This is a genomic window from Alienimonas chondri (assembly GCF_013036045.1).
Classification (GTDB): Bacteria; Planctomycetota; Planctomycetia; order Planctomycetales; family Planctomycetaceae; genus Alienimonas; species Alienimonas chondri.
Map to the genome: position 1 here is coordinate 1 of NZ_WTPX01000020.1, position 48,883 is coordinate 48,883.

Genomic DNA, 48,883 nt, shown 5'->3' on the forward strand with positions numbered 1-48,883 from the left:
TGCCTAGAGTGGTCGTCAGACCTCCTCGCAGACCCCCGCCGCCCCCGGTCGTAACGGACCGGGGGCGGCGGGGGTCTGCGAGGAGGTCTGACGACCACTCTAGGCAATCGCGGTCGGCTTGTCCGGGGGAACCCTGATTCCGTCCAAGGGGAACGACTGCTGGTCACGTCGCGATCAGCCGCCGGCCCGCTTCACGCCCCCGTCTTTCTGGCGCTCGTAGCCCTGCCGGGTGGCGTACGGCGGGTTGTCGAAGGTGTCGCCTTCACCGGTCACCCGCGGGTCGCCGGTTTCTTCGAGGTGCCGCATCAGCCGAGCGGACAGTCGCTCTTTCGCCTCCGCGTGCGCCGGGTCGTCGGCGAGGTTCGTCATCTGATGCGGGTCGGCCTTCACGTCGTAAAGCTCTTCGCCGGGACGCTTGAGGAAGCCGAGGTCGAACGCCCGTTTCGTGACTTCGTCGTCGTCTCGGTGTTCGATCATCCAGCGCTTCGTCGGACTGGCGTCGACGTCCGCGAAGGCGGCGCGGGTGTTGCCGCCGAGGGCGTTCGCGTTCGGCATCTCGCCCGGTTCGCCGTACCCGGGGGCGGTGCCCTGCGGCCAGCGCTCCGGGTCGAAGTTGCGGATGTAGAGATAGTCGTCGGTGCGGATCGCCCGCTGGGGGTAGGGCAGATAGTCGGTGCGGGCCGCGGCGACGTGCCGTTCCCGCCCGAAGTACGCGGCGTCCCGCTCCTCATCCACGCGACCGGCTTCGTCCGTAACGAGCACGGAGGCCAGGCTGCGGGCGGACATCCCGTCCGGCGGCTCGACCCCGGCGATCTCCAAGAAGGTCGGGGCGAGGTCCGGCAGGATGACGAAGTCCGTGACGACGCGGCCGTTCCCGTCGGCGCCCGCGGAGACGCCCGGCCCGGCGATGGCCAGCGGGACGGCGACGCCGAAGTCGTACAGGTTCGTTTTGCCTCGCGGAAAGCCGGGGGCGCCGTGGTCCCCGCTGACGGCGATGATCGTGCTGCTCAGTTCGCCGCGGTCGTCCAATTCCTGCAGCAGCACGCCGAGAGCGGCGTCGAAGGCCATCACCTCGCCGAGGTAATCCGCGAAGTCCTCCCGGATCTCCGGCACGTCCGGCAGGAAGGGCGGCAGCTTGCCTTTGAGGCTGTCCGGGTCGATGTCCCAGATTTTCTTGCCGCTGCCCTGAACCCAGGTGCGGTGCACGTTGGTCGGTCCGAACCAGTAATGCCAGGGCTTGCCGGACTCGTCGGCGTCCTTCAGGAACATGGTGAAGTTGTCACGGACTTCCTTGAGGAGCTTGCCGCCGGCGTCGGCGGGATCGTCCGCCTTGGAGACGACGCGGGAGAACCCGTTGAACTTCCCGCCGGCCTTTTCGTAGCCGGTGCGTTTCCCGCCGAAGGGGGCGTCGTTGGGCGTGCCGGGACTCCACACTTTGTACGTCTGACCGAGGTGATAGCCGTCCGCCTCAAGGGCTTCGGGGTAACTCGTGATCGAGCCGTCCCAGATCGCTCCGTTCAGAATCGCGCCCATCCCGGTCGTGTAGAACGGCCGGCCGGTCAGCAGGGAGCTGCGGCACGGCGTGCAACTGGGGGCGTTGACGTAGGCGTGCGTGAACAGCACGCCGGCCTTCGCGATGCGATCGAAGTTCGGCGTTTCAAACCCCGCGGCCTTGCACAGATCGTTGCGGGCGTCGCCGTCGAGGGCGGCATAGGCGCTGGCGTACCGGCCCCAGTCGTCCGCGAAGGCGAACAGGATGTTGGGCCGCTCCGCGGACTCAGCGGCGGTCGTTGCAGCGGCGACTTTCTCGGCCCCGTCCGGCTGTGCAAACAGCGAACCGGGGGCGAGCAGCAGAACAGCGAAGGCGACGGTACGCACGGCGAATCTCTCCGGGGACGAGGCGATCTGATTGTGCTGCCCCGCCCGCGACGCCGCTACCGAGCGTCGTTCAGGTCACTCCGCCGCCGCTTGTTTCCCCGCCGTCGGTCTTCCGCGAGCAGTGCTTGATATGCCGCCCGACGTTCTGCCTCCGTACGATCCGGGTCGAGGTGCGGGGGCGGGGGCAGGACCCACGCCGGTCGCGGGCGTCGCTTCAAAGTTGGGTGAGGACGGCCGGACTCCGGCGGGCTGGGGAGCCGCTGCGAGAGTTCCGGACGGAGTCGCCGAAACAACTCCATCAGCCGAGCCGTTGACCGAATCGGGTCCGCCACTGGCGGAAGTGCGGTCGCCTCGGCGTCGGAGCGAGGGCGCCGTAGCGGCTGGGAAGGGCGTTCGGTCATGCATCCGTCCCGTCGCGTGACGAGGATGAATAAGGCTCCGCGTCCGCCGTCGCTTCCAGCGCGGCGATGTCGGCGAGATCCTGAGGCCGACCGGCCGCTCGCTTCATGGCGATCAGGTCGTCGCGGGCGATCAGGCGGACGACGCCCGCTTCCTCCTGCCGTCGCCCGGCGTTCGAGACGATGGCCCGGTAGTCGTCGGAGTCTCTGAACATGAGATCAATGATGAGATAATCACGCCCCAACGTTTTCATGAACCGGCGGAGCGTCACGCCGCTTTGCGAGAACGTCCAGGGCTGGGCGCTCTCGAAGTATCCGACGGACTCGATCACTTCGGCGGCGGCCTCGACGGATTCCGGCAAGGTCAGCAAGTCGATGTCTTCGGTCGCCCGGGGTCGGGCCAGCAACGACACCGCCAGTCCGCCGACGACGCAGTAAGGTACGCTCGCCGCCTCCAGCGCGTGAACGACCGCGAAGAACTCGTTGTAGATGTCGAGGGGAGGGGAATCTCCGTTCGGTAATGTCACGGGGAATGCTCCGGGAGGGGGCCGGCACGGATCAGTCGACGGCCAGCCTATCTTGACCGCGGGAAGCCGCGTCGACTCGGCGGACTGCAACTGCGGGGCGGCGATCGTATGATCTCGAGTCGATCCGAGTATCCTTCCTTCCTCTTGCGAGACCGGCCCCCCGTGCGCGTCGGCCTGTTCATTCCCTGCTATGTCGATCAATTCTACCCCCGCGTGGGCGCCGCGGCGGTGCGCGTGCTGCGGCGCTTCGGCGGGCCGGACCTGACCTTGGAGTACCCTGAGGGTCAGGTCTGCTGCGGTCAGCCGATGGCCAACGCCGGTCTGCCCCACGAATCGAAACCGCTCGCGGAGACCAATCTGCGAACCTTCGCGGAGTTCGACGCCGTGGTCTGTCCCAGCGGCTCGTGCACCTCGATGGTGCGGAATCACTACGGGCCGTTCCTCGAAGGTCAGCCCGGGTTCGAGGAACTCAAGGCGAAGACGTATGAGTTCTGCGAGTTCCTCACGGACGTGCTGAAGGTCGGCAGCCCGAGCGGCCGGTTTCCCCACAAAGTCGGCCTGCACCCCGGCTGTCACGGTTTGCGGGAACTGCGGCTGGGCAGCGGCAGCGAACGAAACGTCGAACCCTTCGACAAGGTGAAGTCCCTGCTGACTGGATTGGAGGGCCTCACGTTCAGCGAACCGGCTCGCCCCGACGAGTGCTGCGGGTTCGGCGGCACCTTCGCGGTCAACGAAGAGGCGGTCAGCGTGATGATGGGGCAGGACAAGATCGCCGACCACAAACAGGCCGGCACGGAAGCGCTGGTCAGCCCGGACATGAGTTGCCTGATGCACCTGGAGGGGGTCCTCCGCCGCGGCGGCGACAAACAGACCCGCGTGCTGCACGTCGCCGAAGTGCTGGAGGAAGCGACGCGGGAGACGTGACGATCTCCTGTTTCGCACGGTTCTAGAGTTCACTGATTCGCCTTCGCCGCCCGCCCTGATGAAAACCGCCGAGCACCCCGATCGCGCCCGCGCCTTCGTCGCCGACGACGCCCGCGCCCACTGGCACGACGAATCCCTGTGGTTCGTCCGCACCAAGCGCGACAAACAGGCGCACTCCGTCCCCGAGTGGGAACGCCTGCGGGAGCTGGGTAGTCAGATCAAACGGCACGCGATCTCCCGCTGGCCGGACTATCTGGAGGAGTTCGAGAAGAACGCGACCGCTCTCGGGGCGAAGGTCCATTGGGCCGCGAATGCGGAGGAGCACAACCGCATCGTCCTCGGCATTCTTCAGGAGGCCGGCGTCGAAAAGGTGACGAAATCGAAATCGATGCTGACGGAGGAGGTGCACCTCAACCCGCATCTGATTCGGAACGGCATCGAAGTCACCGATACCGACCTCGGCGAGCGAATCGTCCAGCTGCGGGAGGAAACGCCCAGTCACATCGTGCTGCCGGCGATTCACCTGAAGCGGGAAGACGTCTCGGAGACGTTCAATCAACACCTCGGCACCGAGGCCGGCAACGCCGATCCGGCGTACCTCACGGAAGCCGCCCGCCAGCACCTGCGGGAAAAATTTTTAGGGGCCGAGGCGAGCATCACCGGGGTGAACTTTCTCGTCGCGGAGACCGGCGGCTTCGTCGTCTGCACGAACGAGGGCAACGCGGACCTCGGCACGAGCCTGCCCCGCTTGCACATCGCCTGCACGGGAATCGAGAAGCTGGTCCCCCGGGCGGCGGATCTCGCGGTGTATCTGCGTCTGCTGGGACGCAGCGCCACCGGTCAACCGATTACCACCTATACGAGTCACTTTCACGGCCCGCGGCCGGGCGGGGAACTGCATATCGTGCTGGTCGACAACGGCCGCAGCGATCTCGCGGACGACCCGCAGTTCCGGGACATTCTCAACTGCATCCGCTGCGGGGCGTGTATTAATACGTGTCCCGTCTACCGGCGCAGCGGCGGGCACAGTTACGCCGCCACCGTGCCCGGCCCGGTCGGCAGCGTGTTGAACCCGTTGCACGCCCTGACCCCGATGATCGCGGGAGAGGACGCCCGCGAGGGCGAACGCGGCGACGCCCACGGCTCGCTGCCCTTCGCGTGCAGCCTGTGCGGCAGCTGCACGGACGTCTGCCCGGTCAAGATTCCGTTGCACCATCAACTGCTGGCGTTGCGGAAGACGGTCGGCGACCGCGGATTGCTGCCGTGGGGAAAACGAATTCAGATGAAGGCCGCCAGCACGCTGCTCAATTCGCCCAAGCTGTTCGGCGCCGTGGGCAAAATCGCCCGCAAAGCTCTCCCCGTGCTGCCGAAGATGGCGGTTTATAATCGCCTCAACGCTTGGGGCAACGGCCGCGATCTTCCCCCGGCGCCGCCCAAAAGCTTTAAGCAGATGTGGCGTGACGAATTGAAGGCGGAATCGGCGCAGCCTTCGTCAAACGGGGCGGGCGACGCTCCACGCTGACGGCGCTTCGCGGGCCCGTCGCTTCGTTTTCCTCGCAAACGTTTTACGCTCCATGAACTCCCCCGCCGCTGAGCCGTCCGTGTCCGCCACGCGAACCGCCCTCTTTAAAAAGCTCCGCGGGCGACTGCTCGAAGCGGTCGAACTGCCGGACCTCAACGCCGAGCAATGGATTCGCTATGACGACCCGCTGGCCCAGTTCGAAGAGGTTTTGGGGGCCGTCGGCGGAACGCCGGTGCGGGTCGCGGATCTCGCCGCGGCGAATGCTCATCTGAAGCAGTTGCCGGTGTGGGCCGAGGCAAAGCAAACCGTGTCGCTGGTCGACGGCTTGGGCGAGACGACCGAGGGGCTGAGCGCCGTGCCGGACGTCCACGAACTGGCCGGCGTGGACGTGGCGGTGTTTGACGGGCTGTTCGGCGTCGCGGAGAACGGGGCGGTCTGGCTCGACTTCTCCCACTCCGATCACCGCGGCCTGTGCGTGATCGCCCAGCATCTCGTGCTGGCCGTTCCGGCAAGCGAGATCGAGCATACGATGCACGAAGCCTACGCCCGCCTCGCGGACGCCGACGGTTCTCATCGCCAGAAGTTCGGTCGCGGCGGCTTCGGAATGTTCGTCTCCGGTCCCAGTAAAACGGCGGATATCGAACAGTCCCTCGTGATCGGCGCTCACGGAGCTCGGTCGCTGACCTGCTACCTGTTGGACGGGTGAACGCGCTCGCCAATTCCTGCGAGCCAGATGATCAGCGGTCCTCGCCGTCCGGTTGGTCGATCAAGCCGTCGCCGAGGCTGCTGTCGGATTCGTCGACCGTGGTCTTCGCCCACTTCTGCACGAAGTCGGCCACCGTGGACGCCAGGATGCCCAGCACGAGATAGCCGACGAACGTTTCCAGGCAGGCCATAAACCGCATCACCCCCCGCGGCTGTAAGTCTCCGTAGCCCAACGTGGTAAACGTCACGACGGAGTAATACAGCGCTCCCCCGAACGTCGTGACCTTCCCCTCCGGCGAGACGGTCGTGTCCGCGATGAAGCTGCTGATGTCCGTCGCCTCGCTCGTTCCATAGGTCTTATAGATCACCGCGAACGCGCAGAGCAGCAGGGCGAGGTTCGCCGCCGCCATCGCCGCCTCCGCCCAGAAGCGTCCCAGGCCGGCGTAGAGGTTTCGCAGTCGGGAGAGCAGCAGGTAGAGAAACGTCCCGCTGAACAGCACGCCGAGGCCGCAGGTGACGACATCTCGCGGCATCCCCGCGGGGATCACGGAGATCAGCCCCATCCAGACGCCTCCGAACAGCAGGAAACTGGCGAACAGGCCGAACGCGGAGGCGAACTTATACATGACTGCGAAGCGGGAGGGAGATCGTCGAATGCGGGACGCGGGAGCGCACCACGTTGATCGTCGGTGCGGCTGAACGACACCGGGACGGCCCCCGGAGCGCTCGGGGGAGAACGCCCGGCGCCGCACTTGGAAAGATCAAGGAATTACGATGTCGGCGGTCGTCGGAATGAGCGGGCGATTCGCTGACAAGCCGTGCCGTTTGGGCTAGGATTGAGGGTTCCTCGCGGTCCGCCTCCGTCGGGGAGCGCCGCCCCCTTTGCCCCGAAGCCCCGTCCGATGCGCCTCCTCCTGATCAGTAGCGAGGCCGTTCCGTACAGCAAGACCGGCGGGCTGGCGGACGTCTCGACGGCGCTGGCCAAAGCGCTGGCCTCCGCGGGGCACGACGTCTCCCTGATCCTGCCGCATCACGTCGAGGTGCAGGAGAAGAACAAACGCCCGCCGCTCAGCTTGGACGGCCCTGCGTTTCCCGTCCGCATGGGCGATCGCACGGTGCAGGCCCGCAGCGGATGGGACGTGCTGAAAGCGCCCGGTCCCGCGGGCGAACCCCGTGAGGTGCGGGTCTTGTTCGTCGATCAGGCCGATTACTTCGACCGGCCCGGCCTCTACGGCGACCCCGTCGGCGACTACGAGGACAACGCGGAACGATTTATCTTCTTCAGCCGGGCGGCTCTCGAACTGGCCCGCCTGCTCGCGTTGCGGCCGCACTGCATCCACGCCAACGATTGGCAGACGGGCCTCGTCCCGGCGATGTTGGAGGACGACTACCGCGGCACGCCCGGCTTTGAATCGACCGGCAGCGTCTTCACCATTCATAACCTCGCCTTTCAGGGCAGCTTCCCGCATTGGGATATGCGTCGGACGGGGTTGGATTGGGACCGGTTCCACTACACGCAGTTGGAACATCACGGCCGGCTCAATTTATTGAAGGCGGGCATCGCGGCGGCGGATAAGGTCACCACTGTCTCGCCGACGTACGCGAACGAGATCCGCACCGAAGCGCTGGGTTACGGACTCGAAGGCGCCCTCATCGCCCGCGGCAGCGACCTCTCCGGCGTGCTGAACGGCGTGGACCCCGCCGAGTGGAGTCCTGAAAACGACCCCTATCTCGCCGCGAACTACACCGCGGAGAACGTCGCGGAAGGGAAGGCCGCCTGCAAAGCGGCGCTGCGTCAGGAATTAAAACTGAAGACGCCCGCCGCCGGCGAGCCGGACCCGCCGCTGTTCGGGATGATCTCCCGGATGACCGATCAAAAAGGCTTCGATCTGATCGCCGGCTGCGCCGAGGAGCTGATCGCGACCGGCGCCCAGTTCGCGTTCCTCGGCACCGGCGACCCGCGCTACGAAGGGTTCGTCCGGCACCTGTCGAACGAGTACAGCGGACAGGTGGCCGGCGTGGTCGGGTTCGACAACGGCCTGGCGCATCGGATCGAAGCGGGCTGCGACGCCTATCTGATGCCCAGCCTGTACGAACCTTGCGGGCTGAACCAGATGTATTCGCTCGCCTACGGCACGGTCCCGGTCGTTCATGCGGTCGGCGGCCTGGCCGACACCGTCGTCGATGCGACGCCCGACAACCTCGCGAACGGTTCGGCGAACGGCTTCGTCTTCACGCAACCGACGCCGCCCGACCTGTGGGAAGCGGTCAGCCGGGCGGCGGAGTGTTATCGCGACGCCCCCGCCGACTGGGCGAAACTCGTTCAGAACGGCATGGCGGCCGACCATAGCTGGGACGCCTCCGCCGCCGAATACCTTCAGCTTTATCAGGCCGCAGCCGCCCGCCACGACGGCGCCTGATCGATTTCATGCCGCGAACGCCCCGCGGGGCGTTCGCCGTTCCCATCTCCCATCGCTCTTCGACCCTCGCTCACGATGACGGCTCCCGCGCACCTGGCGTTCGTCTGGCACCAGCACCAACCCTATTACCCGGACGACGTCGCCCGCGAGAACCTCATGCCCTGGGTGCGGTTGCACAGCACCAAGGATTATCTGGGGATGGCTCTGCACATTAAAGAAGTGCCGGAGTTCCGCTGCGCGATCAACCTCGTGCCGAGTCTGCTGGTGCAGATCAACCAGTACGTCGAGGGGCGCAGCGACCGCCATCTGGACGTCTCGAAGCTGCCCGCCGACGGGTTGGCGGCGAATGACGCGGCCTATCTGATGGATAACTTCTTCATGGCGAACGCGGAGACGATGGTTCGTCCCCACGCCCGCTATCGGGAGCTGCATGAACTGCGCGGGTTCGGCTCCAGCAGCGCCGAGGAAGCCGCCCGCCGGTTCACCGAACGCGACGTGCGGGATCTCCAGATCTGGAGCAACCTCACCTGGGTGCACGAACTCGTCTTTGAGCGGGACGACGACCTGCGGGAGTTCCGGGAGAAGGGCCGCCACTGGACCGAGTCCGAAAAGGAGTGGTTCTTCGAGCGTCAACGGGAACTCGTCGCGGAAGTGATTCCGCTGCATAAAGAGTTGTCCGACGGCGGACAGGTGGACCTCACCACCACGCCGATGTACCACCCGATCCTGCCGTTGCTATGGAATAAAGAGAGCGCCCACGAGGCGATGCCCGGCTGCCCGCTGCCGCAATATACGGAGCGGTATGAAGAAGACGCCCGGGAGCAGATCCTCCGCGGCGTCGCCTATCACAAGGAGCAATTCGGCAGCGCTCCCGCCGGCATGTGGCCCAGCGAGGGCAGCGTCTCGCAGGCGATCCTCGCGGAGATCGCCGCCACCGGCGTGCCCTGGATCGCCACGGACGAGGAGATCCTCGCCCACAGCACCGGCGGACTCGTCAGCCGGGACGGCCGCGGACATCTCAAGAACCCGGACAAGTTGTTCCGCCCCTGGGACTTGAATGCGACGCTTCCCAACGGCGACCCGCTGCGGGGCGTCTTCCGGGATCACGCGATGAGCGACGGCGTCGGCTTCAACTATCAACGGATGGATCCGCACGCCGCCGCCCACGATCTGCTGGGCAAGGTGGACGGCATCCGCCAGGCGGTCGAAGCCGCCAACGGCGGCCGGCCGGCGTTGGTGCCGGTGGTGCTCGACGGAGAGAACTGCTGGGAGTACTACCCGGACGGCGGCGTCGGCTTCCTGCGGACGTTGTATCGGGAGTGCGTCAACCACCCGAACATCCAGCCGGTGCGGATCTCCGACCACATCAAAGAGCACCCGCCGACCGACCGGGTCGATCGCCTGTTCGCCGGATCGTGGATCAACCACGATTTCTATATTTGGATCGGTCACAAGGAGGACCGCGACGGCTGGGACCGCCTGCACGAAACCCGCGAGTATCTCAAGACGGAGGAGGCGAACGGCGCCGACCCCGACAAGGTCGAGCAGGCGTGGGAAGAGCTCTATATCGCGGAAGGATCCGACTGGTTCTGGTGGTACGGCGACGACCGCAGCAGCGGACAGGACGACCTGTTCGACGACCTGTTCCGCCGTCACCTGCGGAACGTTTATAAGCTGCTGGGCGGCGAGGCGCCCCCGAACCTCGACGTGCCCATCACGAACGCGGAGCCGAAGCAGACGCATACGCTGCCCACCGGCTTCGTGTGCGCCCATCCGAACGGGCGTCGGACCTATTTTGAATGGGTCAGTGCCGGCCGGTACGCCCCCGGCAACGATCGCGGCACGATGGCGATCGTCACCGAGGGACTGCTGAAAGAGGTGATGTTCGGTTTCGACCTCACCCCCGGCGCCTTGGAGCAGGGGGACGGCAACTTCTGTCTGCGAGTCGATACGAACGACCGAGCCGCCGACGCCCTCGCGGGACTCGATGAGCTTCGCATTCGCTTCCAGCAGCCGGACGAGACGGAGATCCGCGTCACGGGCCTCGCCGACGGCGAACCGATCACCGAAGTGATTCGCGACGGCAAGACGTTGAAGTCCGCGGAGCCGCAAGCGGGGCTGGGCGAGATCTTCGAACTGGTCGTGCCGCTGTCGGACCTCGGCGTGGAGCCCGGCGAGCCGGTGCACTTCGCCGTCGAAGCCGTCCGCGGAGACGCCAGCGAGGACCGCGCCCCCCGCGAGGGCAGCATCCGCCTCGATTGTCCCACCGCCGACTTTGAACGCGAACGCTGGCAGGCGTGACGTAGGGTCCGCTGTGCGGACCGTGTGCGCCGGCCTGTATGGCCGGCTTCGCCCCAACCCGACATCAACATCGACGGTCCACATAGCGGACCCTACAAACAGCATGAGCGATCTCCGTAAAGACCCCGTTACCGGCCGCTGGGTCATTATCGCCCCGGACCGGGCCAAGCGGCCGGTGCACCACGAGCCGGTGTTCCGCGTCGCCACGGACCGCTTGGACCCGTTCGCCGAGGGGAACGAAGGCCTGACGCCGCCGGAGATCCTCGCCGTCCGCCCGCCCGGCAGCACGCCGAACGGGCCGGGTTGGAAGGTGCGCGTGGTGCCCAATAAGTTCCCCGCGCTGCGGACCGACGAGGAACTCAAGAAGCGGGGCGTCGGCCTGTACGACACCATGACCGGCGTCGGCGCCCATGAAGTCGTCATCGAGTGCCCGCACTACGAGGAAAGTCTCGCCCGGCTCCCCGAGGACAACGTACGCGCCGTGCTGGGCGCGTATAAAGATCGTCTGCTCGACCTGAAACGCGACGTGCGACTGGTGCACGCGTTGATCTTTAAGAACAAAGGCGCGCTCGCCGGCGCGAGCCTGGAACACGCCCATAGCCAACTGATCGTCACCAGCGTGGTGCCGATCAGCGTTTGGGAGGAGATGACCGGGGCGTTGGAGTTCTACAACTACCGCGGCCGGTGCGTGTATCAGGATTTGCTCGATCAGGAGCTGGAATCACGTGAGCGGGTCGTGTTGGAGACCGCGGACTACGCGGCGGTCTGCCCGTTCGCGTCGCGGTTTCCGTTTGAGACCTGGATCATCCCCAAGCACCAATCCAGCCACTACGAGACGAGTTCGAACGAACAGATCGCCGCGCTGGCCAAGGTGTTGAAGACGACGCTGGCGAAGCTCGAACTGGCGCTGGACGATCCGCCGTATAACTACGTGCTGCATACCGCTCCGTTCGATACCCCCGAACTGCCGCATTATCGCTGGCATTTGGAAGTGTTCCCCCGATTGACGCGGGTCGCGGGCTTTGAATGGGGCAGCGGGTTCTATATCAACCCGGTTCCCCCGGAAGAGGCCGCGGAGTTCCTGCGCAGCGTGGACGTGCCGATCAACTACGGACAGGACGCCGACGACGGCGAGTCCGTGCAGGTGCGGAAGGCGGGGTGACGGGCGGTCCCGCCGGCGTTCGCCGCGCTTGGCCCCCGCACGCCAGAAGCCGCGACGTCCCGGGGACGCCGCGGCTTCTCTGTCGCTCGAACGAACGTCGTTCAGTGGTAGTCGTTCAATGGTAAGCGACTCTCGTTTAGTGGTGGTCGTGGTGGCCGCCCAAGCCGCCGTGACCGCCGAAGTGTCCCGGGCCGTAGTAATCAAAATGACCCGACCGGTGGAGCACCGGACGCCCGTTGATGACGTCGATGTGGGAGGTGTCGTGGTACACGCTGGTCCCGCCGAATCCGCCGTAGTAGCCGCGATTCAACCCGCCGCTGTAGTAGCCGCGGTTGAATCCGCTGCCGTAGTAGCCGCGGTTGAAGCTGTTGCCGTAGTAGCCGCGGTTGAAGTTGCTGCCGTAGTAGCTGCCGCCGTACGCCGGGCGACCGATCTGCAGGCTGAACCCGCCGGCTTCGGCGGTGTTGGTGGAGCCGAAGGCGAAGCAGCCGGCCAGCATGGCCGCGGCGGCGGAGGTTTTGATGATGCTCATCGGAGGGATCCTGTGGGAGGGTCTGGAGAGGTGCGGGAGGGCCGTGAGAGCGACCGGCGACTCGACCCTCGGTCGTCGTCGGCGATTGTCAGAAATGCATCTGCCGTGCCGCAGCCGTCAAAATCCTTCGCGCGGCTAGGAAATAGGCCTACAGCCTATCTTTCCCGAAAATCGAATCGGCAGCGGGCGTCTCTTCTTCGCACCAAGTGTCGTCAATGTGGGTGCGCTTTTGCCGGGTGCGTGCCATGGAGAGCGACGCGGCCCGTCGGAGATAAGGGGAAGGAACGATCTCCCCACCCTCCCGGTGAAACGGCGCCCGTGTCGCTCCGGCACGCGAACGCCGGCTGAGGTCGGTCGCGGGGGGCGGGGCCTCCGGTTAGCGTTTTCTCGTCCCCATTCCCGCTCGATTCCCAACCGAGACCGGACCGTGAACGCCGCCGCTCTTCTCATCCCGCTGCTCGTCGGCACGCCGCAGGAGGCGGACGATCCACTCGCGAAGGTGACGGCAACGCTGGAGCAGGCCCGAGACGCCTACGCGGAGGCCGTCGACGCGGCCCGCGACGACGTGATCGAGGATCTGAAACGGGCGTTGGACGATGCGAAGCGGAAAGGGGCGCTCGGATCCGTCGAGGATCTCCTGGATCAGCGCCGCGCGTTTCTCAACGAGGGGACGCTGCCGAAGTCGGTGAACACGCGAGCCTACGAGCGCGTTCTCAGTATCGAGCTGGTCAAACTGGAGCGGGCCTACGAAGCGGCCGTGCGAGACGCCGTGCGGCTCGACCGGATCGGGGATGCGAAGCGGTTGAGGGATGAACGGGACGCCGTGCGGGCGAAGCCGTCGATCGCGGGGCGGGCGATGGCGGCGGATTACGTCGTCACACAGGGGGCGAAGGCGTCGCTTCCTCTGGAATGCGGGACGAAGTTTCTCTGGGACCGGCACTACGTGCTATACGACGTCCCGGACACCCTCCCGGTCCGGCGATTCGCCCCGATGTCCGAGGGGAATCGGGGTTCGGTCGTCATCCAGGTCCGGCGGCCGGGTCGAGTCTACGTCGCCATGGCGGAGTTCAATCCGATGAACAAATTTCCGCAGTCGACGAAGGAGTTCGAGGCCGAGGGCTGGACGAAGACGAAGGTGTCCTTCATGCATTCCGCTCCGTCAGAGAAAGCGAAGCTCGCGGTCTTTTACAAGACGTTCCCCGCCGGCAAGCACGAGATCAAACGCGTGAACTACACCGGCCCCACCGTGCTGCTGCCGTGACTTGGAGCGGGTTCGGTCATCGGACTTCGCCGCGGTTCGGCGAATCGGACGGTCACGTCGTCACCAATCGAAATCAAGAACCTGTCGGCACTGCTCCGTCACGGCCCCGGACATCCACATTTCGTCGCCGAATCGTTCCGTACCGAGATTCGCTATCAGTCCTCCGCAGGAACTGATCTCCACATGGACGGCGCCGGACTCGGCGCGAACGTTGAAGGTGTATTTCGGAGGGCAGGGCATCACCAAACAATCGCAAACCAAACTCGGACAAGGCTCCGCGAGCAGGCCGGCGAGGACTTGTCGTGAGACATCGGGGGCAAGGGGGCGTTCGTCCCAGTCCGGTCCCCAGCACACCGTTCCGCTGACTGAGATGTCGTCATCGCCGCCGATCTCCTCGATCAAGTCGCGGAACGTCGGGCGGTCCGGGGCGATTCTGCTGCGACAGTTGTTCCCCTCAAACGATTCCGGGGCGATCACCGACTGCCGGGCGGAAGACGCAGGGAGCGTCGTCGGATCGGCTGTCACGAGCGCGAAGGCGACGAGGCTCGCGAGCACAGTTGAGAGAATCCACTTCATTGAACGCTCGGGATCGACTTCGGTCGTCGGGGATCGTCCTACTGATCGATGAGAACGGTCAAGACGGGATTTCCTCCCGGCGTTTTATGAGACCTCCGTCACGCCCTCGTCGCCAGCCGGACCGCGGCGCCGAGCAGCACCTTCGTACCGATCGCCAGGCAGCGTTCGTCGATGGAGAATTTCGGGTTGTGCAGCGGGTAGTCCGGGCCGTCGATCGGGGCGCAACCGAGGCGGAACATCGCCCCGGGGGCGTAGTCCAGATAGCCGCTGAAGTCCTCCCCTCCCAAGCTCGGCCGATCGAGGCGGGTGATCGCCTCCTCGCCCAGGAGGTCCGCCGCGGCGGCGGCGAGGGCCGCGGTGCAGCCGGGATCGTTCGTCACGCCGGCCAACGCCGCGACGAATTTCGGTTCGATACTCACCGCCCGGGCGGCGCCCACGCCGGCGCAGGCCTCCGTGACGGTGCGGAGGATCGTATCCCGCACCGCGGGGTCGAAGGTGCGGAGGGTGCCGCGGAGTTCGGCGCTGTCCGGGATGACGTTCGGCGCGGCTCCCGTGTTCAGCATCCCGAACGTCAGCACGGCCGCTTGCTGCGCGTCGTATCGACGGGGAACGAGGCTGTAGAGCGTGTTCACCAGCGAGCACGCCGCCGCGAGCGGGTCGCGGCTTTCGTGCGGTCGGGCGGCGTGGCCGCCGCGCCCCTTGACGTTGACGTGCAGTTCGTCGCAGAACGCCGTCAACGGGCCGTCCTTCACCCCCACCTCGCCGGCGGGGAAGTGCGGATCGACGTGCGCGGCGAGCACATGCGACACCCCCTTCATCGCCCCGCGTTTGCAGAGCCAGTGCGCCCCCTTGCCGTTCTCCTCGGCGGGTTGGAACAGGAACCGGAGCCCGATCGGCGGGCCGTCCCAGTCGGCGGCGACTTCGCCCGCGGCGAGGGCGGCGAAGAGCGCGAGGCTGGTGTGGGCGTCGTGCCCGCAGGCGTGCATCAACCCGGGGCGATCGCTGGCGTAGGGCACGTCGGCTTCTTCGCAGACCCGCAGGGCGTCCATATCCCCGCGGATCGCCACCCGCAGGGCATCGGGCGGAAGTTCGCCGAGGTCGACGTCGCAGATCGCCCCCGGCACGTCGCCGAAGGTGCGGGGGGAGTGGCCGGCTTCGGTCAGCGTGTCCGCGACGAACGCCGTCGTGCCCCATTCCTCGCCGCTGGGTTCGGGCGATTGGTGCAGATGTCGACGCGCTTCGATCTGCCGTTCGGCGAGAGCCTCCACCCGCGACCAGAGTACCGCGGCGAGGTGGGGGACATTGTGGGCGAGGTCGGGGTATTGCATCGCTGGAGTCTACAGGCGTCGAACGGTCCGTCGGGACCGGGAGTCCCCCAGCCCCGGTCTCCGGTGCTCGCTTCTTGGGCTCTCACCCGCCGGACCGGGCCCGGGCGCGGTCGGCGGCGACGGCGGCGACGATGATCGCTCCCAGCGCGATCTGTTGGACCGGGTTGCTCCAGCCGAGTTGAAAGCCGCCGCTTTCGATCGCCGCGACGATCGCCACGCCGGTGAGGGTGCCGAAGACTCCGCCGCGGCCGCCGCTCAGCGAACCGCCGCCGATCACGACCGCGGCGATCACCTGCAGTTCCATCCCCAGCCCGCTGGTGGGGCTACCGGCGTTCAATTGGGAGAACTGCATGACGCCCGCGGCCCCCGTCAGCAGACCGCCGAGGGCGTAGACGAGCACCTTCGTTCGCCCGACCGAGACGCCGCACAGCCGAGCGGTTTTCTCGTTCGACCCGATCGCGAACAGGTGCCGGCCGAAGACCGTCAGCCGCAGGACGACCGCCACCGCGATCGCCAGCCCCAGCAAGACCCACGCCCCGCCGGGCAGGCCGAGGACCAGCGAGTCGTTCTGAATGGAGGTCAGCCGGCCGAGCCAACTGGGGATGGCATCGCGACCCGGGCGGACGGTGGTTTCCTCTGCGACGATCTTCGCCGCCCCCTCGAACGCTCCCAAGGTGCCCAGCGTGACGACGAACGGCACCACGCCCAGCGACGCGATCAGCACGCCGTTCAACGCCCCGCAAGCCGCACCGCAGGCGACCGCCAGCAACATGGCCGTCCCCGCGGAGCATCCCGCTTTCAGCGAGGCGGCGAGCACCACCGCGCACAACGCCAGCATCGTGCCGGCGGACAGGTCGATCCCGCCGGCGGCGATGATTACGGTCATGCCCAAGGCCGCCACCGCGACCGGCAGGACGTCCTGCACCATGACACGGAGATTGCGGACGGTGAGGAAGGTCGATTCGCCGTCCTGCTGCCAGTCGAAGAACGCGAACCCCGCGATGATCCCGATGAGGGCCAGCGCCGGCCCGGCGGTCGTGAGGGCGGAACGAAACGAAGCCCACTTCATGAGGTCTCTCCCGCAGTCTTCTGAGCGGTTTGCTCGGGTGAAACGTCGCCGGCCCCGATCGCCGTCGCCATCGCGGTCTCCGCGGTCCATTGATCGGCGTCGCGGACCGCGACGAGTTCGCCGCGGCTCATCACCGCGACGCGGTCGCACACGGCCAGCAGTTCCGGCAGATAGCTGCTGACGAACAGGACGGCTTTGCCCTCCGCGGCGGCTTCCCCCATCAATCGGTACAGGTCGCTTTTGGCGCCGACGTCGATGCCGCGGGTCGGTTCATCGAGCAGCCAGACATCGTTTTGCTGATGCAGCACACGCGAAACGGCGACCTTTTGCTGGTTGCCGCCGCTCAGTTCGCCGACCGTCTGCCGCGGGCCGCGGGCCTTCACGCCCAGCCGTCGGATCAGCCCCTCGGCGGCGGCGTTCGGGGCGGCCGGATTGAGGAAGCCGCCCCGCGACAGCGGGGAGAGCCGGCCGAGCGTCGCGTTCTCCGCGATCGTGCGGTTCAGCATCAATCCCTCGCCGGCCCGGTCCTCCGAGACGAAGCCGATCCCGCTCCGCACCCGTCCCCGCGGCCCGGCTCCGGGGGGGGAGGCGTTTACCCGCACCGTTCCGGAGCGAACCGCGTCCAAGCCGTAAATCGCCCGCACCAGTTCCGTGCGACCCGCTCCGATCAAGCCGCTGACGCCGAGGATCTCACCTCGTCGCACCTCCAGCGAGGCGCCGCGCGGCGTGCCGTCGGCGCCGGTGAGGGCGTCGATCGTCAGCAGCGGTTCGCCGGGCGTGTGCGGCACCTGGGGGAACAATTCGTCCACCTCGCGGCCGACCATCAGCGAAACCAACTGCGGTTCCGTCACGTCTTTCAATTCGCCCGAACCGACCGCCCGGCCGTCGCGGAGCACGGCGTAGTCGTCGCAGATCGCTCGGACTTCTTCCAGAAAATGGCTGATATAAATGACGGCGGCGCCCTCCGCGGTCAGCGTGCGAATGACGGCAAACAGCGCCTCCGCTTCCTTGCGGGGCAGGGAGGAAGTGGGTTCGTCGAACACCACGACCCGGGCCTCGTCCAGCACGGCCCGAGCGATCTCGACCACCTGCCGCGTGCCGACCGGCAGTCGGCCGACCGGCGTCCGCACGTCGAGCGATCCGTGCCCCAGCTTCTCCAGCGCCGCCCGACAACGGCGGCGTTGTTCGGTCCGACTGAGCAGCCCGAAGGTCGACCGCTCGCGGCCGAGCATCAGGTTGTCCTCGACGGAGAGGTCCGGGGCGAGATTCAATTCCTGATAGATCATCGCCACCCCCGCCGCCCGCGCGGCGGTCGGCCCGTTCGGAGCGTAGGGCGAATCGGCGAAGGTCATTGTCCCCGCATCCGGCCGTACGGCGCCGGCGAGAACCTTCATCAGCGTGCTTTTCCCAGCGCCGTTCTCCCCGATCAGCGCCAGCACGCGCCCCGGCTTCGCCGCCACGTCCACGCCGTCCAACGCCACGGTGGGGCCGTAGCGTTTGGAGACGCCGTGCATGGTCAGTAGCGGGGCCGGCATCGCGCTCACTCCGCGACCGGCGGGTCCAGCAGCGCGGCGATCGCCGGATCGTCGAGATTTTCCGGGGTCGCGACGGAGACGCCGGTGTCGATGCGGGCGTCCACCTCCTCGCCGTCGATGTGGGCGACGAGCGTGCGGACGGCCCGGTCGCCCATCCCGACCGGGTCCTGCACGACGATGCCGTCCACACTGCCGTCCCGCAGGCCGGCGACCAACGTTTCGTTCGGATCAAAGCCGACGAACGACACCGTGTCCGTCAGCGACAGTTCCTTGAGCGCCCGATGCACGCCGTCGGCGTTCGGCTCGCAGACCGCAAAGATTCCGGCGGGGCGACCTTTAAACTCGCCCTCGAAGCGTTGCAGAACCTGCGTCGCGGCGCCGAGGGACGACTCCGGCGTCGTGCCGGCGTACTGATCGGCGGAGAGGATCTCGACGTCCGGGTGATTCTCGTTCAGTTCGGCGAGGAAACCTTCTTCGCGTTGCTCCGTCGATTCGCTGCCGGCTTTATATCGCAGCAGGATGACGGCCGACTTGCCCTCGCCGGAGGAGGCCTCCATGGCCTCGACGAGCCGCGTTGCCGCCTGGCGACCGCCGACGAAGTTGTCGGTGGCGACGAAGGAGACCGTCTCCGCTCCCTGATCCGCGGCGTCGGTGGCGAGGGCGGAGTCGAAGATCACGACCGGCACGCCCTCGCCCGCGGCGCCGGCGACAGCGTCCACCAGCCCGCCGCTGTCGTTCGGCGCCAGCACGATGCCGTCCACGCCGCGGGTGAGGAAGTTCTGCACCACCCGAATCTGCCCGGCGGTGTCGCTCTCCTCCTGCGAGCCCTTCCATTCGATCTCGATCTTGCGTTCCGGCGTGGAGAGATCCTCCGCCGCTCGCTGGGCGCCGGCGTGAACGCTCTTCCAGAACTCATGCGTCGTGCCCTTGGGAATGACGGCGATCTTGAGGGTCTCAGCGGCCGCCGGACCGTCGGAGGTGTCGGCGTCGTTCGAGGAGCAGCCCACGGCGAGACCGAGCAGCAGCGCGGCGATCGGCAGGACGGCGAGGCGGGGGAGGCGAGTCATGAGCAGAGATTCGTGGCGAGTGCGACGGGGCCAGTCTCCGAAGCGGACGGCGGCCTCGGCAAGCGAGTCCGCGGCGGTTCGCTCCGCAAGCGGTTCGTCCGCGAACCGGCGGCCTCTTTCGGGTACCGTCCGCCGCGCCGACCTGCCGAACGCCCCGCATGAACTCATCCGAATCGCCCGCCGCTTCGCTCACGCGGGATCGTTCATTCTGGGGGATGCTGGTCACCCAGTTTCTGGGCGCCTTCAACGACAATCTGTTCAAGCAACTCGTGCTGCTGGTCTGTTTGGACTACGCGCTGCGGACGGGCGACGACCGTCAGTTCATGGCCCAGGCGATGTTCGCGGTGCCGTTCATGTTGCTGTCCGGTTTCGCCGGGTGGCTGTCCGATCGACTGTCCAAACGATGGCTGATCGTCCTCTGTAAAGTCGCTGAGATCGTCGTGATGCTGTTGGGCGCCGCGGCGTTCTGGATCGGCGGCGATGACCTATCGGCCCTGCTGTTACTGCTGTTCGGAGTCCTGGCGCTGATGAGCGCCCAGAGCGCGTTTTTCGGTCCGCCGAAGTACGGCATCCTGCCGGAGTTGTTCGCCGATCGTGACCTGCCCAAGGCGAACGGGCTGATCCAGATGACCACCTTCCTGGCGATCATTTTCGGGACGGCCTCGGCGGGGTTTTTGAAGGATCAGTTGGCCGGTCGGCTCTGGATCATCAGCGCCGGCTGCGTCGTGATTGCGGTGATCGGAACGACGACCTCGTTGTTAATTCGTCGGACGCCCGTTGCGGAGCCGGACGCTCGATTCACCCCGTCCGCCCTCTTCGTGCATCACAGCCTGTGGGAGACGCTGCGGCGGGATCGCCTGCTGTTGCAGGTGCTGATGGTGAGTTCGCTGTTCTGGCTGGTCGGCGGATTGGTGCCGTTGGCTGTCAATGCCTTCGGGAAAGTGCAACTGGGATTCAGCGATACGGGCACCAGCGTGCTGCTCTCCTGCACCGGGTTCGGCATCGCCGCCGGTTGCGTCCTGGCCGGCAAGCTCTCGGGGGAGCGGGTGCGTTACGGGCTGGTGTCCATCGGGACGTGGGGCATCGTCGCCAGCTTCGCCGTGTTGGTGGCGGTCGGATGGTTCCACCCGCCAGTGGAGGCAATGGGGGCGGCGGACGGCGCGGACGGGGCCGCCGCGGGGGCCGGCTTCGGCGAGGCGCCGGTTGAGATCGACTTCTATCGAACGGCCGTCTGGTGGCTCGCGGCGGCCCCGATGACCACGCTGGGCGTGTTCAGCGGGCTGTTTGCGGTCCCGTTGCAGGTGGCCCTGCAGACCCGTCCGCCGCGCGATCTCAAAGGGCGCATGATCGGGGCGATGAACCTTTTCAACTGGATCGGGATCGTCTTGTCGTCGGTCGTATACTTCGGACTGACGGCGACCGTGGCCGCCGGCGGTCATTATCACTGGGCGTTCGCCGTCGCCGGGGCGCTGCTGATCCCCGTCGGATTGTTCTTTCGCCCGTCGCCCGAAACGCAACGGCCGGCGTCCGTGAATCCGTAAGCACGACCCGTCAACGCGAGGCGTCCGCCGTTCAAATCTCCTCCAGCCACGCCGACGCTTCCGCGTCGCTGGGCATCCGCCAGTCGCCGCGGGGGGAGAGGCTGACCGTGCCGACCTTCGGGCCGTCGGGCACGCAGCTGCGTTTGAATTGGTTCTGGAAGAAGCGCTTGTAGAAGGTCCGCAACGTCTCCCGAATGACGGCCGGTTCGTAGCTGCCGCGGAACTCCGCCCGGGAGGCCATGTCGAGGATCTTCGCCGGGCCGAAGCCGTTGCGGACGACGTGATAGAGGAAGAAATCGTGCAGTTCGTAGGGACCGAGCGCGTCCTCGGTGCTTTGTGCGATCGCGTCGCCGGTCTCCGCGTCGGAGCGGGCAGGCAGCAGTTCCGGGCTGATGACGGTGTCCGCGATGCTGTGCAGCGTCTCGCGGGCCGGGCCGTCGAATTCTGTATCGGCGGCGTGCCGCACGAGGAACGCCACCAGCGTTTTCGGAATCGAGCAATTCACGTTGTACATGCTCATGTGGTCGGCGTTATAGGTGCACCAGCCGAGGGCGAGTTCGCTCATGTCGCCGGTGCCCAGCACGAACCCGCGGCTCATCAAGAGAAAGGTGCGGATGCGGGCCTGCACGTTTTCAAACGTGAGGTCGCCGGCACCGGGGTCGATCTCCGTCAGCTTCGCTTCGAACTCCTCCATGTCGAGGGTCGCCGGGTCGATGCCGAACGGTTTATGCCCGATGCCGCGGAAGGCGTCGAGACATAATTGTCGAATATCGATCGTGTCCGCGGTCACGCCGAGTTGTTCCATCAAGGCGTCGGCATTGGTGCGGGTGCGGTCGGTCGTGCCGAACCCGGGCATCGTCAAGCCGTGAATGCGCTCGCGGCTTTGGCCCAAGCCATCCAGCGTTTTGCAGGCGACCAGCAGGGACAACGTGCTGTCGAGGCCGCCGGAGACGCCGATTTGCAGCGGCGTCGTTTCGCCCAGTCGAGACAGGCGCTTCGCCAGACCGCAGCATTGAATACTGAAGATCTCGCGGCAGCGTGCGGCCAGTTCCGGGCCGCTGCGGGGGACGAACGGCGTGCCGTTCACGACCTCCTTTGGAGCGGCGGCGGGGGAGATCGGCGCCTCGACGGTGCGGTTCTCAAAGGAGCCGACGCGGCGGTCCGCCTGGAAACTGGTCATCACTCGGCGGTCGTGCAGCAACTTCGGGAGATCCACTTCGGCCGAAACGCCGACCGCTCCCCGCCAGCCCGTGCGGTTCTCGTGATCGCCGAGCATGTAAGAGTCGCCGCGGGCCAGCAGGCCGCCGTTGGAGGCGATCAGGCACTCCCCGCCGAGCACCAGGTCGGTCGTGCTCTCCGTCGGCCCGGCGCCGGCGTAAACATAGGCCGCGACGCAGCGGGCGCTCTGGCCGGTGACCAACTGACGTCGATATTCGCCCTTGCCGACGGTCTCGTTCGAGCCGGAGAGGTTCAATAAGACCGTCGCCCCGGCGAGCGCCTGAAACGCGGACGGGGGGCAGGGCACCCAAAGGTCTTCGCAGATCTCCACGCCGATGACGGCCCCGGGGACCGGCTCGCCGTCGCGAACGCACTGAAAGAGCAGATCGATGCCGAACGGTACGTCCTCGCCGCCCAGCCGCACCGTGGGCGGTTCGCTGCCGTCGGCGCCGGTGAATCGCCTCGGTTCATAGAACTCGCGGTAGCCGGGCAGGTGCTGCTTCGGCACGACGCCCAGCACCCGCCCGCCGCCGAGGACCGCGGCGCAATTATAGAGACTGTTCCCGACGGCCAGCGGCAGCCCAACGGCGACCAACTGGTCCGGGGTCAACGTCTCCGCCGCAACTCTCAACAGCCCTTCGATCGCCGCGTCCAGCAGCGGGCGTTGGGTGAATAGGTCTTCGCAGGTGTAGCCGGTCAGAGCCAGTTCCGGCAGCACGACGACGTGCGCCTCACCCAGCGGTTCGAGCGTCTTGAGGATCTCCGCGGCGTTGGCGACCGGATCGGCGACGTGCACGACCGGCGCGGCGGCGGCGAGACGCAGGACTCCGAACGACGGAGCGCCGTGGGGCAGATCGGCGGGCATGAGCAATTGGTCTTTCGCGTTCCGGGCGGGGCGCAGATGATACGGGGGCTGCGCTCGAATTCGCGGGCGCTTCGCCCCTCTCACGGAAGAGATGCTGATGTCCGTCCTTTGCGCGGCCCTGCTCGTCGTCGCCTCGCCCGCCGCTCCGGTGGATGAGGACGCGGCGTTGATCGTCACGATTCCCTACCCCGTGACGGATCTGACGAACGGCGACGCGGAATCGCTCGGCTCGCTGGCCGACGATGTCGTCGCCGCACTCGATCGCGACGCTTGGGCGACGTTCGGCGGACGTGGCCGCATCAGTCTATCCCATGGACCCGACGCTCTGGTCGTGCGGCAAACGGCAGAGCATCAGCGTGAGATCTCCGCCTTCCTCACGAAGCGCCGGCGGGCTCTGGAGGCGGATTGAAGGCCATGCCGCGCGCGATCTGGGTAGGCTGAGCTGTCCCCGGTCGCTCACCCCCGTGGTTCCATGATCTTCGTCACCCTGCAGTCCGGCCCGCTGGTGTGGGCGATCATCAGCGTGGGGAACGTCGCCCTGATTTGGGGGATCTGGAACTTCGCGGTAGGACGGAACCGCACGACGCTCACGCTGCAGTTATGTCTCGCGGTCGTGCCTGCGGCGTTGGGGGCGCTCGGGGCGTTGCTGGGGTACCTCGACTGGATGGCGATCGCCGCCTCCACGGCGCCGCCGAAGCCCTCCGAGTTCGCCGCGAAGATCTCCGCCGGCCTGCTGAGCGGCCTGTGGGGTGGCGGGCTGACGGTCCTCGCCGCGGCGCCCGGGATCGCGGCGTTGTCGCGGCATGCGGCGCGATGGTCGGAGCCGCCGCCCTCGACCTGATTCGCATTGATCGCGTGGCGACGCGCTTGGCAAACCGGGCGCGGATAGACACGCTCCGCCGTCGGCCGTTCCCCCACAGACCGCTTTCCACGCCAATCGTTGTCCGCTGACCCGAATTCGTCTCTCACTGCTCAATCTCTCTCCGCTCAGCCCGCCGCCCCGAGTCGACGGACGCTGGGGCCGGTTCAGGATCTCGAACGACACCTGCCGGCCGAGTGGTGGCGAGGACTGTTCAATTCGTTGTATTTGAAGACGGACGGGGACGTCGTCGAGGACGCCGCGGCGACGGCCCGGGAGATCGACCTGCTGATCGACGCCGCCGGGCTCGAACCCGGTCAGCGAATCCTCGACCTGTGCTGCGGACAGGGCCGACACCTGATGGAACTGGGGCGGCGTGGCTTCACGCAACTGACGGGCGTGGATCGGTCGCGGTATCTGGTGCGGTTGGCCCGGCGGCGGGCGGCGGCGGCGGGGCTGGCCATCACGCTGCGCGAAGGAGACGCCCGCCGGTTTCGCCTCCCGGAGACCGGCTACGACCGCGTGATGCTGCTTGGCAACAGCTTCGGCTACTTCGAACAGGCTGACGACGACCGCGTCGTACTGGATCGCGTCCTGGCGGCGCTCGCCCCCGGCGGATCGCTGGCGATGGAATTGACCGACGGCCGGTGGCTCGCCGAAAACTTCGAGCCGCGCAGCTGGGAATGGATCGACGGGGATCACCTCGTCTGCCGGGAGCGGACGCTCTCCGCGGTCCGGGATCGGCTCATCTGCCGCGAGGTGGTCGTGCACGCCGAACGCGGGGTGATTGCGGACCAGTTCTACGCGGAGCGCCTTTATACCCCCGAGGCGATCGCCGCCCTGTTGCGGGACGCCGGGTTCGCCCGCGTGCGGCACCACGGGGCCGTCGAGGCGACCAGCGAGCGGGGCGACCTCGGCATGATGGCTCGGCGGTTGGTGCTCACCGCCGACGCGCCCCGCCGACCGGCCGCGCCGGCCGGGACGGTCCCGGCCGTCCGCGAGGTCACCGTCCTGATGGGCGACCCCCGCCTGCCGGACTCCGTTAAATTGGAGGGCGCCTTCAATCAGGAGGATCTGGATACGATTCAGAAGTTGAAGGACGCCCTCGGCGAGTTAAAGGGGTATTCGTTCACGTTTAAGAACGATCATTCGAAGCTGATCAGCGATCTGCAAAGCGATCCGCCGGAATTCGTCTTCAACCTGTGCGATGAAGGGTTCGAGAACGACGCCCTCAAGGAACTGCACGTCCCGGCGCTATTGGAGATACTGAACGTGCCTTATACGGGCGGTCCGCCGGCCTGCTTGGCGGTCTGCTACGACAAAGCGACGGTGCGGGCGGTGGCGGAGGATCTGGACGTCCCCGTACCGGCCCAGACGATCCTGGAATACGACGATCAGGCCGCCCACCTGCCGAGTACGTTCCCGGCGCTGTTGAAGCCGGCCCGCGGCGACGGGAGCATCGGCATCACCGCCGGCAGCGTGGTCAACACGCCGGACGAAATCCTGGTCGCCGCCGACCGCATCCGGCGGGAGTGGCCCGGCCGGGCGATCCTCGTTCAGGAATTTTTGACGGGCCCGGAATATACAGTGGGGGTGATCGGCAATCCCGGCGTGGGAGTCACCGTGCTGCCGGTGTTGGAGGTCGATTATTCCGACCTCCCGGAGGGCCTGCCGAAAATCCTGGGCTACGAATCGAAGTGGGATCCGGAGTCGCCGTACTGGACCGACCTCAAGTTTCGCGAGGCGGAGCTGCCGGAGCCGGTGCGACGGGCCATGGTGGACCACACGCTGAAACTGTTTAGTCGGCTGGACTGCCGCGACTACGCACGCATGGACTTCCGGTGCGGGGCGGACGGCGTTCCCCGGTTGCTGGAGGTCAATCCGAACCCCGGCTGGGTGTGGGACGGTAAGTTCAATCTCCAGGCGAGCCTGGCGGGCTACGACTACGCCGACTTACTCCGCATGATCCTGGAGGCGGCGTTCGATCGGCTCGAAGCCGACTTCGAGAAAGGCTCCGCCCCGCGGTCCTCGCCGTCCTCCTGATTCGTCGCCCACTCGTCCGCCAGACCGTACGCCCTCCCATGACCCCCGCCGATCTTGCCCCGCACCCCGAAGGCGGCCGATTCCGGGAGGTGTTCCGGTCGGCCCGCACGCTCCGCGGCGCCGGCCCCGCGGGCGGCGATCGGTCCGCCTGCACGCATATTTATTTTCACTTGGCCGCGGGAGAATCGAGCCGTTGGCATCGGGTGACCAGCGACGAGGTTTGGAACCTCTATCGCGGCGCCCTGCGGCTGTGGGTCTGGGACGAAGGCGAAGAGGACGGGCCAATCTCAATCGACCTGACGGCCGACGAGGGCCGGTTCTGCCACGTCGTGCCGGCAGGCGTCTGGCAGGCGGCGGAACCGTTGAGCGGGGAGACTCTCGTCGGCTGTACCGTCGCCCCGGGGTTCGACTTCGCGGACTTCACCATGCTGCACGAGGGCGATCCGGCCGCGGATCGCCTATCCATTTTGCACGCGGATCTCGCCCGCCTGCTCGCTCCTGCTGGATCGAAAGACTAACGCCATGCCGTTGAAAGGCTTATTCACGCAGTCCGCCGCCGTGTTGCTCGAACGGCCGGTGTCGCTGGACGCGGTCGCGGAACTATTGGGCGGCGAAGAGGCCGGAGTGCAGCGGGTGGAGGGCGATCCGCTGAGCGGGGACGACCCGGGCCTCGTGCGGCACCCGGCAGACACGTACGGGCCGCGACTGCTCGTGCCGTTCCCGCCCACGCACCCCAACGGCGAGATGCCCTCGGCGGACCGGGGCGTCGCGGCGGTGGATGTGGCGACAGTCCCCTGGCCGGACGACATGGGCGATCCCGAGGACGCGCTCGACGGCCGCATGGCTCTGTTCGCCGCGTGGGCCGGCGGGCAGTTCGGCCCGGGCGCGTTCCCGGACAATCTGGACAGTGCCGTCGAACAGGCGTGGCATTGGCCGGAGGCGAAAACGATCGTCCCCAGGCATCGGGCGTTCCTGCGGATCCTCACCACCTACGCCGTCGGCAGCGAGGCCGACGACCCGGCGCTGCCGGACGATTACAGCCCGCTGCACGAACTGACGTTCGCCACGTTCCTCGCCGATCGATTCCTCGATCTGCCGAGGGCGCTCGCCTACTTCAACCCGACCGGCTGCACCGTCTGGCCGAAGGACTCGTTTCGGGAGACGATCGCCTTCCATCAAACGCACCGCGTGCCGCCGTTGCCGCTCTGGGCGAACGTGCGGTTGATGAAAGCGGACGCCTTCTTGAAAGCCGAAGGCGTGGATGAGAGCGGATGGAGCGTGATGGACACCGTCGGCAACGGACAGCTCGATCTGCCGGACGTCGAACTGATCCTGCGTGAGGACCGCTGGGATCTGAACGACGCCGACGGCCTGCTGCGGAACCTCTCGCTGGAGTTGCTCGGCGGTTGGCCGGTGAAGACCGGCGACGTGGTCCCCGGCCCGGCGCCCGCCGATGCCAAGCCGGGCAGCGGACCGCCGAGCGTAGAGGTCCCGTGGCGAGTGACGGTCTGCGAAGACGGCGTCTCCGCCCCCCCGCGACCGACGATCCGCCTGATCGCCCAAGACGGCAGCGAACCCCCCGCGGAGTTACTCCGCGTCCGCCACCCCCGGCGAGGGTGAACGTCCCGGAGCCCCGACCGTCAGGGAGCGGGCCGCTCGTCCGCGACCGACGACTTCTTCGCCGTGCCGTTTGATGTTGGGGCGTCAGCGGTCGAACCTGAGAGAGCGGCCCCTCCCTGACGGTCGGGGCTCGGAACGGCGCCGTTCGTCACTGCCCGCGACGACGGGCGAAAGGGCGTTCGCAACATCCACGGCTGCATTTGCAGGTTCGTCAGCCAGTCGGCGACGGTGGGGATGCGGCCGAGGTCGTCTTTGACGTGCTGTTCGCCGATTAATCGCGTCGGCACCCGCTTGCCGTCGCTGTTGGTGAGGGTCACACCGAAGAGTTTTTCCGCGAGGAAAATCCCTTCGGAGTGATGCCGCAGCGCCCGATGCCGCAGGTCAGGCAGGTGGGCCTTCGACTCGTCGAACCAGCTATGCAGTTCGAGGTAGTCGTCGGCGACGCCCCCGAACAACCGGGCGCTGCGTTCGGCGTGGTGGAAGGGGTGGGCCATCGGCGGGTTAGTTCTCTCGTCCAAAGAGCCGCTGGAGCAATGCGACGAATGGGCTCCGCTGCCGTGGCGGGGGCGGCCGGTATCCGGGCGGGAACCGAGGGGGGAGGTCGCTACGCCAGATTTCCTCCGGCTTGTCCACGTCGCGGAGGTCCGTGAATCGACCGGTCGCGAGGTCCGCCTCGAACGCGCCGAACAGCAGGAACGGCCCGTTGCCCCAACCCGGATGCCCCAGATACCGGCCGGCGAGTTCCTCCGCGAATCCTTCTAAAGCGACCGCGGCGTGCTCGGTCGGCCCCCACAATTCCCCTTCGGTCGCCCAATCATCCGCAATCGCCTGCCCGGCGTCGGCAGCCGCGAGGCGGGCAATCAGCGTTTCGGGGGACAATTCCCCATCGCTCGTCAGCCCGGCCTCGAACCGAGCGAACCCCTCGTCGTTCCCGCCGTCGAAGGAGATCCGCGCGGCGTGCACGTCGATTCCTCGCAACCAGTCCAGCACGCGTCCCGGGTCGCCGGGGCGCTCGCGGGACAGCGTCGCCGGGTCGAACGCCGTCGCGGTCCGGCCGGGACCGTCCGGGCCGGCCGTTGGGTGATAGAGAAACGGGTCGCCTTCGATCACCCGATCCGGGTTCTCCGGCGGTTCGTCTGCTTCGAAGTTGCACCAGTAGGGCATGCGGGCGCCTCTACTCGTCGTAGGACTGATGGACGACCGCGTGTTCGTGCGGTTCGGCGTCCTTCAGGTCGGTCAGGGCGCCGGTGGCGAGATCCGCGGTGAAGGCGCCGAACATCTCGTACTCGCCGGTGCCGTAGCCCTCCATCAACAAGCTCACCGCCAACGCATGGGCGAGTTCATCGAGATCCCCGTCCCCCTTCGTCAATCGACCGGCGACGGTCGCCGCGTCGTCGGCGGTTCCGTCCGGGGCGAGGGCGGCGTCGAAGTGGGCGAATCCCTCGTCCCATCCGCCGTCGTATTGAATACGAACGTCCGAATAGCCCAACGATCGCAGCTTTGTCACAAGACCGGACATGTCGTCGCCCTCAAAATCGAGCGTCGCGGGGTCGAACGATTCGCCCTGCACGAGACCCTCGGGACCGTCGTAGTAATCGAAGCCCTTACCTGCGACCGTTTTATCCGGATCGACGGCGCCGGGCAGGTCTTCGGGGTCGCTGTCGTATTCTTCGGCGATTCCCGCGGGGACGTGCAGGTAGGGCATCGGTTTCGCTTTCGAGCGGCGTGGGGCGAACGATATGGGGCGAACGATGTGGCGGAAGAAACGCGACGCCCCACAATCCTCGCATGTCGTCCCCCGCACAACCCGCGACCGTTCCCTTCGATCTCCGCTCGCTGACCGCGGCGGAGGTGTACGCGCTGCTCACCCACGCCGTCGCCCCGCGGCCGGTGGCCTGGGTCAGCACGTTGTCGAAGGACGGCCGACCGAACCTCGCCCCGTATAGCTACTTCAACGTCGGCGGTCAGAACCCGCCCAGCGTCGTGTTCGCCCCCAATACGACCGGCGACGGCGGGGAAAAGGACACGCTGCGGAATATCCGCGAGACCGGCGAGTATGTCATTAACATCGCCTCCCGGGAGCAGGCCGCCGCGATGGCCGCCACCGCCGTCGATCTCCCGCATGGCAAAAGCGAGTGGGACGCCGTCGGACTCGAATCCGTTCCTTCTCAGTCCGTGACGCCGAGCCGCGTTCGCGGCTGCCCGTTCGCCCTGGAGTGCCGGCTGCATCAGATCGTGTCCCATGGCGAGGGACCGGGGGCGGCGAACTACGTCATCGGCGAAGTGACGGTCGCCCACGTCGATCGGTCGTTCTTGAACGCGGCGGGCGAGGCGACCTCGTTGGACAGCGCCGTCTGCGGCGGCGTGGGGCGGTTGGGCGGCGACTGGTACGTCGACGCCCGCGGCGAAGCGTTGTTTCAACTCGGTCGGCCGGACTGATCGGTCGGCCGGACTGAACCGTCTTCAAAGTGAAGCGGGAGCGGTTGGGCGGATCGGGGCGGCTCCGGGGAACGGGCGTCCCGCGACCGTTTGCACCGCGGGGCGGGGGTTCGCACACTCATTTGCCCCGCCTGATGTTTGAGGTTCGCCGATGTCCCGCACGTTGTTCGCCGCCGCTTTGCTCCTCGGCGCCGCCTCGGCGGCGACGGCCCAAGATCGCCCGAATATTCTGTTCGTGATCGCGGACGACTGGGGCTGGCCGCATGCCGGCGCCTACGGCACGGATTGGGTGAACACGCCGAACTTCGACCGCGTCGCGGAGCAGGGGGCGTTGTTCAAGAACGCCTTCACCAGCAACCCCAAGTGCAGCCCCTGCCGGGCTTCGATCCTCACCGGCCGGAACAGCTGGCAGACCGGCGAAGCGATCAATCACTTCGGCGTGTTCCCGAACACCTGGCCGGTTTACCCGGACCTGTTAGAAGCCGGCGGTTATAAGATCGGCTACACCGGCAAGGGCTGGGGGCCGGGCGATTACGAAGCCGGCGGATTCACGCGGAATCCCGCCGGCCCGGCGTATCAGAAGGTGCGGACCAAGCCGCCGGCCAAGGCGATGTCCTCCATCGACTACGCCGGCAACTTCGCCGCCTTCCTGGACGAACGGGAGACGGAAGCCGGCGGAAACGCCCCCAAGCCGTTCCACTTCTGGCTCGGCACGCAGGAACCGCACCGGGCCTACGAACTTGGCAGCGGCGTCGCCGCGGGCAAAAGCCCCGCCCGGGTCGACGTGCCCTCATTCTACCCGGACACCCGCGAGATCCGCGAAGACCTGCTCGATTACGCCGTCGAAGTGGAGTACGTCGACAGCCACCTCGGCCGGGCCCTCGAACTGTTGGAGGCGAAGGGCGAATTGGCGAACACGGTCGTCGTCGTCACCAGCGACCACGGCATGCCGTTCCCCCGCGTGAAGGGACAAATCTATGAATGGGGCTTCCACGTGCCCCTCGCGGTGATGGGACCGGGCGTCGCGGCGGGCGACGGGCTGGCGGACGGCCCGCGAACCGTCGATGACTTTATCAACGTGCGGGACTTCGCCCCGACCTTCTTGGAACTGGCGAATCTGCCGCGGCCGGAGTCCTTCACCGGCCAAAGCATGCTGGATCTATTGACCGCCTCCGAGGGCGGCAAGCTGCGAGAGGGACCGGACGAGATGCTGGTCGGCAAGGAGCGCCACGACGTCGGTCGCCCCGACGACGTGGGTTACCCCGTGCGGGCGATCCGCACGCCGGAATATCTCTATATCCGCAACTTCACGCCGGAACGCTGGCCCGCGGGGAACCCGGAAACCGGCTATCGCAACGTGGACGATTCGCCGACCAAGTCCGCTCTCACGAAGCAGTTCAATAATTATTACGCCCTCTCCTTCGGAAAGCGGCCTGCCGAGGAGCTGTATCAGCTCCCGCTGGACCGCGACAACATGCGGAATCTCGCCGAGGACGCCGCCCACCGGGGCGCCAAAACCCGGCTGAGAAATCGCATGTACGAACTGCTCGAAGCGGAGGGCGATCCGCGAATGACCGGCCGGGCGTGGGTCTTCGACGATTACCGCTACACCGGCCGCGCCACCCACGGCTGGGAGGCGTTCCAAGAGCATTCCGAGATGGAATCCCAGTCGGATTGAGCCGCTGTTCCCGTCGGCGGTGATCCGCCGCCGACATCTGATCGTTCTGATCTTCACCCCACCCCCGTTCCCTCTCACGAAGTCGACACCATGAGTCTCGCACCTCTGCTGTCCGTCCCGGCTCTCGTCCCCATGCTCGCCCAAGTTGAGCAGGAAATCGGCGTCGGGGGCGCCGTCGGCGGGGGCCTCTGTTTCCTGCTGATCATCGCGTTCGCCATTCTGAGCCTCGTGGCCTTCGTCTGGGCGATCGTCGATATCGCCAAACGAGAGGATTTGGACGGGACGATGAAGCTCGTCTGGATCCTCGTCGTCCTCTTCACCGGCGTGCTGGGCGCCGTGATTTATTACTTCGTCGGTCGCAGCCCGAAAGTGGGTTAGCTAGAGAGCCTCTTGGTCGAAGGGAAGTCCGTCCGCAGATCGGCGAACGCCTCCAACGTCGCCCGTTGGCGGGGGAGCAGGCGGACGTCGGGGCGGGCGGCGGTTACCGCGTCGACGGCGTCGGCCGCGGTCGTCGCCCGGCCATGACTCAGCAGCCACGCCGCGGCGATCAGTCCGGTTCGCCCGCGGCCGTTGGCGCAGTGCACCAGCGCCGGCGGCCCGCCGGGCGGGGGCAGCACCGAGACGAGTTCCCCCAACGCCGCCGCGTCCGGCGCGGCGGCGTCGAGAATCGGTCTGCATTGATAACCCGGCCGTCTGGAAACCGCCCGCGGGTCGCGGAACTCCGCGGTCAGGTCGAGGATTACTGCCTCTTCGTCACTCTTCATCTCGCTGGGGAACTCGCCCGGCATCGGGCGCCGGCTGAGAAAGAGGTTTTCTTCAAGGCGGTCCCAAGCGCCGCCGCCTCCGCCGAGCCGCCGGTGGGCGTGCCACGCGGCGAGGGCGAAAAGCGTGTACGGGGCGAAGAACGCCGCGGCGACGGGATTCCGTGACCCATCCGACCGCTTTCCGAACCAACCTGGGCGCCCGGCGAGATAGATCGTCGCCACCCCCGCGAACGCCGCGGCCGGCCACAGCAGCGCCCACCACAGGCCGCCGCGGGTCGCATGCAGACCGCACGCCGCCGCCGCCCCGCCGAACGCCAGCGGATAGAGGAATCGGCGGGCCGGATCGACGTGCGTCTTCACCCTCAAGCCTGTTTCCGAACCGGGGGTTATTCGCCGTCGACCGCCGGCTGCACGCCCGCCGCGAGGGCGACCAGCTCCAGCGCCGCGGACGCGGCCCGAGCGTGATAGTCCGCGTCCACGACCGACGGCAGATCGTCGGCGTTGTGATAGAACGGTTCCGTGTCGGCGCCGTCATACAGACCCACCGCGGCGTATCCGGCTTTCTCAAACGGCAAATAGTCGGTGCCGTAGAGCTTCCCGCGGCTCACGCCGAGGCCGTAGCGATAGACGATCTGCTCCAATCGATCGCCCCACTCCCGGGAAGCGGCGTCGTTGGCCGGGGTCGAGAGTCCCTGGTCCGATTCGACGTAAATGCTGCGCCGTGCGCCGACGGCGTCCGGGGCGGCGGTGATCGCGGGGAAGTTCGGTTCCGGGGCGTCGCCCTCGGGACCGGGCGGCGAGGAATGGCCGACCATGTCGAGATTCATCATTAAAACGACGTTCGTTCCGGCCGCTTCGAGTTTCTCCGCGTAGGCTTTGGCGCCGATTAAACCCTGCTCCTCTCCGCTGAACAGCACGAACCGCACGGTGCGGGCGGTCGGGACGGAGGCGAGGCGGCGGGCGACCTCCAGCACGGCGACGGTCCCGGTGCCGTTGTCGTCCGCCCCGGGGGCGGGACCGCGGGCGTCGTCGTCGTCTTTGTTCCGAGAATCGAAGTGCGCCCCGAGCAGCACGATTTCCTCCGGCTTCGACGTGCCTCGCTTCGTCGCGACCACGTTGAACCGGGTGGTGCGGGCGACGGGGAATTCCTCCAGCGTCACGTCTTCGTAGCCTATCTCGCGGAACCGGTCCCGGAGGGCGCGGGCGACGTCCACGTTCTGGGCGCTGAGGGTGTGCCGCGTCGGGAACGACGTGAGCCACCTGAGATCCGCGGCGAGCCGCTCCGGCGAGGCGATCGGCGCCTTCGGCACGCTGGAGGTCGCGACGATCGGCGGCGGCTCCGACTGAGCGGAGGCGGGGGGGAGAACCGTGGTCGCACAGGGCAACACGAAGGCGAACGGCAGCAGGCGGCGGATCATGCCGGCAGTCTAGCGTTGGGCTCTGGGAGAGTAGGGATCGTCAGGCTTCGGTTCGTTCGCCTCGAACGCGGCCCGGACGGTCGGTCGACTCAACACTACGATCGTGAACACGCCGACCAGCGTCCCGAACGGCACGTTCAAACATTCGATCGCCGCGACGACCAGGCAAAACGTGCGTCCCCGCAGTCGGTGCAGGTTCCGCCCGGCCAGCGTCTGAGCGATCACGATGGCGAGGTTCAACAGGACCGCGACGGCCCCGACCACCGCCACGAGCCAGAAGACGCCTTGCTCGCCCGCCCCCGCACCGGCGAACGTCAGGACCGCGGCGACCCAGGCGCCGCCCGCGCAGATGCCCAAGGCCGTCATCCCCGCGGACACGTAGTGCAGGATCGAGAGAATCCGCAGATGTTCGCGGTCTTCCCTGGTCAGAGAACCCGAACGCTCCTCGACGCTCGATATAGACCGCGTCGCTCTCGACGAGGCATCGAAATCGTTCATTCCACGGCGGGGCGCGTTCGGGGGGATGAATCGGAGACGCCCATCGCGGGCAGGCGGATCACGGCAAGCGACCGTGGAGCGTGGCGGCGGGCGCCTCAAAACAAAACCGTCCCGGCCGCGCGAGGCGGCCGGGACGGCGGGTTCTCATCGGGCCGACGTTCGGTCGATCCCGAACGGGAGCGGGGTTCACCGCGGGTTCGTGGAACGCAGGTTCTCGGCGGTAATTTCCTCGCGGGTCACCGTGCGGCCGTCGGCGGTCAGCCGCTCCGAGGCGGTCGGATTGCTGGCGAAATAGGTGTCGCGGCGGTGGTAGTCGTAGGCGTTGGTTCCGTCGAGGATGCGATGGGCCTCCTCCCAGCGATCCGTGCCGCACTTCACGGTGACGATCGTGCGGCCGCTTTCAAACTCGCTGTGGTAGTAGTTCGCTTCTTCCTCCGGGATGCCCCAGCCAACCAAAGCGCCGATCAGGCCGCCTGCGGCCGCGGTTCCCGCGGCGCTGGCGGCGACGGCAGCGAGCGCACCGCCCGCGATCACCGGGCCGACCGCCGGCAGCGCTCCGGCGACGATGCCCAAGCCCCACAGCGCCCCGGCGCCCAAGCCGGTCGCGGCCCCGGCGACGGCGCCCTCCTCGGCCATCGTTTCTTCGTTCTGCTCCGCGAAGGTGCCTTCCTGATCACGGGACGCGACGCCGATCTGATCATCGGAAAAGCCGGCCGCTTTCAGATCGCGGACAGCTTTCTGCGCTTCGGCGTGCGAATGAAAGACTCCGACCACGGTTTCGCGGGCGGTGCGGGTGGGGGTGGCGGTCGTCATGGTTGTTCTTTGCTGAGCGGACATTGATTGACCAAGCCAAGCGCTCGCCGCATGGGAGTGAAGCGTTTGCCTGACGAGGGATGAGGGTGCAGCCGGTATGCCAAATCGCGGAAACCGGCCTGACCGTCGGTTGATCCGGGGGATCGCCCGATAACCCCTTGCAGGAAGGGGTTCCGCATCGGTCGACTCGCGGTCGGATTGGTCGTCTGGCAGGCAGGGAGCGGACGGCGCCGGAAGGCATGACCTCCGCATGAGCGCCGCGGGTTCGCGTTGCCGGTCGGCGGTTGGGGTACACTGCGGGGGCCCCGCAGCCCTTTCCCCCGCCGCCCGTCGATGCACCCGCTCGCCGCCCGGACTCGTCGTCACTTCTTCCACGACTGCGGCGTCGGCCTCGCGCCGATCGCCGCTGGGATGCTGGCCGGGGCGAACCGCTCCGCGACGGCCGGTCCCTCGGTCACGCAGTTGGCGGCGACCGCCAAGCGGGTGATCTATCTGTTTCAGGCTGGGGCGCCGAGCCAGTTGGAGTTATTCGACAACAAACCGGAACTCGCCAAGCGGGCCGGCAAGCCGATGCCGAAGTCCGTCACGGACGGCCTGCGGCTCGCATTTATCCAACCGGACGCCGCGGTCCTCGGTCCGCAGTTCGAATTCGCCCGCCACGGCGAGAGCGGCGCTGAGATCTCCTCCGCCCTACCGCACCTTCACAAAGTCGCCGACGACATCGCCGTCGTGCGGACGGTGCACACGGACCAGTTCAATCACGCCCCCGCCCAGCTGTTGATGAACACCGGGCACAACCTGCCCGGACGGCCGAGCTTGGGGTCGTGGCTCAGCTACGGACTCGGCAGCGAAGCGGACGATCTGCCGGCGTTCGTGGTGCTCTCCAGCGGGGGAAACCTCTCCGGCGGGGCGGCGATGTGGGGGAACGGCGCCTTGCCGGGGTCTCATCAGGGCGTGCCCTTCCGCAGTTCCGGCGACCCGATTCTCCACGTCGCCCGGCCGCCGGGCGTCGATCGGCGGGCGCAGCGGGAGAGCCTCGACCTCATCCGCGACCTCAACGTCCGTCATCAGGAGCAGGTCGGCGATCCGGAGATCGACGTGCGAATCGACGCCTACGAAATGGCGTTTCGTATGCAATCCGCCGCCCCGGAGCTCACCGACTACTCCGGCGAAACTACCGAGACGTTGGAGCTCTACGGCGCCGACCCGAACGACGGGAAGAAACAATTCGCGAACAATTGCCTGCTCGCTCGTCGGTTGGCGGAGCGGGGCGTGCGGTGCATTCAGGTCTATCACGAAGGCTGGGATCACCACAGCAACGTGAAGGGCGGGGTGGAGACCCAGGCGAAGAACGTCGATCAGGCCAGCGCCGCGTTGGTGGCCGATTTGAAACGACGCGGCCTGTTGGAGGACACGCTGGTAATCTGGGGCGGGGAGTTCGGCCGCACGCCGATGGTGGAGACCAGCGCCGCGTTGGGCCGCGTCGCCGGCCGCGATCATCACCCCGGGTGCAGTTCGATCTGGCTGGCCGGCGGCGGGATCAAACCGGGGCTCACCTACGGAGAGACGGACGACCTCGGGTTCTCGATCGTCAAAGACCCGGTCGGGGTGCACGATCTGCACGCCACGCTGCTGCACTGCCTGGGCATCGACCACGAACGCCTCGCGGTGAACGTCGGCGGATTGGACGTCCGCCTGACCGGCGTGGAGCCGGCGAAGGTCGTCCACGGGCTGTTGGCGTAGATCTCGGCAGCCCGAGGCGCAAGCCGAGGTTGAGCGACATGAACCATGTCACACGGCCTCGGTTTGTGAAACGGGCTGCCGAACCGAGCGTTAGTCGGACGGCTCGGACTGGAGGCCGACCGTGTTGACGGCCCGCACGCGATAGCCGGCGGCGTCCCGCGGGGCGTCTTTCAATTGATACTCCATCCGCCGCAGCGGTTGGAGCGGCGTATCGCTGTACTGAAGGCCTTGGAACAGCGGTCTCCCGAACGGGTTCTTCGGCGCCTCCGGGATCTGTGCGACGGCCTCGCCGTCCCGCTCGATGACGAAGTACGCCACGCCGCTTTGGAGGTCGGCGTCGGCGTCCCAACGGAGCACGTTCTCCTCGATCCGAACGTTCGTCGGGGCCGGCGGCGGGGTGGAATCGGCGACGGACGCGTCGGCTGTATAAGTCATCCACGCGCGGGCGATCGCTTCGTTCGGAAGCCAGTTTGCCGCCAGCGGGTTTCCCTCATAATCCCCGGCCGGGGAGGCGACCGCTCCCCGGACCTCCGCGAGCCAGACGCGATCAAGCGGCATCGGGCGGAGCGGGGCGCCGGATTCCTCCGGAAGTCGGGCGGACAGGCAGGCGTCGAACCAAGGGATCGCGAGATACCGCTGGTTACCGCATTCGTGGGCGGTGAGCGGGTCGATCGCGGTCGCGATCAATCCGCCGGACCCGCGGACCTGCTCGAAGAAGGCGCGATTCGCCGGCCAGACTCGCGAAAAACGCCCATCCGTCACCGTCACGCCCTCTTTCGTTCCGAGATTGCACATCACGGGGACCGCCAACGCCGCTCCCGGCAGGTCGAAGGGGACCGCCTCCGGCCGATTGGGGTCGGCTTCAAACGACGGCACGCCCGATCGCAGCCACGCCGCCGCGACCCTCTCCGGGTGCATCAGCGTCATGCCGCCCGCCCAAACGCCCCCCCCGCTGTGGCCCCACAGCGCCCAGGGGACGTGTGCCAGTTCCGGATGTCCCGAGGACTGACCGAGATCCCGCAGCGCCTTGAGGAACGCCTCGGACGAACCGTTCCGAGGGTCGCACCACTTGCGGCACTCCGCCTGTTCCGGCTGCTCGTACGCCGGCGCCAGCAACGCACAGCCGTGCTGCCGAGCCAAAGCCTGCCAGTGCAGGTCGAACGCCCCCGTCAGTCCCGATTTGCAGGAGCCGGTTCCGCACCCATGTTGATGCACCACGACGCCGCGGAGGGTCTCGACTCCCGAGGGGACCCAGAGGGTGTAACGGACGGGGAAGGCCAGACCGCCCGGCTCCGACGACGCTTCATACCGGACGCGATAGATCGGCGGTTCGACGTCCGGGACCACGTCGTACGGCGCCTCCTGAGCGGACGCCTCGGGACCGAACGCGAGCACGGTCAAGACGACGACGGCGAGAGCGGCGACGGAACGAGCTTTCATCAGCAGTCCTACGGGATCGGTCGACAGGAGAGGCGGTCCAGCGTACCGCGGCGTCCTTCCGACAAACCATCCGGCGAACGTTCGCTGCGAGCGGCCGCCGGGGCCGCGGTGCGAAGCGGGTGGAGGCGACGAAGCCGCGGGGCGACGTGGTGTCCGCACGCTCGAACCCCGTCTTGAGGGAAATCGGCTCCGATCGGTGACTTTTCTCAACGCCCGGGCGCCGGCGCGTTGCGAGCGGACATCGGCGACCTAGGTTCGTTCGGCCCCCAACCTTCTCGCTGAAGTTCCGCGAGACGTGCGATCGGGGGCGCGAACCCGCCCCGTTGAATAGCCCGGCAAATGCCCCAGACTCCCGATCCGACCGGCTCCGTGCTGGTGGTGGAAGACGACGACGCCATCCGTGAAGGCATGGCCGATTTGCTCCGCGATCGCGGACATAAAGCCGACGTCGCCGCGGACCTCGCCGCCGCCAAAAGCCGGCTCAAAGATTCCAAGTTCGACGCGATCGTCTGCGACGTCTGCCTGCCGGACGGCGACGGGTTCGGACTCCTGGAATATACTCGTGAGCATCACCCGGACGTCGCCGTCCTACTGCTGACCGGCTACGGCACGATCGAGAGCGCCGTCGAGGCGATTCAGGAGGGCGCCGCGGATTATCTCACCAAGCCGTTGATCCACGAGGAGCTGCTGCTGTCGCTGCGGAAGGCGCTCGCCTCCCGCAAGATGGTCGCGGAGAATAAGAGCCTTAAAGCCCAGCTCAACGAGCGGCACGGCCTCGGCCGGATCGTGGGCCGGGATTATCGCATGCAGCGGATGTTCGAGCTGATCGAATCCGTGGCGGACACCCGCACCACCGTCTTGATTCTCGGCGAGAGCGGCACCGGCAAAACGATGACCGCTCGGGCCTTGCACGCCGCCGGCAGCCGCAGCGGCGGGCCGTTCGTCGAGGTCGCCTGCGGAGCGTTGCCGGAGAACCTGCTCGAGAGCGAACTGTTCGGCCATGTGAAGGGCGCCTTCACCGGGGCCACGAACGATAAAGAGGGCAAATTCTTAATGGCGAACGGCGGGACGCTGTTCCTCGACGAGATCGCCACCGCCAGCCCCCGGCTTCAGGTCAAGCTGCTGCGGGCCTTGCAGGATAAGGAGTTCGAGCCGGTCGGCGGCACGAAGACGCACAAGGTCGACGTGCGGCTGGTGCTCGCCACGAACGCCGACTTGGAAAAGCTCGTCGCTGCGGGGGAGTTCCGCGAGGACCTCTATTATCGCATCAACGTCATCACCCTCACCCAGCCGGCGCTGCGGGAACGGATCGGCGATATCCCGCTGCTCGCCGAACATTATCTGAAGGTGTTTCGGGAGCAGACCGGCAAGCACGTCACCGCGATCGAGCCGGACGCGATGCGGTTGATGCAGCGGCATGCCTGGCCGGGCAACGTGCGCGAATTGGTGAACGTGGTCGAGCGGGCCGTCGTCCTGACTCGCGGCGAGACGATCGCCGTCGCCGATCTGCCCGAGAGCCTGAAGCGGGACGACCCCGCCCATCGCCCGCACGCCGCGGTCGCCGGCGGTTTGAAGAAGGCGATGGCCCCCGCGGAGCGGGACATCATCCTCGAAGCCCTGCACGCCCACGGTTGGAACCGGCAGGACACCAGCGCCACGCTGGGGATCAACCGCACGACGCTTTACAAGAAGATGAAGCGCTACGGCATCAGCTACGAAGGCGAGATGGCTCGCGCGATGGCTTGACTCGGGACGCCGCGTGTTGCAGGGCGCTGCGCCCGGTCGAATGAATCGGCCGATCCGATTGCGTACGGCGCCGCTCGCCGGTAACTTTTAATAGTCGTCAATGTCGTTTCTTCAGGGGTCGTTCATGTCCGCAAGCCGTCGTTCGTTTCTTGGCGCCGCCTCCGCGGGAGCGGCCCTGGCCGTGGGTTTGTCGAACTCAGCCCGTGCGGCCCGGCGGGACGACGAACGTGACGACGGCGTTCTCCGCATCGCCCTGATCGGCTGCGGCGGGCAGGGGCGTCACAACTTGGCGCGGATGTTCGATGCCGCCAAGAGCGACGACGTCCCGGCCGTGCGGGCCATCGCCGTGTGCGACGCGGATGCGGACCGCGCCGCCAGCGGCGTCGAACTGGCGAACTCCTTGAACGGCGGCGAGGGCTGTCGTTCTTTCCCCGACACCGCCGCGCTCATCGAAGCGGTCGGTGCGGACCTCGACGCCGTCATCGTCGCCACGCCGGACCATCAGCACGCCCCGGTCTCGGTTGCCGTCGCGGACGCCGGCTTGGCGGTCTACTGCGAGAAGCCGTTGGCGAACAGCGTTGCAGAGTGCGACGCGATCCTCGCCGCTGCCACGCGGAACAATGTGTTGCTCCAGGTCGGTAGCCATGAACGCAGCAACCCGCTGGTTCGACGGGCCTGCGAATTGGTGCGGAGCGGGGCGGTGGGCGAATTGAAGGAGATCGTCCTGCAGATGCCCACGGAGCAATCGCACCACCGGGCCGTCGCCGCCACGACCGCGGCGGCCCCGACCGTTCCGCCGCCCGCTTCGCTGGACTATGCGATGTGGCTGGGCGACACGCACGCGGTCGATCCCGGCCCGGCGACCTGGCCGGATATGAAATCGGTCGATCCGCAACTCCCTGGCTGGATGCCGCAGACCGGACCGCATTTCTGGTGGCGGTTCGTCAGCGCGTTCGGCGCCGGCGAGGTCACCGATCGCGGCGCTCACATCCTGGACATCGCCCAACTCGCCACCGGCCGCGACGACGCTCTTGAATGGAAGCCGACGTCCGTCACCGGGACCGGCGGCGACCGCCCCGGCGCCTTCTTCGACTCCCCGATGAAGTACGACTTCCGGGTGACGTTCCCCAGCGGCCCGGACTACGTCGGCACCACCGAAGGCGAACGCGGCCTGCGATTCGTGGGCGAGAAGGGCGAACTATTCGTCGCCGTCCATGGCGGCAAGACGACCGCTGAACCCGCTTCCCTGTTGGAGTGCGAAACCGACGTGGATCTCGGCCGGACCGCCTCCCATCACGCGAACTTCCTGCGTTCGCTGACCGGCGAGGAAACGCTGTTCGCCCCCGCCCAAGCCGGTCATCGGACCGCCGTGTTGTGTCACCAGATCAACGACGCCCTCCGGGCCTAAGCGGCCTGCCGGGGATGCGTCGTTCAACGCCCTTCGGCGAGGGCGTCGACGCTCAGGGCGATCTCGCATGTGGGGCCGTCGTCCGCGACGATCTCCTGCGCGATCGCCTCGTTGGCGGGCGCCAGCACGTCGAAGTGATCGGCGCCGGGGACGATGAACGTGTGCACCAACGGGTTGTCCGTCGCCTCAGCCAGTTCGGTGATTGAACTCGCGTTGCCGAGTTCGCCTTCGATCAGGAACAGCGGGGTTCGGACGTCGTTCAGCCAATAGCCGGGCGAGCGGACGATTGCTTCGTCGGCGGCGTCCTGGGGGACGTGATAGATGTAGGAGCCGCCGTAGTCGCGAATATCGGCGACCGGTCCGAAGGCGAACGTCGCCCGGAAGCGATCGGAACGCTCCGTGACCAGCGCCGCCAGCGTGCCGCCGGTGCTGTGCCCGCCGAGGTAGATGCGGTCTGCGTCGATCCCCGGCTGTCGGGCGAGGTATTCCGCGGCGGCGAGGATGTCTTCGACTTCGCCAAGAAATCCTTCCCGCTGGCCGGGATTCGCGTTTCCGCCGCGGAGCGAGGGAAACATCATCACGATGCCGGCGTCGCGGAGGGCGGACGCGGCCTGATCGTTCTCCCGCTCCTGCGGCCCCCAGACCGGCCCGATCGTGTTGCTGTCCCCGCCGGTGATCCACACGATCGCCGGGCGTTTTTCTCCCGGGTCGATCGTGCCGTCGGCGACCTCCGCGGTCAGGTACGCCGGCAGCTCGCCGACCGGGGCGGGATAGCTCACCAATGCGAACTCCGAACCCGGCGGCGGTTCGGGCGGCGGTCCCGCCGACGGTTGCGGCGGGCCGAGTGTGGAGGCGTGGGCGGCGACGGCGGCCCGCAGCGATCCGGTTCGCTCGGCGACCTTCGCGGCCTGTTCCTGCCGCAGACGGGCCTCCGCCTCGACTTGTTGGTAAGCCGCGAGCATCAGCCCGCCGCAGCACAGAATGCACAGCACTAGCCCGCCGCCCGACAGGCCGAGGATCCACCAGCCGACCTGTGAGTTCGATTTCTTCCGCGGTCGCTGCGGCGATGAATCGCGTGGTCGTGACGCCTGCCGCCCGGAGGGGGCGGAGCGAGGGCGACGCGGAGGGAGGGAGCGATCCGACATGCGGTTCAGCCTACCGGCGAGGCGTTGGCTCCCGCATCGCCGCGCGGAGCGGAAGGTGATAGACGCCGTCCCAAGCGGTCAGATCCGCCCACTCCGGGCCGCGGGTGCGTTCCCCGGCCAGCACGCCGGCTAGGTCGCGGGTCAGCCGCAGGCGTTTCGTGTCCGTCGCCAGCGCTCCCGGGTGCGACGTGCCCGGCGGGCGGCCCCACAGAATCCGCGAGCCGGCCCGGGTGACCAGTTCAAACCGCGGATCGCCGACTTCCTGATCGTCGTCCGCGACGGGGGTCTGACGGACGCGCTCCCAGAACCGCCCGGCGCTGGCGTCCAACGGGCGAACGGCGGCGAGATCCAACCGGGGCCAGTCGCTCGCCAGCGCCGCGCAGACCGCCGCGGCGCCGGTCACCGCGGGATCAGGCCAGACCGTGCCGGCGGGGCCGGGCGTGGATTCGATCCCCGCGATCCGCGGCAGGGCATCGGCGGCGGGGCGGGTGAAGTCCGAGGGCGGCAGCAGCACGCCCGCGGCATCGATCGGGTACAGCCCGTCGCCCGCGGCGACCGCGGCGATCGGCGTGCGATAGCGGAGTTCCACCACCGCCGCCGCGGGCGAAAGCACCTCGACACGCTCCACCCCCGCCACCCACGGGTGCTTCGCGAAGCCGTCGGCCAACCGCCCGGCGAGGCCGTCCTCCAGCACGCTGACCGGCTCCTCGCCCAACACCGTTGGCACGAGGTTTGTCGGCACGACGATCGGCGGCGGCGGCTCCAACCGCACCCGGTCCGCGGTGAGCCGGTATTCGTCCCGGCTCGACAGGTCCGGCAGATGTTTCGCCGTGAACGGGACCAGCGCCGCGCACAGCGGGATCAGGCCCAGCATCAGCAGCCGGTGCGGCGTGAAGAACCAGCCCATCGCTCGCCGCACGCGGGACGGCCCGTGGGGCGATCCGTGCGAAGCGTCGGGCGAATTCCGGCGGGGAGACGGCTCTTCGTCGGCGGGTCGAGCGACTTTCGGCACGGGCGGGGCGGGGCGGGGGGAGCGAGCCACGATCGTTCTTTCGTCCCCCCGCCGGCGTCGGGCTTCGCCGAGACCCCCGCCCCCGCAGAACCGGACCGTCCCGCGATCCGGTCTCGCTCGGCCTTGATTCCCCCCGTGTGCTAGTCACCCTTTGTTCGTGATCTGGTCGCTGCTCTCGTCCGCCGTCCCGGATATCTCCTCCCGTGACTCGGGCGACCCGCTGCCGGTCTGCCCGGATACGCCGAACTGCGTCTGCAGCGAGGACGGCACGCCGGAGGATCGCCGGATCGATCCGTTTCCCATCCACGGCGACCGGCCGGCCGCGTGGGGGGCGTTGAAAGCGGCGATCGCCGATCTCGGCGGCGACTTGCAGTCCGATGACGGAGCCGTGCTGCACGCGGTCTTCAAGACGCCGGTTCTGCGGTTCCCGGACGACCTGTTCGCCCGTCTGGACGGGGAGGCCGGCGTGCTGCACGTTCGCAGTTCCAGCCGCGTCGGGCGGAGCGATCTGGGTGCGAACGGCCGTCGGATGGAAAAGCTCCGCACCGCCTATCTCAAGCAAGCCGGGGCGAACGATGACTAACGCATCGCCCGCGGTCGTGCTGCTCTCGGGCGGGCTGGACAGCGCCACGGCGCTGGCCTGCTGCGTTCGAGACGGGTTCGCGCCGCACGCCCTGTCGTTCGATTACGGCCAGCGGCACCGGGAGGAACTGGAGGCCGCCCGTCGCGTCGCCCAGGCAGGCGGCGTGGTGCGGCATGAGGTCGTCGATCTGAACCTCTCCGCGTTCGGCGGGTCCGCCCTGCTGTCCGGCGACGGCAGCGCCGATCTCATCGTGCCCAAGGATCGCGGAGAGGCCGCCATGGCCGCGGAGATTCCGATCACCTACGTCCCCGCCCGCAACACGGTGTTCCTGTCGGTGGCGCTGGGGTGGGCGGAGGTTCTCGGGGCCAGGGATATCTATGTGGGGGTCAACGCCGTCGATTACTCCGGCTACCCGGACTGCCGACCGGAGTTCCTGCGGGCCTTCGAAACGCTGGCGAACCTCGCCACGAAGGCTGGCGTCGAAGCGGGGGCGGAAGGGGAGGGGCGGTTCTCCGTGCACGCGCCGCTGATCGATCTCACGAAAGCCGAGATCATCGCTTTGGGACTGTCGCTGAACGTCGATTACGGCCTCACCCATAGCTGCTACGACCCGGTGCAGGGCGACGCCTGCGGGCGGTGCGATAGCTGCCGACTGAGGCTGGCCGGGTTTGAAGCCGCGGGCGCGAGCGACCCCGTCCGGTACGCGGACCGATGAACGCCCTGGCGACCGTCAACGTGGCCGCGGCGCCGTCGCTGCGGCTTTCGGAGGTGTTCCGCAGCATCCAGGGCGAGGGGGAACTCGCGGGGACGGATAGCGTGTTCGTCCGCACCGTCGGCTGCAATTTGCGGTGCCGGTGGTGCGATACGCCGTACACCTCCCACCGGCCCGAACGGGGCGAGCGCGTGACGGTGGACGGCTTGCTCGACCGGATCCTGGAGGAAGACTGTGCCCACGTCGTGCTGACGGGGGGCGAACCGTTGCTCGCGCCCGGCGTCGTGCCGCTGACCGAGGCGCTGCGGGAACGCGGCCGACACGTCACGATCGAAACCGCCGGAACCGTGTTTCGGCCGGTGGCGGCGGACCTCGTTTCGCTCTCGCCGAAGCTCTCCAACAGCACGCCGGACGGTCGATGGTCGGTCCGGCACGAAGCGACTCGCGACGCCCCCGCCGTCGTCGCTCGTTTGCTGAGCGAATACGACTATCAATTGAAGTTCGTAGTCGAGGGCGAGGCCGATCTGCCGGAGATCGAAGCCTGGCTCGTTCGTCATGGCGGCGACCCGCTGCGCACGTTTTTGATGCCTCAGGCTCGCACCGCGGAGGAGTATCGGCGTCTCGCCCCGCGGGTCCGCCGTTTGGCGGAGGGACGCGGTTTCCGTTTCGGACCGCGGTTGCACGTCGCCCGTTGGGGGGACCGGCGAGGGGTCTGACCGGCGCCGTCGTCCATCTCCGGTCGCCGAACTCCGGTCCGACGGCGTTTGACAGGGGAGCGGAAACGGGGTGAGGTCCCATTCGCGTCATTCGTCGCGTCTCCGCTTCACACAAGCCCCCTAACGCTCTGATGCCCGGCAAGTTCGAGGTCTACACCGACAAAAGCGGCGAGTTCCGCTGGCGGCTCAAGGCGACCAATGGCATCACGATCGCCAGCAGCGGCGAGGGCTATAAAGCGAAGCGCGACTGCCTGAAGGGGATCGCCAGCGTGCAGAAGAACGCCCCGGAATCCCCGATTCTCGAGCTGGACTCCGCGGAGAACCGCACGCCCGTCACCGCCCCCAAGCCGAAGGCGGCCAAGAAGTAAACCGGAAGCCGGGCGTGCGAGCCGCGAGTTATTCTTTCGGCAATCGGGCGATCGTGACGTCTTCGCCGGCGACCATCGCATCGCGATGGGCGGCGGCGAGGGCGCTCAGGCGTTCGATCACCTCCGGCCGCTCCGCGGCGAGGTCGAACCGCTCTTCCGGGTCTTCATCGAGGTGATAAAGCAGCGGCGTCTCTCGCACGATCCGTTTGTTGGGGACGCCGTACCCGGTTCCGTATTCGCCGTCCGTGATGAAGTGAGCCTTCCACGGCCCGCTGCGCACGGCGTACAGCTTGCCCTGGCGCCAATAGAACTGCTCCGTCCGCGGGCTCTCCCCCTCGGGCAGTTCGCCGGTGAGGGCCGGGGAAAGGTCGACGCCGTCCAGCGTGACGCCCTCCGGCAATTCTGCCCCGGCGAGGGAGGCGAAGGTCGGCAGGAAGTCCAGCGTGCTGCCCAATCCCCGCTGCACGACGTTTGCCGGCACCGTGCCGGGCTGACAGCAGATCGTCGGCACCCGTACGCCGCCTTCGAACGTTCCCCCTTTGCCGCCCCGCAGCGGACCGGCCGATCCGCCGGTCTGATGAAACGTCAGCCAGGGGCCGTTGTCGCTGGTGAACCAAATCTGCGTGTCTTCCTCGATCCCGGCCTCGCGGACCGCGTTCACCACGGCGCCGACGGAGCGGTCGATTTCCGTGATCACGTCGCCGTATAGACCGCGGGGGCTTTGGCCGTTGACCTCATCCGGCACGAACAGCGGGATGTGCGGCATATTGTGGGCGAGGTAGAGGAAGAACGGCCCCTCTTGATTGGCCTCGATAAACTTCACCGCTTCTTCGCCGTAGCGGCGGGTGATCGTTTTCTGATCGGCGGGCCGCTCCAGCGTTTCGACTTCGCCCTTCGCCGTCGACTTCAACAGCGGCACGTTGAAGTTCGCCGTGTCCCAATTTCGCCAGTCGCGGGTATTGCCGGCGATGCGATCCATATCATTGCTGTACGGGATGCCGTAATAGAGGTCGAATCCTTGAGCCGTCGGCAGATACTCCGGCAGATGACCGAGGTGCCATTTGCCGACGCAGGCCGTGGCATAGCCCTTCGTTTTGAGCACTTCGGCGATGGTCACTTCGCTTTGCGGGAGGCCGCGGGCGGAGTCCTGAAACAGCACCCGCCGGCTGCCCTGCTGGTCGCTCTGCATCGTGCCGCTGCGGACGGGGATGCGGCCGGTGAGCAGTCCGGCGCGGCTCGGCGTGCAGACCGGCGCGGCACAGTAAAACTGCGTCCATCGCATGCCTCGCTGGGCGAGGTCGTCCAGGTGCGGCGTGGCGATCGTCGGGTGACCGAAGCAGGCCAGATCGCCCCAGCCCAGATCGTCACAGAAGATCACCACGACGTTGGGCGGCCGATCCTGCTGAGCGTTCGTCGCTTCGCCGTCGCCGTTAGGCGGCGCGCCTCCGGGACCGACGGCGAGCAGGGCGGACAGCAGCGGAACGAGCATCGGCGAAACCTGGTGCGAAAGCGGGGCGAACCGGTCGAGGGTAACGGGCGATCGATGCGTCGCCTACAATCGCCGGGCCGACCCCATCGCTTCGACTGCTTCGACTCCGGCCGCCCATGCCCGCTCCGCTGCTGCTCGCCGCCGTGCTGCTCGTCGCCGGCCCGGAAAACGCCCCCGGCGCTTCTCCGCAGGCCGCCGCGAGCTTCAATCGGGAGGTTCGCCCGCTGCTGGCCAAACGGTGTTTCGCCTGTCACGGCCCGGATGAGGAAGCGAACGAGAGCGGCCTGCGACTGGACTTGGCCGGACACGACGCCGGCGGCGAAATCCTCGCCCGGATTGTGACGGACGATGAATACACCCGGATGCCCCCGCCGGAGAGCGGCCCGCCGCTGAGCGACGCGGAGGTCGGCACGTTGCGGGCGTGGGTCGAATCCGGCGCCGAGTACGAACCGCATTGGGCGTTCGTCCCGCCGGAGCGACCGGACGTGCCGACTGAGCCTTCATCGGACGCGAGAGAGGGCGTCGAGCCGCCCCGCAATCCGATCGACGCGTTCGTCGATGCGAAGCTCGCCCCGAACGGGCTGGAACGCTCCGCGGTCGCGGATCGGCGCACGCTGGCGCGGCGGGTCGCGCTGGATCTCACAGGCGTCCCGCCCACCCCGGAGGAGGCCGACGCCTTCGTCGCCGACGTCGCCCCGGGCGCGTACGAGCGGTACGTCGATCGGCTCCTCGCCTCGCCCCGCTACGGCGAACGCTGGGCGCGGCCGTGGCTGGATCTGGCCCGCTATTCGGACACCAACGGCTACGAGAAGGACCGCGAGCGTCCGATCTGGCCCTATCGCGACTGGGTCGTCCGGGCGCTGAACGACAACCTGCCCTACGACGAGTTCAGCATCCTGCAGATCGCCGGCGACCTGCTGCCGGGCGCCGGGATCGACGGGCAGATCGCCGCGGGCTTCCATCGCAACACGATGCTGAATGAGGAGGGCGGCATCGATCCGCTGCAATTCCGGCACGAAGCGGTGGTCGATCGCGTCGGCGTGACCGGCGTCGTCTGGCTGGGCCTCTCGACGGAGTGCGCCCAGTGTCACACGCATAAATACGACCCGATTACGCACACGGATTACTACCGTCTGTTCGCGCTGCTGAACAACGCGGACAACCTCACCGTGACGTTGCCGGACCCGCTCGTGGATGCGGAGCGCGACCGCATCACGGCGGAGGCCGACGCCCTCGAAGCGAAGCTGCCGGACGATTATCCCAGCGGGGTCGAGGAGTTCGCCAAGGCGTTTGAAGCGTGGACGAAGCTGCAGACCGCCGGCGCCATGCACTGGACGATCGCTGAGCCGACCGCCGCAACCTCCAACTCCCCGCGATTGGAAGTCCTGGAGGACGGTTCGATCTTCTCGACCGGCGACATCACGAAACGCGATCTGTTCGATCTGACCTTCGATCTGGACGCAATGGATTTGCCGGGGCCGATCACCGGGGTGCGGATCGAGGCGCTGCCGGACGAACGCTTACCGGCCGGCGGACCGGGGCGGGTGTTCTACGAGGGGC

The 48,883-nt window shown here is 67.5% G+C and carries 45 protein-coding genes; 24 read left to right on the plus strand and 21 right to left on the minus strand.

Annotated elements, in window-relative coordinates:
- Positions 1–174: 174 nt before the first annotated feature.
- Both LzC2_RS04855 and LzC2_RS04860 read right to left on the minus strand, forming a co-directional pair.
- Positions 175–1,878, minus strand: coding sequence for a sulfatase family protein (locus LzC2_RS04855; RefSeq protein WP_315854534.1), 1,704 nt, complete (start codon positions 1,876–1,878; stop codon positions 175–177).
- 397 nt (positions 1,879–2,275) lie between these two features.
- Complete coding sequence (locus LzC2_RS04860) at positions 2,276–2,803, minus strand: nucleotidyltransferase (RefSeq protein WP_171184350.1); 528 nt, start codon at positions 2,801–2,803, stop codon at positions 2,276–2,278.
- Between the two features lie 162 nt (positions 2,804–2,965).
- On the opposite strand from LzC2_RS04860, the gene LzC2_RS04865 reads away from it, so the two are divergent.
- Genes LzC2_RS04865 through LzC2_RS04875 form a run of 3 tightly spaced genes read left to right on the plus strand, consistent with a single transcriptional unit; the run spans position 2,966 to position 5,955 of the window.
- On the plus strand, positions 2,966–3,727 hold the full coding sequence (locus LzC2_RS04865; protein WP_171184351.1) for a (Fe-S)-binding protein: 762 nt from the start codon (positions 2,966–2,968) through the stop codon (positions 3,725–3,727).
- Between the two features lie 58 nt (positions 3,728–3,785).
- On the plus strand, positions 3,786–5,249 hold the full coding sequence (locus tag LzC2_RS04870; RefSeq protein WP_171184353.1) for a lactate utilization protein B: 1,464 nt from the start codon (positions 3,786–3,788) through the stop codon (positions 5,247–5,249).
- A 52-nt stretch (positions 5,250–5,301) separates the two neighbouring features.
- Positions 5,302–5,955 carry a LutC/YkgG family protein gene (locus LzC2_RS04875; RefSeq protein ID WP_171184355.1) on the plus strand — a complete coding sequence of 218 codons (654 nt, stop codon included), beginning with the start codon at positions 5,302–5,304 and terminating at the stop codon, positions 5,953–5,955.
- A gap of 31 nt (positions 5,956–5,986) precedes the next feature.
- On the opposite strand, the gene LzC2_RS04880 is transcribed toward LzC2_RS04875, so the two are convergent.
- Positions 5,987–6,580, minus strand: coding sequence for a potassium channel family protein (locus LzC2_RS04880; protein WP_171184358.1), 594 nt, complete (start codon positions 6,578–6,580; stop codon positions 5,987–5,989).
- A gap of 276 nt (positions 6,581–6,856) precedes the next feature.
- Here LzC2_RS04880 and glgA point away from each other — a divergent pair, with 276 nt between their 5' ends.
- The 3 genes from glgA to galT all read left to right on the plus strand — a co-directional run bounded on the left by glgA (position 6,857) and on the right by galT (position 11,837).
- The gene (gene glgA / locus LzC2_RS04885; protein ID WP_171184360.1) at positions 6,857–8,374 is read left to right on the plus strand and encodes a glycogen synthase GlgA; all 1,518 of its coding nucleotides are present in this window, start codon (positions 6,857–6,859) and stop codon (positions 8,372–8,374) included.
- Between the two features lie 75 nt (positions 8,375–8,449).
- Positions 8,450–10,675, plus strand: a complete 2,226-nt coding sequence (locus tag LzC2_RS04890; RefSeq protein ID WP_171184362.1) for a glycoside hydrolase family 57 protein — start codon at positions 8,450–8,452, stop codon at positions 10,673–10,675.
- 103 nt (positions 10,676–10,778) lie between these two features.
- Entirely contained in the window at positions 10,779–11,837 is a 1,059-nt protein-coding gene (gene galT / locus LzC2_RS04895) for a galactose-1-phosphate uridylyltransferase (RefSeq protein ID WP_171184364.1), read from the plus strand.
- Positions 11,838–11,973: 136 nt separating this feature from the next.
- Here galT and LzC2_RS04900 read toward each other — a convergent pair whose 3' ends face one another.
- Positions 11,974–12,369 (minus strand): hypothetical protein, encoded by a 396-nt coding sequence (locus LzC2_RS04900; RefSeq protein ID WP_171184367.1) that lies wholly within the window; start codon positions 12,367–12,369, stop codon positions 11,974–11,976.
- A 427-nt stretch (positions 12,370–12,796) separates the two neighbouring features.
- Here LzC2_RS04900 and LzC2_RS04905 point away from each other — a divergent pair, with 427 nt between their 5' ends.
- On the plus strand, positions 12,797–13,630 hold the full coding sequence (locus LzC2_RS04905) for a hypothetical protein (protein ID WP_171184369.1): 834 nt from the start codon (positions 12,797–12,799) through the stop codon (positions 13,628–13,630).
- A gap of 60 nt (positions 13,631–13,690) precedes the next feature.
- Here the strand turns inward: LzC2_RS04905 and LzC2_RS04910 are convergent, their stop codons facing one another.
- From LzC2_RS04910 to LzC2_RS04930, 5 genes are all read right to left on the minus strand, one after another.
- Complete coding sequence (locus LzC2_RS04910; RefSeq protein ID WP_171184371.1) at positions 13,691–14,206, minus strand: hypothetical protein; 516 nt, start codon at positions 14,204–14,206, stop codon at positions 13,691–13,693.
- Positions 14,207–14,304: 98 nt separating this feature from the next.
- Positions 14,305–15,534, minus strand: coding sequence for a M20 metallopeptidase family protein (locus tag LzC2_RS04915; RefSeq protein ID WP_171184373.1), 1,230 nt, complete (start codon positions 15,532–15,534; stop codon positions 14,305–14,307).
- 82 nt (positions 15,535–15,616) lie between these two features.
- Entirely contained in the window at positions 15,617–16,603 is a 987-nt protein-coding gene (locus LzC2_RS04920; protein ID WP_171184375.1) for an ABC transporter permease, read from the minus strand.
- Complete coding sequence (locus LzC2_RS04925; RefSeq protein ID WP_171184377.1) at positions 16,600–18,138, minus strand: sugar ABC transporter ATP-binding protein; 1,539 nt, start codon at positions 18,136–18,138, stop codon at positions 16,600–16,602. Before LzC2_RS04925 ends, LzC2_RS04920 begins: the two co-directional genes overlap by 4 nt.
- Before the next feature lie 5 nt (positions 18,139–18,143).
- Entirely contained in the window at positions 18,144–19,205 is a 1,062-nt protein-coding gene (locus tag LzC2_RS04930) for a substrate-binding domain-containing protein (RefSeq protein ID WP_171184379.1), read from the minus strand.
- Positions 19,206–19,363: 158 nt separating this feature from the next.
- On the opposite strand from LzC2_RS04930, the gene LzC2_RS04935 reads away from it, so the two are divergent.
- Positions 19,364–20,746 carry an MFS transporter gene (locus LzC2_RS04935; RefSeq protein ID WP_171184381.1) on the plus strand — a complete coding sequence of 461 codons (1,383 nt, stop codon included), beginning with the start codon at positions 19,364–19,366 and terminating at the stop codon, positions 20,744–20,746.
- 31 nt (positions 20,747–20,777) lie between these two features.
- Here the strand turns inward: LzC2_RS04935 and LzC2_RS04940 are convergent, their stop codons facing one another.
- The gene (locus LzC2_RS04940) at positions 20,778–22,829 is read right to left on the minus strand and encodes an NAD(+) synthase (protein WP_171184383.1); all 2,052 of its coding nucleotides are present in this window, start codon (positions 22,827–22,829) and stop codon (positions 20,778–20,780) included.
- A gap of 97 nt (positions 22,830–22,926) precedes the next feature.
- Here LzC2_RS04940 and LzC2_RS04945 point away from each other — a divergent pair, with 97 nt between their 5' ends.
- From LzC2_RS04945 to LzC2_RS04965, 5 genes are all read left to right on the plus strand, one after another.
- Entirely contained in the window at positions 22,927–23,238 is a 312-nt protein-coding gene (locus LzC2_RS04945) for a hypothetical protein (protein ID WP_171184385.1), read from the plus strand.
- A gap of 63 nt (positions 23,239–23,301) precedes the next feature.
- The gene (locus LzC2_RS04950; protein WP_171184387.1) at positions 23,302–23,670 is read left to right on the plus strand and encodes a hypothetical protein; all 369 of its coding nucleotides are present in this window, start codon (positions 23,302–23,304) and stop codon (positions 23,668–23,670) included.
- Positions 23,671–23,769: 99 nt separating this feature from the next.
- Positions 23,770–25,731 carry a methyltransferase domain-containing protein gene (locus tag LzC2_RS04955; RefSeq protein WP_171184390.1) on the plus strand — a complete coding sequence of 654 codons (1,962 nt, stop codon included), beginning with the start codon at positions 23,770–23,772 and terminating at the stop codon, positions 25,729–25,731.
- Between the two features lie 38 nt (positions 25,732–25,769).
- Complete coding sequence (locus tag LzC2_RS04960) at positions 25,770–26,249, plus strand: cupin domain-containing protein (protein WP_171184392.1); 480 nt, start codon at positions 25,770–25,772, stop codon at positions 26,247–26,249.
- 4 nt (positions 26,250–26,253) lie between these two features.
- Positions 26,254–27,351: a hypothetical protein gene (locus tag LzC2_RS04965; RefSeq protein ID WP_171184394.1), complete on the plus strand. Its 1,098-nt coding sequence runs from the start codon at positions 26,254–26,256 to the stop codon at positions 27,349–27,351.
- Positions 27,352–27,371: 20 nt separating this feature from the next.
- Here the strand turns inward: LzC2_RS04965 and LzC2_RS04970 are convergent, their stop codons facing one another.
- Genes LzC2_RS04970 through LzC2_RS04980 form a run of 3 tightly spaced genes read right to left on the minus strand, consistent with a single transcriptional unit; the run spans position 27,372 to position 29,056 of the window.
- Complete coding sequence (locus LzC2_RS04970) at positions 27,372–27,845, minus strand: DUF6915 family protein (protein ID WP_206678560.1); 474 nt, start codon at positions 27,843–27,845, stop codon at positions 27,372–27,374.
- Between the two features lie 7 nt (positions 27,846–27,852).
- A complete protein-coding gene (locus LzC2_RS04975) occupies positions 27,853–28,515 on the minus strand; it encodes a hypothetical protein (RefSeq protein ID WP_171184396.1) in 663 nt (220 codons plus the stop codon).
- A gap of 10 nt (positions 28,516–28,525) precedes the next feature.
- Positions 28,526–29,056, minus strand: coding sequence for a hypothetical protein (locus tag LzC2_RS04980; protein ID WP_171184398.1), 531 nt, complete (start codon positions 29,054–29,056; stop codon positions 28,526–28,528).
- Between the two features lie 83 nt (positions 29,057–29,139).
- Here LzC2_RS04980 and LzC2_RS04985 point away from each other — a divergent pair, with 83 nt between their 5' ends.
- The 3 genes from LzC2_RS04985 to LzC2_RS04995 all read left to right on the plus strand — a co-directional run bounded on the left by LzC2_RS04985 (position 29,140) and on the right by LzC2_RS04995 (position 31,846).
- Complete coding sequence (locus LzC2_RS04985) at positions 29,140–29,790, plus strand: flavin reductase family protein (protein WP_171184400.1); 651 nt, start codon at positions 29,140–29,142, stop codon at positions 29,788–29,790.
- A 151-nt stretch (positions 29,791–29,941) separates the two neighbouring features.
- Complete coding sequence (locus LzC2_RS04990) at positions 29,942–31,468, plus strand: sulfatase family protein (RefSeq protein WP_171184402.1); 1,527 nt, start codon at positions 29,942–29,944, stop codon at positions 31,466–31,468.
- Positions 31,469–31,558: 90 nt separating this feature from the next.
- Positions 31,559–31,846 carry a PLD nuclease N-terminal domain-containing protein gene (locus LzC2_RS04995; RefSeq protein WP_171184404.1) on the plus strand — a complete coding sequence of 96 codons (288 nt, stop codon included), beginning with the start codon at positions 31,559–31,561 and terminating at the stop codon, positions 31,844–31,846.
- Here the strand turns inward: LzC2_RS04995 and LzC2_RS22765 are convergent.
- The 4 genes from LzC2_RS22765 to LzC2_RS05015 all read right to left on the minus strand — a co-directional run bounded on the left by LzC2_RS22765 (position 31,843) and on the right by LzC2_RS05015 (position 34,961).
- Entirely contained in the window at positions 31,843–32,592 is a 750-nt protein-coding gene (locus LzC2_RS22765) for a phosphatase domain-containing protein (protein ID WP_171184406.1), read from the minus strand. The genes LzC2_RS04995 and LzC2_RS22765 overlap by 4 nt on opposite strands.
- A 26-nt stretch (positions 32,593–32,618) precedes the next feature.
- Entirely contained in the window at positions 32,619–33,650 is a 1,032-nt protein-coding gene (locus tag LzC2_RS05005; RefSeq protein ID WP_171184408.1) for a M28 family metallopeptidase, read from the minus strand.
- Positions 33,651–33,659: 9 nt separating this feature from the next.
- On the minus strand, positions 33,660–34,148 hold the full coding sequence (locus LzC2_RS05010; protein WP_171184410.1) for a hypothetical protein: 489 nt from the start codon (positions 34,146–34,148) through the stop codon (positions 33,660–33,662).
- 186 nt (positions 34,149–34,334) lie between these two features.
- Positions 34,335–34,961 (minus strand): general stress protein, encoded by a 627-nt coding sequence (locus LzC2_RS05015; RefSeq protein ID WP_171184412.1) that lies wholly within the window; start codon positions 34,959–34,961, stop codon positions 34,335–34,337.
- Between the two features lie 333 nt (positions 34,962–35,294).
- Between LzC2_RS05015 and LzC2_RS05020 the strand changes: the two genes are divergently transcribed.
- Entirely contained in the window at positions 35,295–36,704 is a 1,410-nt protein-coding gene (locus LzC2_RS05020) for a DUF1501 domain-containing protein (RefSeq protein ID WP_171184414.1), read from the plus strand.
- Positions 36,705–36,794: 90 nt separating this feature from the next.
- Here LzC2_RS05020 and LzC2_RS05025 read toward each other — a convergent pair whose 3' ends face one another.
- Complete coding sequence (locus LzC2_RS05025) at positions 36,795–38,144, minus strand: alpha/beta hydrolase family protein (RefSeq protein ID WP_171184416.1); 1,350 nt, start codon at positions 38,142–38,144, stop codon at positions 36,795–36,797.
- Between the two features lie 339 nt (positions 38,145–38,483).
- On the opposite strand from LzC2_RS05025, the gene LzC2_RS05030 reads away from it, so the two are divergent.
- Positions 38,484–39,890, plus strand: coding sequence for a sigma-54-dependent transcriptional regulator (locus LzC2_RS05030; RefSeq protein ID WP_171184418.1), 1,407 nt, complete (start codon positions 38,484–38,486; stop codon positions 39,888–39,890).
- Between the two features lie 124 nt (positions 39,891–40,014).
- Positions 40,015–41,298, plus strand: a complete 1,284-nt coding sequence (locus LzC2_RS05035) for a Gfo/Idh/MocA family protein (RefSeq protein ID WP_171184420.1) — start codon at positions 40,015–40,017, stop codon at positions 41,296–41,298.
- Positions 41,299–41,321: 23 nt separating this feature from the next.
- Here the strand turns inward: LzC2_RS05035 and LzC2_RS05040 are convergent, their stop codons facing one another.
- Together LzC2_RS05040 and LzC2_RS05045 are read right to left on the minus strand one after the other, a co-directional pair.
- Positions 41,322–42,443: an alpha/beta hydrolase family protein gene (locus LzC2_RS05040; RefSeq protein WP_206678561.1), complete on the minus strand. Its 1,122-nt coding sequence runs from the start codon at positions 42,441–42,443 to the stop codon at positions 41,322–41,324.
- A 10-nt stretch (positions 42,444–42,453) separates the two neighbouring features.
- A complete protein-coding gene (locus tag LzC2_RS05045; RefSeq protein WP_171184422.1) occupies positions 42,454–43,485 on the minus strand; it encodes a cell division protein FtsQ/DivIB in 1,032 nt (343 codons plus the stop codon).
- A 127-nt stretch (positions 43,486–43,612) separates the two neighbouring features.
- On the opposite strand from LzC2_RS05045, the gene LzC2_RS05050 reads away from it, so the two are divergent.
- From LzC2_RS05050 to LzC2_RS05065, 4 genes are all read left to right on the plus strand, one after another.
- Positions 43,613–44,038 (plus strand): DUF1499 domain-containing protein, encoded by a 426-nt coding sequence (locus LzC2_RS05050; protein WP_171184424.1) that lies wholly within the window; start codon positions 43,613–43,615, stop codon positions 44,036–44,038.
- Positions 44,031–44,753, plus strand: a complete 723-nt coding sequence (queC, locus tag LzC2_RS05055; protein WP_171184426.1) for a 7-cyano-7-deazaguanine synthase QueC — start codon at positions 44,031–44,033, stop codon at positions 44,751–44,753. The genes LzC2_RS05050 and queC overlap by 8 nt, the downstream gene beginning before the upstream one ends.
- The gene (locus LzC2_RS05060; protein WP_246254764.1) at positions 44,750–45,466 is read left to right on the plus strand and encodes a 7-carboxy-7-deazaguanine synthase QueE; all 717 of its coding nucleotides are present in this window, start codon (positions 44,750–44,752) and stop codon (positions 45,464–45,466) included. Before queC ends, LzC2_RS05060 begins: the two co-directional genes overlap by 4 nt.
- Before the next feature lie 131 nt (positions 45,467–45,597).
- Positions 45,598–45,834: a YegP family protein gene (locus LzC2_RS05065; protein WP_171184429.1), complete on the plus strand. Its 237-nt coding sequence runs from the start codon at positions 45,598–45,600 to the stop codon at positions 45,832–45,834.
- A gap of 28 nt (positions 45,835–45,862) precedes the next feature.
- On the opposite strand, the gene LzC2_RS05070 is transcribed toward LzC2_RS05065, so the two are convergent.
- Complete coding sequence (locus LzC2_RS05070) at positions 45,863–47,323, minus strand: sulfatase family protein (RefSeq protein ID WP_171184431.1); 1,461 nt, start codon at positions 47,321–47,323, stop codon at positions 45,863–45,865.
- Between the two features lie 116 nt (positions 47,324–47,439).
- Here LzC2_RS05070 and LzC2_RS05075 point away from each other — a divergent pair.
- Positions 47,440–48,883, plus strand: a 1,444-nt coding sequence (locus LzC2_RS05075) for a DUF1549 domain-containing protein (protein ID WP_171184434.1), incomplete at its 3' end; no start/stop codon positions are given.

What these genes read in the sequence shown, in the direction of transcription:
- LzC2_RS04980 (WP_171184398.1), bottom strand. Translation starts at nt 29,056, where the DNA reads ATGCCCTACCTGCACGTCCCCGCGGGAATCGCCGAAGAATACGACAGC.
- LzC2_RS05030 (WP_171184418.1), top strand. Translation starts at nt 38,484, where the DNA reads ATGCCCCAGACTCCCGATCCGACCGGCTCCGTGCTGGTGGTGGAAGAC.
- LzC2_RS05040 (WP_206678561.1), bottom strand. Translation starts at nt 42,443, where the DNA reads ATGTCGGATCGCTCCCTCCCTCCGCGTCGCCCTCGCTCCGCCCCCTCC.
- LzC2_RS04935 (WP_171184381.1), top strand. Translation starts at nt 19,364, where the DNA reads ATGAACTCATCCGAATCGCCCGCCGCTTCGCTCACGCGGGATCGTTCA.
- LzC2_RS04975 (WP_171184396.1), bottom strand. Translation starts at nt 28,515, where the DNA reads ATGCCCTACTGGTGCAACTTCGAAGCAGACGAACCGCCGGAGAACCCG.
- LzC2_RS04930 (WP_171184379.1), bottom strand. Translation starts at nt 19,205, where the DNA reads ATGACTCGCCTCCCCCGCCTCGCCGTCCTGCCGATCGCCGCGCTGCTG.
- LzC2_RS05060 (WP_246254764.1), top strand. Translation starts at nt 44,750, where the DNA reads ATGAACGCCCTGGCGACCGTCAACGTGGCCGCGGCGCCGTCGCTGCGG.
- LzC2_RS04945 (WP_171184385.1), top strand. Translation starts at nt 22,927, where the DNA reads ATGTCCGTCCTTTGCGCGGCCCTGCTCGTCGTCGCCTCGCCCGCCGCT.
- LzC2_RS05015 (WP_171184412.1), bottom strand. Translation starts at nt 34,961, where the DNA reads ATGACGACCGCCACCCCCACCCGCACCGCCCGCGAAACCGTGGTCGGA.
- galT (WP_171184364.1), top strand. Translation starts at nt 10,779, where the DNA reads ATGAGCGATCTCCGTAAAGACCCCGTTACCGGCCGCTGGGTCATTATC.
- LzC2_RS04985 (WP_171184400.1), top strand. Translation starts at nt 29,140, where the DNA reads ATGTCGTCCCCCGCACAACCCGCGACCGTTCCCTTCGATCTCCGCTCG.
- LzC2_RS05035 (WP_171184420.1), top strand. Translation starts at nt 40,015, where the DNA reads ATGTCCGCAAGCCGTCGTTCGTTTCTTGGCGCCGCCTCCGCGGGAGCG.
- LzC2_RS04870 (WP_171184353.1), top strand. Translation starts at nt 3,786, where the DNA reads ATGAAAACCGCCGAGCACCCCGATCGCGCCCGCGCCTTCGTCGCCGAC.
- LzC2_RS04970 (WP_206678560.1), bottom strand. Translation starts at nt 27,845, where the DNA reads ATGGCCCACCCCTTCCACCACGCCGAACGCAGCGCCCGGTTGTTCGGG.
- LzC2_RS05005 (WP_171184408.1), bottom strand. Translation starts at nt 33,650, where the DNA reads ATGATCCGCCGCCTGCTGCCGTTCGCCTTCGTGTTGCCCTGTGCGACC.
- LzC2_RS04995 (WP_171184404.1), top strand. Translation starts at nt 31,559, where the DNA reads ATGAGTCTCGCACCTCTGCTGTCCGTCCCGGCTCTCGTCCCCATGCTC.
- LzC2_RS04890 (WP_171184362.1), top strand. Translation starts at nt 8,450, where the DNA reads ATGACGGCTCCCGCGCACCTGGCGTTCGTCTGGCACCAGCACCAACCC.
- LzC2_RS04925 (WP_171184377.1), bottom strand. Translation starts at nt 18,138, where the DNA reads ATGCCGGCCCCGCTACTGACCATGCACGGCGTCTCCAAACGCTACGGC.
- LzC2_RS05025 (WP_171184416.1), bottom strand. Translation starts at nt 38,144, where the DNA reads ATGAAAGCTCGTTCCGTCGCCGCTCTCGCCGTCGTCGTCTTGACCGTG.
- queC (WP_171184426.1), top strand. Translation starts at nt 44,031, where the DNA reads ATGACTAACGCATCGCCCGCGGTCGTGCTGCTCTCGGGCGGGCTGGAC.
- LzC2_RS04900 (WP_171184367.1), bottom strand. Translation starts at nt 12,369, where the DNA reads ATGAGCATCATCAAAACCTCCGCCGCCGCGGCCATGCTGGCCGGCTGC.
- LzC2_RS04910 (WP_171184371.1), bottom strand. Translation starts at nt 14,206, where the DNA reads ATGAAGTGGATTCTCTCAACTGTGCTCGCGAGCCTCGTCGCCTTCGCG.
- LzC2_RS04990 (WP_171184402.1), top strand. Translation starts at nt 29,942, where the DNA reads ATGTCCCGCACGTTGTTCGCCGCCGCTTTGCTCCTCGGCGCCGCCTCG.
- LzC2_RS04920 (WP_171184375.1), bottom strand. Translation starts at nt 16,603, where the DNA reads ATGAAGTGGGCTTCGTTTCGTTCCGCCCTCACGACCGCCGGGCCGGCG.
- LzC2_RS04950 (WP_171184387.1), top strand. Translation starts at nt 23,302, where the DNA reads ATGATCTTCGTCACCCTGCAGTCCGGCCCGCTGGTGTGGGCGATCATC.
- LzC2_RS04960 (WP_171184392.1), top strand. Translation starts at nt 25,770, where the DNA reads ATGACCCCCGCCGATCTTGCCCCGCACCCCGAAGGCGGCCGATTCCGG.
- LzC2_RS05020 (WP_171184414.1), top strand. Translation starts at nt 35,295, where the DNA reads ATGCACCCGCTCGCCGCCCGGACTCGTCGTCACTTCTTCCACGACTGC.
- LzC2_RS04940 (WP_171184383.1), bottom strand. Translation starts at nt 22,829, where the DNA reads ATGCCCGCCGATCTGCCCCACGGCGCTCCGTCGTTCGGAGTCCTGCGT.
- LzC2_RS04875 (WP_171184355.1), top strand. Translation starts at nt 5,302, where the DNA reads ATGAACTCCCCCGCCGCTGAGCCGTCCGTGTCCGCCACGCGAACCGCC.
- glgA (WP_171184360.1), top strand. Translation starts at nt 6,857, where the DNA reads ATGCGCCTCCTCCTGATCAGTAGCGAGGCCGTTCCGTACAGCAAGACC.
- LzC2_RS04965 (WP_171184394.1), top strand. Translation starts at nt 26,254, where the DNA reads ATGCCGTTGAAAGGCTTATTCACGCAGTCCGCCGCCGTGTTGCTCGAA.
- LzC2_RS05010 (WP_171184410.1), bottom strand. Translation starts at nt 34,148, where the DNA reads ATGAACGATTTCGATGCCTCGTCGAGAGCGACGCGGTCTATATCGAGC.
- LzC2_RS05070 (WP_171184431.1), bottom strand. Translation starts at nt 47,323, where the DNA reads ATGCTCGTTCCGCTGCTGTCCGCCCTGCTCGCCGTCGGTCCCGGAGGC.
- LzC2_RS05065 (WP_171184429.1), top strand. Translation starts at nt 45,598, where the DNA reads ATGCCCGGCAAGTTCGAGGTCTACACCGACAAAAGCGGCGAGTTCCGC.
- LzC2_RS04880 (WP_171184358.1), bottom strand. Translation starts at nt 6,580, where the DNA reads ATGTATAAGTTCGCCTCCGCGTTCGGCCTGTTCGCCAGTTTCCTGCTG.
- LzC2_RS04915 (WP_171184373.1), bottom strand. Translation starts at nt 15,534, where the DNA reads ATGCAATACCCCGACCTCGCCCACAATGTCCCCCACCTCGCCGCGGTA.